The sequence below is a fragment of the Sphingobium sp. KKT206 genome (assembly GCF_055640555.1).
Window position 1 is genome coordinate 1,134,324 of record NZ_CM145764.1, and the last position, 57,671, is coordinate 1,191,994.

The 57,671-nt window shown below is 63.0% G+C and carries 46 protein-coding genes and 2 tRNA genes (2 of these 48 cut by a window edge); 22 read left to right on the forward strand and 26 right to left on the reverse strand.

Annotation, left to right across the window (positions count from 1 at the left end):
• A protein-coding gene (gene dnaE, locus ACZ2HM_RS05290; RefSeq protein ID WP_037474602.1) for a DNA polymerase III subunit alpha crosses the window boundary here: on the reverse strand, window positions 1–1,405 show its 5' end (the start). 2,141 nt of this gene lie to the left of the window's left edge; only the first 1,405 of its 3,546 coding nucleotides appear in the window; it begins with the start codon at window positions 1,403–1,405; the stop codon falls past the left edge of the window.
• A 128-nt stretch (window positions 1,406–1,533) separates the two neighbouring features.
• On the opposite strand from dnaE, the gene ACZ2HM_RS05295 reads away from it, so the two are divergent.
• Entirely contained in the window at window positions 1,534–2,706 is a 1,173-nt protein-coding gene (locus ACZ2HM_RS05295) for a Yip1 family protein (protein ID WP_470426422.1), read from the forward strand.
• Between the two features lie 40 nt (window positions 2,707–2,746).
• Here the strand turns inward: ACZ2HM_RS05295 and ACZ2HM_RS05300 are convergent, their stop codons facing one another.
• Complete coding sequence (locus ACZ2HM_RS05300) at window positions 2,747–3,424, reverse strand: ABC transporter ATP-binding protein (protein WP_037474606.1); 678 nt, start codon at window positions 3,422–3,424, stop codon at window positions 2,747–2,749.
• Complete coding sequence (locus ACZ2HM_RS05305) at window positions 3,417–4,667, reverse strand: lipoprotein-releasing ABC transporter permease subunit (protein WP_037474611.1); 1,251 nt, start codon at window positions 4,665–4,667, stop codon at window positions 3,417–3,419. The genes ACZ2HM_RS05300 and ACZ2HM_RS05305 overlap by 8 nt, the downstream gene beginning before the upstream one ends.
• 519 nt (window positions 4,668–5,186) lie before the next feature.
• Here ACZ2HM_RS05305 and ACZ2HM_RS05310 point away from each other — a divergent pair.
• A complete protein-coding gene (locus tag ACZ2HM_RS05310) occupies window positions 5,187–5,660 on the forward strand; it encodes an Hsp20 family protein (protein ID WP_171899275.1) in 474 nt (157 codons plus the stop codon).
• A 262-nt stretch (window positions 5,661–5,922) separates the two neighbouring features.
• Here ACZ2HM_RS05310 and ACZ2HM_RS05315 read toward each other — a convergent pair whose 3' ends face one another.
• From ACZ2HM_RS05315 to ccmC, 8 genes are all read right to left on the reverse strand, one after another.
• The gene (locus ACZ2HM_RS05315) at window positions 5,923–7,848 is read right to left on the reverse strand and encodes a potassium transporter Kup (protein ID WP_470426423.1); all 1,926 of its coding nucleotides are present in this window, start codon (window positions 7,846–7,848) and stop codon (window positions 5,923–5,925) included.
• A gap of 127 nt (window positions 7,849–7,975) precedes the next feature.
• A complete protein-coding gene (locus ACZ2HM_RS05320; protein WP_470426424.1) occupies window positions 7,976–8,617 on the reverse strand; it encodes a tetratricopeptide repeat protein in 642 nt (213 codons plus the stop codon).
• Window positions 8,614–9,024 carry a cytochrome c-type biogenesis protein gene (locus tag ACZ2HM_RS05325; protein ID WP_470426425.1) on the reverse strand — a complete coding sequence of 137 codons (411 nt, stop codon included), beginning with the start codon at window positions 9,022–9,024 and terminating at the stop codon, window positions 8,614–8,616. The genes ACZ2HM_RS05320 and ACZ2HM_RS05325 overlap by 4 nt, the downstream gene beginning before the upstream one ends.
• Window positions 9,021–9,548, reverse strand: coding sequence for a redoxin family protein (locus tag ACZ2HM_RS05330; protein WP_470426426.1), 528 nt, complete (start codon window positions 9,546–9,548; stop codon window positions 9,021–9,023). Before ACZ2HM_RS05330 ends, ACZ2HM_RS05325 begins: the two co-directional genes overlap by 4 nt.
• On the reverse strand, window positions 9,545–11,473 hold the full coding sequence (locus ACZ2HM_RS05335; protein ID WP_470426427.1) for a heme lyase CcmF/NrfE family subunit: 1,929 nt from the start codon (window positions 11,471–11,473) through the stop codon (window positions 9,545–9,547). Before ACZ2HM_RS05335 ends, ACZ2HM_RS05330 begins: the two co-directional genes overlap by 4 nt.
• Before the next feature lie 160 nt (window positions 11,474–11,633).
• On the reverse strand, window positions 11,634–12,080 hold the full coding sequence (gene ccmE / locus ACZ2HM_RS05340; RefSeq protein ID WP_037474631.1) for a cytochrome c maturation protein CcmE: 447 nt from the start codon (window positions 12,078–12,080) through the stop codon (window positions 11,634–11,636).
• Entirely contained in the window at window positions 12,077–12,208 is a 132-nt protein-coding gene (locus tag ACZ2HM_RS05345; protein ID WP_272945507.1) for a hypothetical protein, read from the reverse strand. Before ACZ2HM_RS05345 ends, ccmE begins: the two co-directional genes overlap by 4 nt.
• A 5-nt stretch (window positions 12,209–12,213) precedes the next feature.
• Window positions 12,214–12,942, reverse strand: coding sequence for a heme ABC transporter permease CcmC (ccmC, locus tag ACZ2HM_RS05350; RefSeq protein ID WP_037474633.1), 729 nt, complete (start codon window positions 12,940–12,942; stop codon window positions 12,214–12,216).
• Between the two features lie 208 nt (window positions 12,943–13,150).
• Between ccmC and chrA the strand changes: the two genes are divergently transcribed.
• The 3 genes from chrA to ACZ2HM_RS05365 all read left to right on the forward strand — a co-directional run bounded on the left by chrA (window position 13,151) and on the right by ACZ2HM_RS05365 (window position 16,844).
• Window positions 13,151–14,347, forward strand: a complete 1,197-nt coding sequence (chrA, locus tag ACZ2HM_RS05355) for a chromate efflux transporter (protein WP_470426428.1) — start codon at window positions 13,151–13,153, stop codon at window positions 14,345–14,347.
• 166 nt (window positions 14,348–14,513) lie between these two features.
• On the forward strand, window positions 14,514–15,974 hold the full coding sequence (purF, locus tag ACZ2HM_RS05360; RefSeq protein ID WP_333972528.1) for an amidophosphoribosyltransferase: 1,461 nt from the start codon (window positions 14,514–14,516) through the stop codon (window positions 15,972–15,974).
• Window positions 15,975–16,118: 144 nt separating this feature from the next.
• Window positions 16,119–16,844 carry an SDR family NAD(P)-dependent oxidoreductase gene (locus tag ACZ2HM_RS05365; RefSeq protein WP_037474636.1) on the forward strand — a complete coding sequence of 242 codons (726 nt, stop codon included), beginning with the start codon at window positions 16,119–16,121 and terminating at the stop codon, window positions 16,842–16,844.
• A 46-nt stretch (window positions 16,845–16,890) separates the two neighbouring features.
• Here the strand turns inward: ACZ2HM_RS05365 and ACZ2HM_RS05370 are convergent, their stop codons facing one another.
• Window positions 16,891–18,156, reverse strand: coding sequence for a class I SAM-dependent methyltransferase (locus tag ACZ2HM_RS05370; protein ID WP_470426429.1), 1,266 nt, complete (start codon window positions 18,154–18,156; stop codon window positions 16,891–16,893).
• A gap of 36 nt (window positions 18,157–18,192) precedes the next feature.
• Window positions 18,193–19,575: a cryptochrome/photolyase family protein gene (locus tag ACZ2HM_RS05375; RefSeq protein WP_470426430.1), complete on the reverse strand. Its 1,383-nt coding sequence runs from the start codon at window positions 19,573–19,575 to the stop codon at window positions 18,193–18,195.
• A gap of 187 nt (window positions 19,576–19,762) precedes the next feature.
• Between ACZ2HM_RS05375 and ACZ2HM_RS05380 the strand changes: the two genes are divergently transcribed.
• The 7 genes from ACZ2HM_RS05380 (at window position 19,763) to ACZ2HM_RS05410 (ending at window position 26,530) form a co-directional block, all read left to right on the forward strand.
• Complete coding sequence (locus ACZ2HM_RS05380; RefSeq protein WP_037474644.1) at window positions 19,763–20,248, forward strand: RNA pyrophosphohydrolase; 486 nt, start codon at window positions 19,763–19,765, stop codon at window positions 20,246–20,248.
• A gap of 88 nt (window positions 20,249–20,336) precedes the next feature.
• Entirely contained in the window at window positions 20,337–21,236 is a 900-nt protein-coding gene (locus ACZ2HM_RS05385; RefSeq protein ID WP_037474646.1) for a DUF481 domain-containing protein, read from the forward strand.
• A 46-nt stretch (window positions 21,237–21,282) separates the two neighbouring features.
• Window positions 21,283–22,494 (forward strand): hydrolase, encoded by a 1,212-nt coding sequence (locus ACZ2HM_RS05390; protein ID WP_470426431.1) that lies wholly within the window; start codon window positions 21,283–21,285, stop codon window positions 22,492–22,494.
• 18 nt (window positions 22,495–22,512) lie between these two features.
• Entirely contained in the window at window positions 22,513–23,529 is a 1,017-nt protein-coding gene (locus ACZ2HM_RS05395; RefSeq protein WP_037474651.1) for an arginine N-succinyltransferase, read from the forward strand.
• A complete protein-coding gene (locus ACZ2HM_RS05400) occupies window positions 23,526–24,785 on the forward strand; it encodes an N-succinylarginine dihydrolase (RefSeq protein WP_470426432.1) in 1,260 nt (419 codons plus the stop codon). Before ACZ2HM_RS05395 ends, ACZ2HM_RS05400 begins: the two co-directional genes overlap by 4 nt.
• Before the next feature lie 31 nt (window positions 24,786–24,816).
• The gene (locus tag ACZ2HM_RS05405; protein ID WP_043151364.1) at window positions 24,817–25,035 is read left to right on the forward strand and encodes a hypothetical protein; all 219 of its coding nucleotides are present in this window, start codon (window positions 24,817–24,819) and stop codon (window positions 25,033–25,035) included.
• A 46-nt stretch (window positions 25,036–25,081) separates the two neighbouring features.
• A complete protein-coding gene (locus ACZ2HM_RS05410) occupies window positions 25,082–26,530 on the forward strand; it encodes a cobyric acid synthase (protein ID WP_470426433.1) in 1,449 nt (482 codons plus the stop codon).
• Between the two features lie 15 nt (window positions 26,531–26,545).
• Here the strand turns inward: ACZ2HM_RS05410 and ACZ2HM_RS05415 are convergent.
• Together ACZ2HM_RS05415 and ACZ2HM_RS05420 are read right to left on the reverse strand one after the other, a co-directional pair.
• Window positions 26,546–26,622: transfer RNA gene (locus ACZ2HM_RS05415), tRNA-Arg, on the reverse strand.
• Between the two features lie 56 nt (window positions 26,623–26,678).
• Window positions 26,679–26,755: transfer RNA gene (locus ACZ2HM_RS05420), tRNA-Arg, on the reverse strand.
• Window positions 26,756–26,895: 140 nt separating this feature from the next.
• On the opposite strand from ACZ2HM_RS05420, the gene ACZ2HM_RS05425 reads away from it, so the two are divergent.
• Window positions 26,896–27,375: a hypothetical protein gene (locus tag ACZ2HM_RS05425; RefSeq protein WP_069066631.1), complete on the forward strand. Its 480-nt coding sequence runs from the start codon at window positions 26,896–26,898 to the stop codon at window positions 27,373–27,375.
• Between the two features lie 54 nt (window positions 27,376–27,429).
• Here ACZ2HM_RS05425 and ppdK read toward each other — a convergent pair whose 3' ends face one another.
• The 3 genes from ppdK to ACZ2HM_RS05440 form a co-directional block, all read right to left on the reverse strand.
• On the reverse strand, window positions 27,430–30,132 hold the full coding sequence (gene ppdK, locus ACZ2HM_RS05430; protein ID WP_470426434.1) for a pyruvate, phosphate dikinase: 2,703 nt from the start codon (window positions 30,130–30,132) through the stop codon (window positions 27,430–27,432).
• A 138-nt stretch (window positions 30,133–30,270) separates the two neighbouring features.
• Window positions 30,271–32,724: a glycine--tRNA ligase subunit beta gene (gene glyS, locus ACZ2HM_RS05435; RefSeq protein WP_470426435.1), complete on the reverse strand. Its 2,454-nt coding sequence runs from the start codon at window positions 32,722–32,724 to the stop codon at window positions 30,271–30,273.
• A 112-nt stretch (window positions 32,725–32,836) separates the two neighbouring features.
• A complete protein-coding gene (locus tag ACZ2HM_RS05440; RefSeq protein ID WP_096060751.1) occupies window positions 32,837–33,736 on the reverse strand; it encodes a glycine--tRNA ligase subunit alpha in 900 nt (299 codons plus the stop codon).
• Window positions 33,737–33,872: 136 nt separating this feature from the next.
• Between ACZ2HM_RS05440 and ACZ2HM_RS05445 the strand changes: the two genes are divergently transcribed.
• From ACZ2HM_RS05445 to pth, 4 genes are all read left to right on the forward strand, one after another.
• Entirely contained in the window at window positions 33,873–34,778 is a 906-nt protein-coding gene (locus ACZ2HM_RS05445) for a TraB/GumN family protein (RefSeq protein ID WP_470426436.1), read from the forward strand.
• A 6-nt stretch (window positions 34,779–34,784) separates the two neighbouring features.
• A complete protein-coding gene (locus ACZ2HM_RS05450) occupies window positions 34,785–35,672 on the forward strand; it encodes a TraB/GumN family protein (RefSeq protein WP_470426437.1) in 888 nt (295 codons plus the stop codon).
• Window positions 35,673–35,802: 130 nt separating this feature from the next.
• Complete coding sequence (locus tag ACZ2HM_RS05455; protein WP_470426438.1) at window positions 35,803–36,423, forward strand: 50S ribosomal protein L25/general stress protein Ctc; 621 nt, start codon at window positions 35,803–35,805, stop codon at window positions 36,421–36,423.
• Window positions 36,424–36,561: 138 nt separating this feature from the next.
• Entirely contained in the window at window positions 36,562–37,131 is a 570-nt protein-coding gene (gene pth, locus ACZ2HM_RS05460; RefSeq protein WP_470426439.1) for an aminoacyl-tRNA hydrolase, read from the forward strand.
• Between the two features lie 83 nt (window positions 37,132–37,214).
• Here pth and ACZ2HM_RS05465 read toward each other — a convergent pair whose 3' ends face one another.
• The 6 genes from ACZ2HM_RS05465 to alaS all read right to left on the reverse strand — a co-directional run bounded on the left by ACZ2HM_RS05465 (window position 37,215) and on the right by alaS (window position 48,435).
• A complete protein-coding gene (locus ACZ2HM_RS05465) occupies window positions 37,215–40,445 on the reverse strand; it encodes a M10 family metallopeptidase (protein WP_272945492.1) in 3,231 nt (1,076 codons plus the stop codon).
• A 331-nt stretch (window positions 40,446–40,776) separates the two neighbouring features.
• Window positions 40,777–41,073 (reverse strand): hypothetical protein, encoded by a 297-nt coding sequence (locus ACZ2HM_RS05470; protein WP_156106021.1) that lies wholly within the window; start codon window positions 41,071–41,073, stop codon window positions 40,777–40,779.
• A gap of 65 nt (window positions 41,074–41,138) precedes the next feature.
• Complete coding sequence (locus ACZ2HM_RS05475) at window positions 41,139–42,443, reverse strand: HlyD family type I secretion periplasmic adaptor subunit (RefSeq protein WP_037472227.1); 1,305 nt, start codon at window positions 42,441–42,443, stop codon at window positions 41,139–41,141.
• Window positions 42,440–44,167 (reverse strand): ATP-binding cassette domain-containing protein, encoded by a 1,728-nt coding sequence (locus ACZ2HM_RS05480; protein ID WP_470426440.1) that lies wholly within the window; start codon window positions 44,165–44,167, stop codon window positions 42,440–42,442. Before ACZ2HM_RS05480 ends, ACZ2HM_RS05475 begins: the two co-directional genes overlap by 4 nt.
• Window positions 44,164–45,561, reverse strand: coding sequence for a TolC family protein (locus tag ACZ2HM_RS05485; RefSeq protein WP_081912713.1), 1,398 nt, complete (start codon window positions 45,559–45,561; stop codon window positions 44,164–44,166). The genes ACZ2HM_RS05480 and ACZ2HM_RS05485 overlap by 4 nt, the downstream gene beginning before the upstream one ends.
• Window positions 45,562–45,780: 219 nt before the next feature.
• On the reverse strand, window positions 45,781–48,435 hold the full coding sequence (gene alaS / locus ACZ2HM_RS05490) for an alanine--tRNA ligase (protein ID WP_037472223.1): 2,655 nt from the start codon (window positions 48,433–48,435) through the stop codon (window positions 45,781–45,783).
• Window positions 48,436–48,761: 326 nt separating this feature from the next.
• Here alaS and leuA point away from each other — a divergent pair, with 326 nt between their 5' ends.
• Window positions 48,762–50,435, forward strand: coding sequence for a 2-isopropylmalate synthase (gene leuA / locus ACZ2HM_RS05495; protein WP_470426441.1), 1,674 nt, complete (start codon window positions 48,762–48,764; stop codon window positions 50,433–50,435).
• A gap of 116 nt (window positions 50,436–50,551) precedes the next feature.
• On the opposite strand, the gene ACZ2HM_RS05500 is transcribed toward leuA, so the two are convergent.
• On the reverse strand, window positions 50,552–51,919 hold the full coding sequence (locus ACZ2HM_RS05500) for a M20/M25/M40 family metallo-hydrolase (protein WP_470426442.1): 1,368 nt from the start codon (window positions 51,917–51,919) through the stop codon (window positions 50,552–50,554).
• Between the two features lie 299 nt (window positions 51,920–52,218).
• On the opposite strand from ACZ2HM_RS05500, the gene ACZ2HM_RS05505 reads away from it, so the two are divergent.
• From ACZ2HM_RS05505 to ACZ2HM_RS05515, 3 genes are all read left to right on the forward strand, one after another.
• Complete coding sequence (locus ACZ2HM_RS05505; protein ID WP_470426443.1) at window positions 52,219–53,523, forward strand: dicarboxylate/amino acid:cation symporter; 1,305 nt, start codon at window positions 52,219–52,221, stop codon at window positions 53,521–53,523.
• A gap of 166 nt (window positions 53,524–53,689) precedes the next feature.
• A complete protein-coding gene (locus ACZ2HM_RS05510) occupies window positions 53,690–53,959 on the forward strand; it encodes a helix-turn-helix domain-containing protein (RefSeq protein ID WP_076605561.1) in 270 nt (89 codons plus the stop codon).
• Window positions 53,943–54,674 carry a hypothetical protein gene (locus ACZ2HM_RS05515; RefSeq protein ID WP_470426444.1) on the forward strand — a complete coding sequence of 244 codons (732 nt, stop codon included), beginning with the start codon at window positions 53,943–53,945 and terminating at the stop codon, window positions 54,672–54,674. Before ACZ2HM_RS05510 ends, ACZ2HM_RS05515 begins: the two co-directional genes overlap by 17 nt.
• A 107-nt stretch (window positions 54,675–54,781) precedes the next feature.
• On the opposite strand, the gene ACZ2HM_RS05520 is transcribed toward ACZ2HM_RS05515, so the two are convergent.
• A complete protein-coding gene (locus tag ACZ2HM_RS05520; protein ID WP_470426445.1) occupies window positions 54,782–56,275 on the reverse strand; it encodes an Eco57I restriction-modification methylase domain-containing protein in 1,494 nt (497 codons plus the stop codon).
• A 505-nt stretch (window positions 56,276–56,780) separates the two neighbouring features.
• On the opposite strand from ACZ2HM_RS05520, the gene trmFO reads away from it, so the two are divergent.
• Window positions 56,781–57,671, forward strand: partial view of a methylenetetrahydrofolate--tRNA-(uracil(54)-C(5))-methyltransferase (FADH(2)-oxidizing) TrmFO gene (trmFO, locus tag ACZ2HM_RS05525; RefSeq protein ID WP_470426446.1) — the 5' portion only. The gene runs 453 nt beyond the window's last position; 891 of the gene's 1,344 nt are visible here — the first part of the coding sequence; its start codon is at window positions 56,781–56,783; its stop codon lies off the right edge, out of view.

Below are 57,671 nucleotides of genomic sequence, written 5' to 3' on the forward strand. Positions count from 1 at the left end.
CGGTCGGGTGGTTGGGCACCAGCTTGGCTAGACGGTCGACCTGGCCGTAGCTCATCTGGAGCACGCGGCCGGTATCCTTCAGAACGGCGCGCGCCTTCAGCTTTCCGAAGGTGATGATCTGCGCGACATGATCGACGCCATATTTCTGCTGGACGTAGCGGATGACTTCGCCGCGCCGGGTTTCGCAAAAATCGATGTCGAAGTCGGGCATCGACACACGTTCCGGGTTCAGGAAGCGTTCGAACAGCAGCCCCAGTTGCAGCGGATCGAGATCCGTGATCAGCAGCGCCCAGGCCACGACCGACCCGGCACCCGAACCACGGCCCGGACCCACCGGAATATCATGATCCTTGGCCCATTTGATGAAGTCGGCAACGATCAGGAAATAGCCGGGAAAGCCCATCTGAATGATGATGTCCGTCTCGAACTGGAGCCGGTCGAGATAAGGCTGACGGGCGGCGCTATCGATGATCCCCAGCTTGGCGAGCCGGGCGTCAAGGCCCGCACTCGCTAAGTCGCGCAGCATCCGCGCCTCGCCCTCGATATCGCCAGCGAGGCTCGGAAGGATCGGCTTGCGCTTGGGCGCGGCGACGGCGCAGCGTTGCGCCACGACCAGCGTATTGGCGAGCGCTTCGGGCAGATCCTCGAACAGCCGCTTCATTTCGCCGGTCGGCTTCATCCAGGCGTCGGGCGAACTGGTCCGCCGGTCGGGCATATCGACATAGGCGCTGTCCGCGATGCACAGCATCACATCATGCGCAGCGTGGAAATGCGGCTCGGTAAAACAGGTCGGGTTGGTGGCGACCAGCGGCAAATCGCGCGCATAGGCGAGATCAAGAAGATGGGGCTCGGCCTTGCCTTCGACGGGATCGAGACGGCGGGAGAGTTCGACATAGAGCCGGTCGGGAAATAGCGCCTGCAGCCGGTCGGCATAGGCGAAAGCCGCGTCGGGCTGATCCTCGGCAAAGAGGCGTGCCAACGCCCCCTCCCCGCCTGCGGTCAGCGCGATCAAGCCTTCGGTCCGTCCTTCCAGCACGTCGAGGCCGACATGAGGCACTTCTTCCAGGGGACGGTCGAGATGCGCCATCGAAACGAGCGCGCAGAGATTGTCATAGCCCGTCGCGTCCTGCGCATAGAGGGCGAGCCAGTCATGGACCGCCGACGCATTGGCCGGACGGCCGGGCCGCAAGATGCCGAGCATGGCGCCGATGATCGGCTGCACCCCGTCGCTCTTGCACGCATCGGAAAAGGCCATCGAGCCATAAAGGCCGTTGCGGTCGGTGATGGCGGCGGCGGGAAAACCCAGCGCCTTGGCCTGTTTCGCGATGACCTTGGGATCGATCGCGCCTTCCAGCATGGTGTAGGAGGAGAATATGCGGAGGGGAACGAAAGCGGCATGAGGCATGGCCCCAATATGCACCTGCCGCGATTCGACGCCAGCCCCCTGCGCATCATTCTTCCAAATCGCACAATGATCTTGCCTTCGGGGCGTCCTGCTGGTCAAATTCCGCCACAAACAGGGAGAAGGCCATCATGACGGACATGAACCCGGTTTCCACGCCCCCCGGACTGATCGACAGGGCGAAATCCATATTGCTCAAACCCAAAAGCGAATGGGAGGTCATCGACGCTGAACCTGCCAGCGTCGGTAGCATCTTCATCGGCTATGCGATGATCCTGGCCGCGATACCGCCGCTGGCCGGGCTGATTGGTGGCCAGATGTTCGGCTATGGCGCGCTTGGCATAAGCTTTCGGCCATCGCTGGTCGGCGCCGTTGGCAGCGCCATTGCCCAATATGTCTTTTCACTGATCGGCCTGTTCGTGCTGGCCTGGCTGATTAACTTGCTGGCACCCCGGTTCGGCGGCCAGAAGGATATGATCAAGGCGGTCAAGGTGGCGGCCTATTCGGCGACGGCAAGTTGGCTGGCCGGAATATTCCTGCTGCTACCGATGCTCGGCATATTGAGTATATTGGGGCTCTACAGCCTCTATCTCCTGTATCTCGGCTTGCCACGATTGATGCGGGCACCAGCCGACAAAGCCATGCCTTATACGATCGTGACGATCGTCGCCGCCATATTGCTGTCCCTCCTTGCCGGTGCCGTCGCCGCGCCCTTTTCGCGATTTGCAGCGCCATCAGTGGGGGACTCCGCAGTCGATGGGCAAATGACCATTCCGGGTGTCGGCACGGTCGATCTCGGCAAACTCGACGCCGCCGGCAAAAAGAGGGAGGAAGCCGCGCGCAAGATGGAGGACGCGGCCAAGACCGGCGCGCCCGCCGTCGCCCTGTCCCCGTCCGCGCTGCAGGCGTTGTTGCCTGAACGAATCGGTCGGTTCGAGCGGACCGAAATCGAAAGCGCGGGAATGGCTGGCGGCGCGCAAGCGAGCGCCCGCTATCAGGCAGGCGACGACGATATGAAGGTGGAAATCATCGACATGGCGGCGATGGGCGCGATGACCGGGATCGGCGCAGCGTTCAATGTCCAGTCCAACCGAGAAACATCGACCGGCTATGAGCGTACCCAGACGGTCGATGGACAGTTGGTCAACGAAAGCTGGGATAAGGAAAGCCGCAATGGCAAATATGCGACGAGCATTGCCAATCGCTTCATGCTGTCAGCCAGTGGCACCATGGCCAATATCGACGAACTCAAGTTTGCGGTCCAGACGATCGGCCCGGAGAAGCTGGCCGCGATGGCGCAGTGACAGACAAGGCGCGACATCCCTGTTGGTGTCGCGCCTTGCCTTAATGTTGTTCCAGCCGTCCTTCGTGCAGGCGAACCACCCGGTCCATCTTTTGCGCCAACCGCTCATTGTGCGTGGCGACCAGCGCGGCGGAGCCTTCGCCACGGACTAGTCCTAAAAATTCCGCAAGCACGATGTCGGCGGTGCGCTCGTCCAGATTGCCGGTCGGTTCGTCGGCCAGCACCAGCGCGGGGCGGTTGGCCAGCGCGCGGGCGACGGCGACGCGCTGCTGCTCGCCGCCTGACAATTGGCTGGGGCGATGGTCGAGCCGGTGGCCGAGACCAAGCGCGGTCAGCAGCGATTCGGCACGCGTCTTGGCTGCACCTATGTCCACGTCGCGGATCACCTGCGGCAGGATCACATTTTCAGTTGCGTTGAAATCGGGCAGCAGATGGTGGAACTGATAAACGAATCCCAATGCGTCGCGACGCAGGCGGGTGCGGCCGTCATTGTCGAGCTTGGCCGCTTCCTCGCCGCCGATGCGGATCGAACCATCGAAGCCACCCTCCAGCAGGCCGACGGCCTGGAGCAGGGTCGATTTGCCCGACCCCGATGGCCCAAGCAAAGCCACGATCTCGCCCGGCCCCACATTGAGGTCGACGCCGCGCAGCACGTCGATGGTGACGCCGCCCTGGGTGAAGCTGCGGGTGAGGCCCGTGACCTTCAATATGTCATTCATAGCGCAGCACCTGGACCGGATCGGTATTGGCGGCCTTGAAGGCCGGATAAAGGGTAGCAAGGAAGCTGAACACCAGCGCCATGATGCAGATCGTGGCAATCTCCACCGGATCGGGCTGCGATGGTAATTCGGTCAGGAAGCGGATCGAGGGATCCCAGAGATTCTGACCCGTCACGAACTGGATCGCATTGACGATCCCCTGGCGGAAGAAGAGGAAGGTGAAGCCCAGTATCATGCCAGCCACCATGCCCAGCGTGCCGATCGTCACACCCACGGTCATGAAGATCTTGACCAGACCGATCCGGCTGGCCCCCATCGTCCGCAGGATGGCGATGTCGCGCGTCTTGGCGCGGACCAGCATGATGAGCGAGGAAAGGATATTGAACACGGCGACCAACACGATGATCGATAGGACGACGAACATCGCAATCCGCTCGACAGCCAGCGCCTCGAACAGCGAAGCGTTCATCTGTCGCCAGTCGGTGACGACGGCGCGCCCTGCGACTTTGCCGGCGAGTGGCTCCAATATCTGGCCGACCCGATCGGCATCGACGGTTTCGACTTCGATCATGCCAACCACGTCGCCGAGCAGGAGCAGCGTCTGCGCATCCTCCATCGGCATGACGACGAACGCCTTGTCATAATCATAGACGCCGACTTCGAAGATGGCGGCGACCTGATAGGCGACCTGGCGCGGCACCGTGCCGAAGGGGGTCGAGCGACCGGCCGGATTGATGATGGTCAGGCTGTCGCCCAACTGGATGCCTAGATTTTCCGCCAGCCGCGAGCCGATGCCGATCCGGCTGCTATTGGCAGTCAGATTGTTGAGCGTCCCGGCCAGCACTTTGCCCTTGAGCGTCTTGTTGGTACGGATGTCGGGCACCGTCATGCCGCGCACCAGCACGGCCTCCACCCGGCCGTTGAAGGTCGCGAGCAGGGGCTGTTCGATCATCGGCGTGGCATTGGTGACGCCGGGCGTCGCCCTCGCCTGCGCCAACACCGACTGCCAGTCAGGCAGGCGGCCGCCATAGCCCTGCACCACCGCATGGCCGTTCAGGCCCACGATCTTGTCGAACAGTTCGGCGCGAAAGCCGTTCATGACGCTCATCACGATGATGAGCGCGGCGACGCCGAGCATCACCGCGGCCAGGCTGATGCCGGCGACGAGGAAGATGAACCCTTCCCCCTTGCCGGGCAAAAGGTAGCGCTTGGCGATCATGCGTTCGTAGCGGGAAAGAATCATGTGGCGCGGACGGCCTCTGTGGAAGGATAGGCTGATCGTCTAGGCATGGCGGGACCGAACGGCAAGCATTGCCAGATTGTTGCATCACGGCCACAGGGCGCACCGCAAAATCACAGACGCCCGATTTTGCCCGTGACTCCGGCCCGCCGCAGTCATAGCAAGACCCTAGAAGCACAGGTAAAAGGCCGTGGTTCAGGGATACTGCATCCCGCTTCGAGCTTAGGGGGCTGAGAAGCGGTTGAGGCAGACCAAGGGGGAGACGAGCAATCGTCTATGAAGCGCCCGGATCGTGAAAACACGATCCGGGCGCTTTTTATTTGTCCTTCGCGCCCAACGATCGCCATTGGACAAAAGGTCCAAGATCGGCATTTTTCCGCGCGCGCCATGCCCGTTTCGCCCTCTTGAAACCGTCGGGGTCAAAACCATATCCACGCTGTCCAGCCGCCTTATGGGGTTGGGCGCATTATCGCCGGACGCCTGTTTCGGGTCCGGCCCGTTCATTTTGCTCTTTGGGAGATTATGACAATGCGTGCATTTGACCTTACCCCCTATCGTCGTTCCACCGTCGGTTTCGATCGTCTGTTCGACCTGATCGAAAACAACGCCCGGTTGAGCCAGGGTGACAATTATCCCCCGTTCAACATCGAGCGCCTGTCGGAGGATCGCTATCGCGTGACGCTGGCCGTGGCCGGTTTTCGTCCCGACGAGATCGACATCACCGCGCAGCAGAACCTGCTCCAGGTGATCGGTCGCAAGGATGAAGGGTCGGCATCGGATCGGTCCAAATATCTGCATGTCGGCATCGCCAACCGCAGCTTCGAGCGGCGGTTCGAACTCGCCGATTTCGTGCGGGTGGAAAAGGCCGACTTAGCCGACGGCCTGCTGGTGATCGACCTGCTGCGCGAAGTGCCCGAAGCGATGAAGCCCAAGAAGATTGCCATCAATGGCGGTCAGCTCGTGGAGATCACCGCCAAGGACCGCGACGCCGCCTGAACGGCGGAATGACGTAAACCTGTGGTGCGCGGTCTTTGCGAAGGCCGCGCCCTTTCACCACATGGCAATCGCAGCGACTGCGGACATGAAAGTGAAGCAAGCCAACCCAAATGCATGAAGCCAGAATTGGCCCGGCGTCTTCAACCGATTTGCAGACAATCCATAAAGCGGCATTTGGCCAATCACTAATCCTCGAACCATAATCGCAAAGAATATGATCGAGAAGATTAGTGAAAATATTCCAACACTCATTGGCTGGTATCTATATTTCGACCTGGCTGCCCAGTTCGACCACGCGGTTGGTGGGCAGGCGGAAGAATTCCATCGCGCTTTCCGCGTTGCGCAGCATCCAGGCGAAGATTTTTTCGCGCCACAGCGGCATGCCGGGCTTGGAGGACGGCAGCAGGGTCTGGCGCGCCAAGAAGAAGCTGGTGTCCATCATCTTGAATGCCTGACCGCAGCCCGACACATTCTTGAGCGCGGCGGGAACGTCGGGTTCCTGCATGAAGCCATATTGCAGCACCATGCGGAAGAAGCCGCGGCCTAGATCCTCCAGCTTGCAGCGGCCGTCATCTTCGACCACCGGTACGTCCTTGATCTTGACGGTCAGCAGGATGACTCGCTCGTGCAGCACCTTGTTATGCTTGAGATTGTGGAGCAGCGCATGGGGCACGCCATCGGGCGTCGAGGTCATGAAGACCGCCGTGCCCGGCACGCGCACCGCGCTGTTGGCGGCGGACGCCACGAACACCGGGATCGGCATGGCGGCCTCGCGCAGGCGATCCTGCACCAGGCGGCGACCGCGCGACCAGGTGGTCAGCAGGGTAAAGATGATGAAGCCGATCAGCAGCGGGAACCAGCCGCCATCGGGCACCTTGGTCAGGTTGGCCGCGAGATAGGCGCCATCGACGATGTAGAAGACGGCCAGCACCGGCGCGGCATAATACCATTTCCAGTTCCACAGCCGGTACAGCACGACGGTCAGCAGGACGTTGTCGATGAACATCGCGCCGGTGACCGCGATGCCATAGGCGGCGGTCAGGTTGGACGAGGTCTTGAAGGTCAGCACCAGCAGGATGACCATCACCATCAGACCCCAGTTGATGAGGGGAATGTAGATCTGGCCCGCGGTCGCGGCGCTGGTGTGGGCAATGCGCAGGCGCGGCATGAAGCCGAGCTGGATCGCCTGCTGCGTGACCGAGAAGGCACCGGAGATCACCGCCTGCGACGCGATGATCGCGGCCATGGTGGCGAGTGCGATGAGGGGCAACTGCGCCCATTGCGGGGCGAGATTGTAGAAGGGACTGTCGAGCGCTGCGGCCCCCTCTCGGAACAGTAACGCGCCCTGCCCCATATAGTTGAGCATCAACGCGGGCAGCACGAAGGCGAGCCAGGACACGCGGATCGGATTGCGGCCGAAATGGCCCATATCGGCATAGAGCGCTTCGGCCCCCGTCACCGCCAGCACGACCGACCCAAGCGCCAGGAAGGCCGGCAGGGGATCGGTGACGAAGAACATCACGGCCCAATAGGGGTTGAAGGCGTAGAGGATGCCCGGCGTCTGGATGATCGAGAGGATACCGAGCGTCGAGATCGTCACGAAATAGAGCAGCATGATCGGACCGAACAAGGTCGCGACCTTGTTGGTGCCCAGCCCCTGTATCCAGAACAGTCCGACGAGGATTAGGATCACCACCGGCAGGATCGCGGGCGCGAGCACCGGATTATAGACGGCAAGCCCCTCCACCGCCGACAGAACCGAGACGGCCGGTGTGATCATCGAATCGCCGTAGAAGAGCGCCGTCGCGAATACGCCGAGCAGCACGATGCCGCGCGACCAGCGCTGCGTCTTCGTCTGCCCGTTGATCAGCGCCAGCAACGCCAGGCTGCCGCCCTCGCCCTTATTGTCGGCGCGCATGATGATGCTGACATATTTCAGCGTCACCACCAGCATCATCGACCAGAACATCAGGCTGATTACGCCCAATATATGGTCGGGATCGAGGGTCAGTTGATGATGCCCGGCGAACGTCTCGCGGAAGGCGTAGAGCGGGCTGGTGCCGATGTCGCCAAAGACAATGCCGATCGCGCCGACCACCAGCTTGATGGTGGCCTTCTGCCGGGCATGGCCGTGGCCTGTTTCTTCCTCGCCGGACGTCGGCGCGGTGTTGGGAAGCAGGTCAGCCATGCAGGAAAAACGCAATGGTCATACTGTGTCGACATCCCAAGAGAAGCGATGACGGACGATGCTGTCACCCCACAAACCGCCGCGCCCTACCATGCCCTCCAGGGGCGTGCAATGCGACGCTGCGTGCCTAAGGTGCGGCCGTTCCATCCTGAGCCAGAAGGGCGTCGATACGCGCGATATTGGCTTGAAGTTCCGCCTTGATCCGGCTGTCCGCCGGCGCGCTCTCCGCCAGCGGTGCCCACATGGCGCGGGCAGCCTGCAGTTGGTTATTACGTGCCAGTGCCAGGCCGTAGAAATAGCGCGGCGCGAGCCCTTCGGGATCAAGCGCCATGGCCCGCCGGAAGGCGAAATCCGCGCCGGGCGACAGAATGTCGTCCGCATGGGCGACGAGCGCATTGCCAAGGCCGAGCCACAGCGTGGCGTCGTCGGGCCTGGCGCGCAGGCCCGACAGCAGGATGTTCGCGGCATCCTTTGTCTTGCCCTGACGGCCCAGGCCATCGGACAGAATCAGCCATTGCCCGGTCGGGCCGAAGCGTTCGCCGAGGCTGCGCCGTTCTTCGGCCAGCTTCTCGTCGAACTGGCCCTCGACCGGTTTGGTCGACCGCGGCGCACCGGCCAGGCCTGGATTGCCCTGCCAGGCATAGCCCGCCAGTCCCAACAGCAGCGCGGCCGCGCTGATCTCTCGCGCGGAACGGGGGATGCGGCCAAGCAGCAGCATGGCGAGGAAGGCCAGCGCCGCGAGGCCGAAGGCGAGGAACCAGCCGGTCATAACCGCGCCTTTCGCTTGATCCGGCCACGCAGCAGCAGCAGGCCAAGGCCAAGCAGCAGCAGGGGCGCGCCCCAGAGCGGCCAGAGGATGGGGGCGGCGGTGGGTTCGTAGCTGACCCAGTCGCCATAGCGAGCAATCAACCAGGTGCGGATCGCTTCGGGTTGTTCGCCCGCCATGATCCGTTCACGGATTTGCGAGCGCATATCGCCCGCCATGCTGGCATTGCTATCGGCGATCGACTGGCTCTGGCAGGTGAGGCAGCGGATGGTTTCCATCAGCGCCTTGGCCTTGCGCTCCTGCGCCGGGTCGGGAATCTGGCGATCGGCCCAGGGCGCGGGCGGCAGCGCGGTCTGGGCGGCGAGCGGCGTCGCGATCAGCACGAGGAGGAACGCGAGGATCAGTCTCATTGCGCGGCCCTCAGCTTTTCGAGGATCATCGGCACATCATCGGCGCGGATGTCGCCGATATGCTGGTAGGCAATGCGCCCCCTGCCATCGATGACGAACGTTTCTGGCACCCCGGACGATCCGAGCGCGATCTGGACGGCGCTGCGGGCGTCGAGGCCGATACGGGCGTAGGGATTGCCGTAGCGGGCGAGGAAGGCATCGACATCGGGCCGGGCGTCGCGGATGGCAATGGCGTCGATCTGCACGCCTGCCGCCTTGAGCATTTCGAGTTGCGGCGCTTCGGCCGCGCAGGGGACGCACCAGCTGGCAAAGATGTTGAGCAGGCGCGGCTGGCCGGTCGCCATCTGCGTGCTGGCGAGCGGCGGACGGTCGCCGGCGGCGGCAGGCAGCGTGAAGGCCGGGAGCGGCTGGCCGATCAGGCGGGAGTGGATGACGCGGTCATCGGGCTGGAACAGGCCGCTCGCGAACAGGGCGATGAAGCCGAGGAACAGCCCAAGCGGCAGCCAGATCAAAAGCTTCCTCATGCGGTTGCTGCCCTGGCACGCCACTTCATCAGCCAGCCGCGCCGTTCGCGACCGAGCAGCGCGAGGAAGCCGCCCAACGCGATCAGGATGCCGCCGAACCAGATGAGGGTGACGAAGGGCTTCCACCAGATACGCAATTGCCAGCGACCGCCCTCAACCTCTTCGCCCAGCACGACGTAGAGTTGGCCGTCCCAGCGGGTGAGCAAGGCCGCTTCGCTGGTGGTGGTCGGGGGCGAGGCGAAGAAGCGGGACTGGGGGTGGATCATCACCGGCGCGCCGCCGCGGCGGACCTCCATGTCGGCCTGAAGCGCGGTCCAGTTATCGCCCGCTATGGGTTGGATCTGTACGAATCGCAGTTGCCAGCCTGCGGTCTGGATCATGTCGCCGGGGCGGGCGGCGACCAGTTTCTCGACCGTGAAGGCGGAGTCGCTGGCCATGCCGCCTAAGCTGACGGCACAGCCCAGATGCGCGATGACCATGCCATAGGTGAAGAGCGGGGTGCGGCGCAGATTGCGTTTCCACAGGGGCGCGAGGCTGGCGACGCCGACAGCACCGGCAATGACGAGGCCAAGGAAGGGCAAGATGCCGATGCGGCCCCACGCCAAAACGGACAGCGAAGCGGACAAGGATAGCGCTATGAGAAAGGGGATTAACAAACGTTTGGTCACTACGCGCGCATCGTCCCTGCGCCAGCGCACCAGTGGCCCGACAGCCATGGCGATCATCAGCGCGAGCGCGATCGGCCCGGCGATCCGGTCGAAATAGGGCGCGCCGACCGAGACTTTGTGGCCAAAGGCTTCGGTCATCAGCGGATAGAGGGTACCGACCAGGACCAGTCCCAATATGACCGTCAGCAGCAAGTTATTGATAACCAACATGGTTTCACGGCTAACCAACTCGAATGGCGCGCCTTCGCGTACGGCACCGATGCGCCAACCGAAAAGGGCGAGCGCGCCGCCGATATAGAGGGCGAGCAGGCCGAGGATGAAACTGCCGCGTTCCGGGTCCACCGCGAAGGCATGGACGCTGGTAAGAATGCCCGAACGGACGAGGAAGGTGCCTACCATCGACATGGAGAAAGCAACGACCGCCAGCATCACCGTCCAGGCGCGCAGGGCGTCGCGGGTCGCCAGCACCGTGACGCTGTGGAGCAAAGCGGTCGCGGCGAGCCAGGGCATGAGCGAGGCATTTTCGACCGGATCCCAGAACCACCAGCCGCCCCAACCCAATTCATAATAGGCCCAATAGCTGCCCGCGGTGATGCCCAGCGTCAGCATCACCCAGGCGGCCAGCACCCAGGGGCGCATCGCGCGGGCGAAGGCGGCATCGACCTGCCGCGTCAGCAGCGCGCCGATGGCGAAGGAGAAGGCGACCGAGAGGCCGACATAGCCGATATAGAGCGTGGGCGGATGGAAGGCGAGGCCGGGGTCTTGCAGCAGCGGGTTCAGCCCCTGCCCGTCCGCTGGGGCGGGGGCGATGCGGGCAAAGGGGTTGGAGGAGAAGAGCAGGAAGGCGTAGAATCCGAGGCTGATTGCCGCCTGTCCGCCCAGCGTCGCCATATGAGTGTCGCGGCGCAGCGCACGTTCGAACAGGGCGACGGCCGCTCCGGCGACGCCCATGACCGTGACCCAGAGCAGCATCGAGCCTTCATGATTGCCCCAGGTGCCGGCGAACTTATACAGCCAGGGCTTCGCCGAATGGCTGTTGGTCGCGACCAGCAGCACCGACATGTCCGAGCGCAGGAACAGCGTGACGAGTGCGATGAAGGCGATGGCAGTCAACACGCCCTGCGCCACGGCGGCGGGGCGCACGGCGGCGAGCAGGTCGGGCTTGTTGCCCTTAAGGCCCGTGAAGGCGAGGACAAGCTGGAGCAGCGCCAGCGCAGCGGCGAGCCAGAGCGCGGCGAGGCCGATTTCGGCGATCATAGGGCCTTATCCACGCAAAAATGATCCTCCCCCTGTGGGGGAGGTGGCTGGCCGCAGGCCAGACGGAGGGGTGTCCTGCTATCGAGAGGGTGACACCCCTCCGTCAACGCTTCGCGTTGCCACCTCCCCTGCCAGGGGAGGATGAGAATATCGTACAGCCTCACTGGTCCACCTCGATTTCACGGGTGGTTTCGTTGTAGCTCATGCCTTCCAACTCGCGGGGCATATAGCGTTCGTCATGTTTGGCGAGCAGGTTGGTGGCGACGAAGGTGCCTTTGGTATCGAACGATCCTTCGGCGACGACGCCGCTGCCTTCCTTGAACAGGTCGGGCGCGATGCCGCTGAAGGTGGCGGGCACGGTGGCCTTGCCGTCGGTAACGTCGAAAGTGATGGTGACGCCATCGGGCGCGCGCTTGAGGCTGTCCTTGACCACCATGCCGCCAAGGCGGATCGGCTTGCCGGGTTCGACACCCTTGGTCTTCACATCGCCCGGCGCATAGAAATAGGCGGCTTCATCCTTGAGCGCGGAAGCCGCCAGCAGGCCCGCACCGATGAGCGCCACCAATGCAGCGAGCGCGAGGATCAGCCGTTGATGCTTGGCCTTCATGCGCGGTCCGCCAGTTGCTCGGCCTGGGCCTCGGCACGGCGCATCGCGCGCCAGCTAAGCCAGCTGACCGCCGCCGTGCCCAGCAGGGTGACCGCATAAGCGGCGATGACGAAGGTCCATTGCTGCATCGGGGTCACCCTCTCGCGAGACGCTGCATTCGCGCCTCGACCTTGTTCTGCGCCAATATCGCGCGCATCCGCATCAGGACGATCGCGCCGAACCAGAGTGTGAAGCCGAGCAGCGTCAGGCCCAGCGGCCACAGGATCGCCATGTCGATGCTTGACCCGCGCATGGTGATGGATGGCCCCTGATGCAGGCTGTTCCACCACACGACCGAGCGATTGATGATGGGAATATTGACCGCACCGACAAGGCCGAAGATGGCAGTGACGTTGCTGACGCCGCCCTGCCCGGCCCCTTGGCGGGCGCTGGCATTGGCGAGCGCGATATAGCCAAGATAGAGGAAAAGCAGGACCAGCATGGAGGTCATCCGCCCGTCCCATTCCCACCAGGTGCCCCAGGTCGGGCGACCCCAGATCGATCCCGTGGCCAGGCATATGGCAGTGAACAGCGCGCCGGGCGCGGCGATCGCGCGGCCTGCCACGGCGGCAAGCGGATGCCGCCACACCAGTTGCATCAGCGCGGCGATGGCGATGCCGGTCCAGCCGCCCATACCGAGCCAGGCGGCAGGCACATGGATATAAAGGATGCGCACCGTCTGCCCCTGCAAATAGTCGGCGGGCGTCAGCCACAGGCCGCACGCGCAGCCCGCCAGCAATAGGGCAAGCCCCGGCCAGAACAGCCAGCCCGTCAACGGGCGCGCGATCTTGAGGAAGCGGGCGGGATTGGCGAAACGATGCATCAGGGCTGCGTCTGTAGCGGGGCATGCAGGGCAATGCCAGTGGGGCGTTTTGCGGATGGACGGGGATTTACGCAGCGCAACGACGAGATTGACAGTCCGCGCCTACTTCGCCGATAGCCGATGCCATCGGGCCAACACGGACGCCCGGTCAGACGGGGTCCGTCCAAGTCCGTTCCATTCGTCGTGACTGCGGCGTGAGGAGCGTTAGATGACCGACCCGATTACCGACATACAGCCGCCGCGCATCAGCCTGATCGCGCTGTTCCTCAAATTCCTGCGTTTCGGCGCGCTCGCCTTTGGCGGGCCGGTGGCGCAGATCGCGATGGTGCGCCATGCGTTGGTCGAGGAGGAGCGCTGGATCACGCCTGGGCGCTTCAACCGATTGCTCGCGGTGTTGCAGATATTGCCCGGACCCGAAGCCCATGAACTGTGCGTCCATCTGGGGATGATGGCGCGCGGGCGGCTGGGCGGACTGCTCGCCGGGCTGGGCTTCATGCTGCCGGGACTAGCGCTGATGATGGTCGCGGGCTGGCTTTATGTCGGCTGGATCGCCGGCAATGCGGGACTTGCGGGCGTTTTGCTCGGCGTGCAGATCGTGGTGCTGGCGATCATCTTGCGGGCCGTCGTGCGGATTGGTCAGCATATCATCGAGGATCGGACGCTGGCGGTGATCGCCGTGGTGGCGCTGGTCGCGACGCTGGCGAATGTGCCATTCTGGGTCATATTGATCGCGGGCGGGGCCGCCTATGCGCTGGCCAACAGGCCGGTGATCGCCGCGCTGCTGCTGATCGTGCCGGTCATCGGCGCGGGGATGATCGGCCATGTTGCGGGCGAAGCGGAAACGGCAGCGCAGATGGTAGCCGCTGCCCCAGCCACCGTGGCGATGCTGTTCATCGCCGGATTGAAGGGTGGTCTGCTGACCTTTGGCGGAGCCTATACCGCCATTCCCTATGTCCGTGCCGATACGGTCGGGCGCGGGTGGATCAGCGATTCAGCTTTCCTCGACGGGATCGCCCTCGCAGGGATATTGCCTGCGCCGCTGGTGATCTTCGCGACCTTCGTCGGCTATGTCGCGGGCGGGCCGATCGGCGCGCTGGCAGTGACGGCGGGGATGTTCCTGCCTGCCTTCGCCTTTTCGATGATCTTTTTCGAACGGCTGGAAGCGGTTGTCGAAAATCCGGCGCTGCACCGGATGCTGACCGGCGTGGCGGCCGCCGTCGTGGGCATCATCGCCGCGACATTCGTGCAATTGGCCCAGGCGACGGGCGCGCGCGTGGACAGGCCGGTCTTCGCGATGCTGCTGTTCCTGGTTGCTTTGGTCGTGGCCTGGCGGGTCAAGGGCGCGTGGGTGACGCCCGCGATCGTGGCGGGCGGGGCGCTGGCGGGATGGGTCATCGCGCCCTGATGACGGGGTCCGGCGGCGCAGTCCCGACCAGTCGAAATCGCCGCTCGACGCTTTTTTGTGACAGGAGGGCGACAAAGCGGCTTCGAGTGACTATATGCGCGCTCAACGACGACCCCTGGATATTCCTTATGGGTTGTCAGGAACGGCTATGGAACCGCTCGCACCCATGATGACTACGAACCCCTTCGACGACGACAAGTTGCGCGAGGAATGCGGCATTTTCGGCGTTTCGGGCGCTGATACGGCGTCCGCTATCGTCGCGCTTGGCCTCCACGCGCTCCAGCATCGGGGGCAGGAAGCCGCCGGTATCACCAGTTGGGACGGGCATGATTTCCATACCCACCGGGCCATGGGCCATGTGGCGGGGAATTTCGACCGGGACGAGGTGATTCGCGGATTGCCGGGCGACGCGGCCTGCGGCCATGTGCGCTATTCGACCACCGGCGAGACATCGCTGCGCAATGTGCAGCCGCTCTATGCCGAGTTGAATTCGGGCGGATTCGCGATCGCTCATAATGGCAATATCTCCAACGCGATGAAGGTGCGGCGCGAGCTGATTCGGCGCGGGTCGATCTTTCAGTCGACGTCGGATACCGAGGTCATCATCCATCTGGTGGCGACGTCCAGCTATCGCACGCTGCTCGACAAGTTCATCGATGCGTTGAAGCAGGTCGAGGGTGCCTATTCACTGATCGTCATGACGCCCGAAGGGATGATCGCCTGTCGCGACCCGCTGGGCATCCGGCCATTGGTGATGGGGAAGCTTGGCGATACGACGATCTTCGCGTCCGAGACGGTGGCGCTGGACGTGGTGGGTGCGGAATATCTGCGCACGATTGAGCCGGGTGAACTGGTGATCGTCACCAATGAAGGCGAGATTCGGTCGCATCGGCCGTTCGGCCCGGTGCATCCGCGTCCCTGTATCTTCGAGCATGTCTATTTCAGCCGTCCCGACTCGATCGTTGATGGGTCGAGCGTCTATTCGGTCCGCAAGGCGATCGGCGCGCAACTGGCGATCGAAAATCCGGTCGAGGCCGATTATGTGATCCCCGTGCCCGACAGCGGCGTACCCGCGGCGATCGGCTATGCCCAGCAATCGGGCATTCCGTTTGAACTGGGCATCATCCGTTCGCACTATATCGGGCGGACCTTCATCCAGCCGGGCGACAAGGTGCGCCATCTCGGCGTGAAATTGAAGCATAATGCCAACCGCGCGCTGATCAAAGGCAAGCGGATCGTGCTGATCGACGATTCGATCGTGCGCGGGACGACCAGCTTGAAGATCGTGCAGATGATGCGCGAGGCAGGCGCGGCAGAGGTGCATATGCGGATCGCATCGCCGCCGACCAAGCATAGCTGCTTCTATGGCGTCGATACGCCCGAACGCACCAAGTTGCTCGCGCATAAGCTGGACGTGGGTGGCATGCAGGATTTCATCCATGCCGACAGCCTGTCCTTCATCTCGATCGACGGCCTGTACAAGGCACTGGGCGAGGCGAAGCGAGCCGACACGCGGCCGCAATATTGCGACGCCTGTTTCACCGGGGATTATCCCACCGCGCTGACCGATCAGGATGATGTGGTGGTGACCAATCAGCTGGAATTGCTGGCCGAGCGGGTGGCCTGACGGGCTTTCCTTGCACTTTTCTCCGAACCTAAAAGATCCGTTCGGGCTGAGCCTGTCGAAGCCCCTTCCTTGTGCAGGAAGTGAGGCCCTTCGACAGGCTCAGGGCGAACGGAACATAAATCAGTTTGAAAATGACGAGATGCTATGACTGACACTTCCTCTCGCTCCGGCCCCCTCTCCGGCAAATTGGCGCTCGTTACCGGGGCAAGCCGGGGCATTGGCGCGGCCACGGCCGAGGCTTTGGGCCGGGCGGGCGCGCATGTCGTGCTGACCGCGCGGACGACCGGCGGGCTGGAAGAGGTAGAGGAACGCATCCATGCCGCGGGCGGCAGCGCGACGATCGCGCCGCTCGACCTGATCGATGGCGAGAGCATCGGGCGGTTGGCGCAGGCGATCGGCGGGCGCTGGGATGCGCTCGATATATTGGTGCTAAATGCCGCGACGCTGGGCGCGCTGGCAGCGGTACCGGCGATCGACGCCAAGGAATTTGCGCGACTGTTGACGCTCAATATCGCTGCCCCCCAGGCGCTGATCGCGGCGTTCGACGGGATGCTGCGGGCAAGCAAGGATGCGCGGGTGGTGGCGGTGACGTCGTCGGTCGTCAGCCCGCGCGCTTATTGGGGTGCCTATGGCGCGTCAAAGGCGGCGCTGGAAACGCTGGTGGGCGCCTATGGTGAGGAGATGAAGAATATCTCGGCCATCCGCACCCATATCGTCGATCCCGGCGCGACGCGCACGGCGATGCGCGCGCGGGCCTTTCCGGGCGAAGACCCTGCGACGCTCAAGGGGCCGGAAGTCGTGGCCGATGCGATTGTCGGACTGGTCGCGGCGGATACGCCGACCGGGCACCGGATGCGGGTCGAAGGCTGAGACCTGCGCGGGCGTTTCTCGACTGCGCTCGAAACGAACGGCAGTTTTAGGCGGGCTTCACAAGAGTAACCTGCGCCACGTCGATGCCGCCGCCGCGGAACCCGCCTTCGCAATACATGAGATAATAGCGCCATAAGGCCACGAAATGTTGGTCGAAACTGGCGGGCAGCAGGCCTTGCTCGATCGCCTGGTCGAAGCGTAGGCGCCAGCGGCGGAGCGTCTGCGCATAATGCTGGCCGAAGCGATGGACATTGCGCCACTCCAGCCCCTGTTTCTCGGCCAACGCGCGGAAGCGGCTTTCCGACATCAGCATCCCGCCGGGGAAAATATAGGTCTGGATGAAATCCGCGCCGCGCGCATAGCGATCGAAAATGGCGTCATCGATCAGGATATATTGGATCGCCGCGCGGCCGCCGGGCTTGAGCAGGCGGTGGATGGTAGCGAGATAGGCGGGCCAGTAGCGCTGGCCAACGGCCTCGACCATTTCGACGCTGGCGATGGCGTCATATTGGCCCTGTGCATCGCGATAGTCGGTGAGGCAGATTTGCGCGCCGGAGCCGATGCGGTCGCGGGCATAGTCGGCCTGTTCGGTCGAGAGGGTGAGGCCGGTATAGGCGACCGAATGCCGCTCCATCGCCTGTTCGGCAAGACCACCCCAACCGCAGCCGATTTCGAGCAGGCTATCGCCATTCTTGAGCGCCAGCCGGTCGAGAATCGCATCGACCTTGCGCCGCTGGGCCTGTTCCAGGTCTTCCGACCCGCTGTCAGGGTCTACGAACAAGGCACTGGAATAATGCATGAGATCGTCCAGCCAGAGCTGGTAGAAATCATTGCCCAGATCATAATGATAGGCGATATTGTGGCGCGACCCGGTGCGGCTATTGCGCCGTGCCCAGTGGATGGCGCAGCCGATCCAGCGGGTCGGGCCATTGGGGCGCGCGACGCGGCCGAGCGCGACGGCATTGGTCATGAACAGGGCAAAGAGCGGCACCGGGTCTGGGCTGGTCCATTCGCCCGCCGCCCAGGCGCGATACCAGCCCGCCGACCCGCCGGTCGCCAGCCGCACCAGTGCGCGCCAGTGGACGAGATGGACTTCGCAATGCGGCCCCGGCGTCCGACCGCCCAGCATCCGGCGCGCGCCGTCGGGCAGGGTGGCGTCGAGCGACCCTTGATCCAGCCCCCGGTCGATCCGGTCGAGCAGGCGATGGAAGAGCGGTCCCAACGCGCGGCCCATCCGGCTGGGCTTGCCGGAACGGGGCGGCTGGCGCACGGAAAGCGCGCGGCGGCCGCGGCGTGGATCGACTGCATTCATGGCGTCATTCCTGCCCGAAGCAGGCGGGCGCTGCAATCACCCCTTTGCGTGGCAATAGGCCGCTAAGGCGCGCTCGCGGCCTTCACGATGCTCGATGATCTTGGGTGGATAAGCGGCGGGGCGCGCGCCATGGGCGTCAGGGTCGTGGATAACGCTGTCGTTGAGATCGGCCAGTTCGGGCACCCAACGGCGGATATAGGCGGCGGCGTCGAATTTTTCCGACTGGCTGAGCGGGGCCATGATGCGGGTGAACAGATTGGCGTCAACGCCGCTGCCCGCGACCCATTGCCAATTGACGCTATTATTGGCGTAGCTGGCATCAACGAGCGTGTCCCAGAACCAGCGTGCGCCGTGGCGCCAGTCGATCAACAGATGTTTGATGAGGAAGCTAGCGGCGATCATGCGGATGCGGTTATGCATCCAGCCGGTCGCCCAAAGCTGGCGCATGCCCGCATCCACGATCGGATAGCCGGTGCGCCCGGTCTTCCAGGCGGTAAAGTCCGACCCGGCGCTGCGCAGGTCGCGCCATTGCAGCGCATCGAAATCCGACCGGGCATTTTCCGAGCCATAGGTCGGCATCTGGCAAATCTGCACATGAGCATAATCGCGCCAGATCAGCTCCTTGAGATAGACTGTTGCATCCTGTCCTGAAGCGGCAACGCGGTGCCAGACGGTAGCGGGCGAGATTTCGCCGAAGTGGAGATGGGGCGACAAGCGCGAGGAGCCTTCGACCGAGGGCAGGTTGCGCGCGACCGGATAGTCGCCGACTGCATCGAGAAAGCTGTTGAGGTGCGCACGCGCGCCTGCTTCGCCGGGCGTCCAGTCTTCGGTGAAGCCGGTCGCCCAATCGGGCTTGGTGGGGAGCAAGGCCCAGTCCTCCAGCGCGTCGCTGGCTGGCCATTGATCCGGGGACGGAATGGCCGCAGGCGCGCGGGTCGGCGTGGGCGGTGGCATATGCTCCATCACCGCGCGGGAAAAGGGCGTGTAGATGCGATAGATGCCCCCTGCCCCGGTCCGCACGGCACCGGGCGGCAGCAGCAGACCGCCATCGTGGAGGCAAAGGTCAAGCGCCTTGGCCACCGCCTTTTCGGCGTTACGCCACCAGGGTTCATAATGGTGCAGGGCATGGACGCGGCACGCGCCGGTTTCTTCGGCCAGTTGCGCCAGTATCTCGGCCGACGCCCCGCGCCGCAGGATGAGACGCGACCCCTTTTCGCGCAGCCGCTCGTCCAGGCTGGTCAGGCTGTGGTGCAGCCACCAACGCGACGCGCCACCCATCGCCCAACTGCGCGGCATGTCATCGTCCAATATATAGACCGGGATGACCGGCCCCTCCTCCACCGCAGCGGCGAGCGCGGCCTGATCGGACAGGCGCAGATCCTGGCGGAGCCAGAGGAGGACGGGGGCGTTGCTGGACATGATGGGGCAATGCGCGGCACCGGGCCGGGTTCCAACCACCCTATCGGGCATATTGTGGACCAACGGCCCGTCGCAAATCAGGCCATGCGCGATTCGATCCATGGACGCGCACGGCAGCCGCGCTTATCCTTAGGTTCGGTGCCCTGCTGGGGTCTGTGGCACCATATGAGAAAGATTCAGGGGATTTATGGCTTCCACGCCCAATGAACGGGAAATGGCATATCGGCCGTGCGTCGGCATCATGCTGGTCAACAGGGATGGTAAGGTTTTCGTCGGCCAACGGCTCGATAATGTCGTGGAAGCCTGGCAAATGCCGCAGGGCGGGATCGACGAGGGCGAGGACGCCAAGGCCGCGGCGCTGCGCGAACTGGGCGAGGAAACCGGCATCGGGCCGGAGCATGTCGAGATCATCGCCAAGGCCAGGGATGAGCATTTCTACGATCTGCCGCCTGAATTGCTGGGCAAATTATGGGGCGGCAAATATCGCGGCCAGCGCCAATATTGGTATCTCGCTCGTTTCCTGGGGCAGGATAGCGACGTCAATATTCAGACCAAGCATCCCGAATTTCGCAGCTGGAAATGGGCCGAGCCTGAAACGTTGCCGGAACTGATCGTACCGTTCAAGCGCAAGCTGTATCGCGATATCCTGCAGGAATTCAAATCGTTGATCTGACCGTTGCGATACCGTTCCTGCGGCAGGCCGTGCGCAAAACAGGCACTTAGGGGCTTAAGTTTTGCCGTCGAGCGGGTATGACGGAGCCATGCGTGCCTGTTTGATCCTGATATCGTTCCTGTTTGCCGCCCCTGCTTTGGCCGCCGACCCCGTTTTGCTGCCGTCATCGGTACGCGAAATGCTGGAGGCGGCGATCGCCAATGGCAGCGAAACGGAAATCGCCACCGTCGCCAAGATCGCGCGGCAGACCAATCCCGCGTCGGGTGACGAAATCCAGCGGATGGTCAATAGCTGGAAGGAACGCACCAAGGCGACTCACGACACCGTGATTCGCGAGGCGCGCTTCACCGAATTATGGACCGGGCGGGTCGAGGCGGGCGGGTTTCGCTCGACCGGCTCGACCAGCGAACTGGGCCTGAGCGGCACGGCCACGGCGACTCGCGCAGGCCTTCAATGGACGCACAAGCTGAGCGCGACGGCGGATTATCGCCGCGCCAATGGCGTGACCTCGCGCGAACGCTATCTCGCCAGCTACGAGCCACGCTATCAGTTCGATCCGCGCGGTTTCGCCTATGGGCTGACCCAGTTCGAGCGGGATACGTCGATCGGCTATGACGAACGCTATACCGGGTCGGTCGGTATCGGTTACAAGCTGATCGTCAGCCAGCCGCTGGATTTGCAGGTCGATATCGGTCCGTCGGTGCGACACGCCAAATATCTGACCGGCGAGCGCGAAACCAAGCTCGGCGCGCGTGGATCGATGGCGGCGGTGTGGCGCTTGTCGCCGACGCTGACGCTCAAGCAGACGGCGGCGGGCTATGCCGAGAGCGAGGTTTATTCGCTCAACTCGCTGACCGCGATCGAGACGAAGGTGGCGGCACGGCTGTCGGCCGCCCTGTCCTACAACGTCCAATATGAGTCGGAAACGCTGCTGAGCGCGCGCGATCTGGACACGCTGAGCCGGTTGACGCTGACCTACGACTTCTGACGCGGTGGGGGTGGAGGCGCGCGACGCGCTCTGATAGACCCTTGCCATGAACTCCTTATCAACGATCGAAGCCGCCCTGCTGGAGCGGGCCGCCGCTGCGCCTATGCTGTCGCAGGTGCAGGATTGGGCGGCGATCAACAGCGGATCGCGGCATTTGGACGGGCTGGCGCGGATGGCGGCGGCACTGGCGGATAGCTTTGCCGTTCTGCCGGGCTACCTGACGCTGATCGACGCTGTGCCGGTCGAGACGATGCGCGCCGATGGGCGGGTCGAGACGATCATGCATGGGCAGCATCTGCATCTGTCGGTGCGGCCGCAAGCGCCGGTGCAGATATTGCTTACCGGGCATATGGATACGGTCTTTGCCGCCGATCATCCGTTCCAGGCGCAGCGCTGGATCGAACCGGGCGTGCTGAACGGGCCGGGAGTCGCTGACATGAAGGGCGGCATTGCGGTGATGCTCTCGGCGCTGCGGGCGATCGAGGGGACGGAGACGGCCCAGACGCTTGGCTATGACGTCATCATCAACAGTGACGAGGAAGTGGGCAGCCCCTCCTCCGCTGGCCTTTTGCGGTCGGTGGCAGCGGGCAAGATCGCGGCCTTCACTTATGAACCGGCCCTGCCCGATGGCACGCTGGCGGGCGCGCGGGCGGGGAGCGGCAATTTCTCGATCGTGGTGAGCGGGCGCAGCGCCCATGCCGGGCGCAATCCCGATGAGGGGCGCAACGCGCTGCTGGCGGCGGCGGACCTCGCGCTGCGGCTCAAGGCCGGGAGCGGCCCCGGCTGTTCGTGCAATCCGGCGAAGATCGAAGGCGGCGGGCCAAATAATGTCGTGCCTGACCATGCGGTGCTGCGAGTCAATTTCCGGCCCCGGACGCCGCAGGATGAGGCGGCGGCGCGGGCGTTGATCGAACGAGCGATGGCCGATGTGGCGCGCGACCATGACGTCAGCCTGCATCTGCATGGCGGTTTCGGACGGCCGCCAAAGCCGATGGATGACAAGGCCGAGCGCCTGTTCGGACTGGTCAAGCAATGCGGCGCTGACATGGGGCTGGAGATTGGCTGGCGCGATACGGGCGGGGTGTGCGACGGCAATAATATCGCAGCCTGCGGTGTGCCGGTGGTCGATACGATGGGGGTGCGCGGCGGAAGCATCCATAGCGATGCCGAATTTCTGATCGCCGACAGCCTGCCCGAACGGGCGCGATTGTCGGCGCTGGCGCTGCTGCGGATCGCGCACGGACGATATAAGATATGAAGAAGAGAGGGTAAGCGCTTGAGTTTCATCATGCGAACCGCGCGCGCGGAGGATTTGCAGACGCTCTATGAAATGGCGAAGCTGACCGGGGGTGGCTTCACCAACCTGCCGCCTGACCGAAAGTCTTTGGCGGCCAAGCTGGAGCGGACCGAGGCGGCGCTGGCGCGGGCGGAGGATGGCATTGCCGACGAGCTGATCGTCATGGTGCTGGAAAATGTCGAGACGGGACAAGTGCGCGGCACATGCCAGATTTTCTCGACTGTGGGGCAAAGCTGGCCTTTCTATTCCTATCGGTTGGGGATGCTGACCCAGCATAGTCGTGAATTGGGCCGGACATTCCGGGCGCAGATGTTGTCGCTCACGACCGATCTGGAGGGATCGGTCGAGGTCGGCGGGCTGTTCCTGCACCCGCGCGAACGGGCCGAGGGGCTGGGCCTGCTGCTGTCGCGTAGCCGCTATCTCTATATTCGCGGGCATCGGCAGCGCTTTGGCGACAAGGTGATTGCCGAATTGCGCGGCGTGATCGACGAGGCGGGCGGGTCGCCCTTTTGGGACGGTTTGGCCGGGCGCTTCTTTGGCATGAGCTTTCAGGAGGCTGATGAATTCAACGCCGTCAACGGCAACCAGTTCATCGCCGACCTGATGCCCAAGACGCCCATCTATACCGCGATGCTGACCGACAGCGCGCGCGCGGTCATCGGCCTGCCCCACCCCAATGGCCGGGCGGCGATGCGGATGCTGGAGACCGAAGGGTTCGACAATGCGGGCTATGTCGATATTTTCGACGGTGGCCCGACGATGGTCGGGCAGATCGACCAGTTGAAGACGATTGCGGGCGCGCGCGACGTGACACTGGGCGCGACGCATGAGAAGGGCGGCGACAAGATGCTGATCGCGACCGGGCGCCTCGCGGACTATCGCTGCACCTGGGGTTTCGTGCAGGAAGCGGATGGCGTCGTGTCGCTCGATGCGGCGAGCGCGGCGCGGATCGGGCTGGAACCGGGGGTCGAATTCACCATGGCGGGGCGGGCATGAGCGTTACCGAGATTAATTTCGACGGGCTGATCGGGCCGAGCCACAATTATGCGGGCTTGAGCGTCGGCAATCTGGCCTCGGCGCGCAATGCAGGCGCGGTGTCGCATCCGCGCGCGGCGGCGTTGCAGGGTATCGAGAAGATGCGCGGCAATATCCGGCTGGGGCTGACGCAGGGCATCTTCCTGCCGCAATGGCGACCCGACGGGGCATGGCTGGCGCAGCTTGGAACCGATGTCGGGGCGGCCGAGCCGCATATTCGTGCGGCGGCGATGTCGGCCTCGTCCATGTGGGCGGCCAATGCGGCGACAGTGTCGCCCGCCAGTGACACAGGCGACCGGCGCACCCATTTGACCGTCGCGAATCTGGTGACGATGGCGCACCGCAGCCATGAATGGCCGCAGACGCTGGCGCAATTGCGGGTCGCCTTTTCCGACCAGAGCGTCTTTGCCGTCCATGGCCCGGTGCCGCCGCCCTTTGGCGACGAGGGCGCGGCCAATCATATGCGATTGGCCGAACGGCATGACCAACCGGGGGTCGAGATCTTCGTCTATGGCCAGTCCGGTGGCCCCTTCCCCGCGCGCCAGCATGTCGAGGCGAGCAAGGCGGTGGCGCGACGGCATGGGCTGGACCCGGCGCGGACGCTGTTCGTGCAGCAGTCCGAGGAAGCGATTGCGGCGGGCGCTTTCCACAATGATGTCGTGGCGGTGGCCAATGAGCGGGTGTTGTTCACCCATGAACTGGCCTTTGCGGACAAGGAAGGCTTCTATGCCGATCTGCGTGCCGCCCTGCCCTGCGTCGAGATCGTCGAGGTGCCTGCCAGCGCGGTGAGCCTGGCCGATGCGATCAAAAGCTATCTCTTCAACGCTCAACTTGTGACGCTGCCGACGGGCGAGATGGCGCTGGTGCTGCCGACCGAGGCGCGGGAGACACCCGCCGTATGGCAATGGCTGGAGCAGATGATCGCCGGCAATGGGCCGATCCGCCGACTCGTGCCGGTCGATGTGCGCCAGTCCATGGCCAATGGCGGTGGTCCGGCCTGTCTGCGGCTGCGCGTCGTGGCCGATCCGGCGACGATCGATCCGCGCTTCCTGGTGGATGAGGCGAAGCTGGATGCCATCGCGGCCATCGTCGCGGCCTATTGGCCCGAAGATATTGCGCCCGACGGGCTGGGCGACACGACGTTGATCGCGCGCATCGAACAATCATGGTTAACGCTTGTTGACCATTTGCAGCTTTCGGGCGATCTGATGCCGTAATGGCGGGGGCCAAACGCCGGATGGAATCGGAATGGAACGGATCAAGCGTCTTTTCATCGTCAAGACCAAGTTCGAGGCGTTTCTGATCATCTACGCGCTCGCGCTGGGCGCCACGGAGCGCGGCGTCGCCTATATGCAGCAATATCCCGGCACCGGCGGGCAGCTATTGGCGCTGGCCTGTACCGGCGCCGTGTTCATGGGCGGCGGCATGATATTGGACACGCTCGAATATCGGCGCACCTACGGATAGCTCAAGGGCTTGCGCTGACGGCACCCGCCGGTCAGGGAGGATGGCCATGGGTGCCATCATGTTGCAGGGAACCGGATCGGACGTGGGCAAGTCGGTGCTGGTCGCCGGGCTGTGCCGGGCGCTGGTGCGGCGCGGCTATCGAGTCCGGCCGTTCAAGCCGCAAAATATGTCCAACAATGCGGCGGTGACGGCCGATGGCGGCGAGATCGGCCGGGCGCAGGCGTTGCAGGCGATCGCCTGCGGCGTACCGCTGCATACGGATATGAACCCGGTGCTGTTGAAGCCACAGGCCGACCGGACATCGCAACTGATCGTTCATGGCCAGGTGCGCGGCACGCTGGGATCGGGCAATTTCCGCGCCGCGCGGGGCGAATTGCTCGGCGCAGTGCTGGAAAGCTATGCGCGGTTGCAGGCGCAATGCGACATCGTCGTGGTCGAGGGCGCGGGGTCGCCCGCCGAGATCAACCTGCGCGCGGGCGACATCGCCAATATGGGCTTTGCTCGTGCCGCCAATGTGCCGGTCATACTGGTCGGCGACATCGACCGGGGTGGCGTGATCGCGGCGGTGGTGGGCACGCGCACGGTGATCGACCCGGAGGATGCGGCGATGATCCGGGGTTTCCTGATCAACAAATTTCGCGGCGATCCGGCTTTGTTCATCGATGGCTATGCGCAGATCGAGGCGCTGTCGGGCTGGCGCGGGCTGGGGGTCGTGCCCTGGCTGGATGCCGTGGCGCGCCTGCCGAGCGAGGATGCGGTCGTGCTGGAGCGGCGGCATTTTTCGGTCGACGCGCCGCTGGTGGTCGCCTGCCCGGTGCTGCCGCGCATTTCCAATTTCGATGATGTCGATCCGCTGAAGCTGGAGCCGGGCGTGGACCTGCGCATGATCGGGCCGGGACAGGTCATTCCGGCCGAGGCGGCGCTGGTGATCCTGCCCGGCTCCAAGGCCAGTGTGGCGGATATGCGGGCGATGGTCGCGCAGGGGTGGGACATCGACATACGCGCGCATCACCGGCGCGGCGGGGCGGTGCTGGGGATATGCGGCGGATACCAGATGCTGGGGCGGACGATCGCCGACCCGGACGGGCTGGAGGGACGGGCGGGCTCAGGCGCCGGGCTGGGGCTGCTGGATGTCAATACGGTGCTCAGCGGCACCAAGACGCTGGAAGCGGTGCGTGGCCGGGCGCTGGGGGCGGAATTTGGCGGCTATGAGATGCATATGGGGCAAACCGACGGGCCGGATTGCGCGCGGCCCTTTGCCATGCTGGGCGATCGGGCGGATGGGGCGACCAGTCGCGATGGTCGGGTGATGGGCAGCTATGTCCATGGGCTGCTCGCCAGCACGGAGCTGCGCGACGCCCTACTGAAGCGGTTGGGCAGCGCGTCGGCGGGGCAGGATTATGACCAGTCGGTCGAGGATGCGCTGAACGAGGTTGCCGCGCTGCTCGAAACCCATACCGATGTCGACGCGATGGTCGCGCTGGCAATGGGCTGACGCTGATGGGAAAAATGGTGCACCCAGAGCGATTCGAACGCCCGACCCTCAGATTCGTAGTCTGATGCTCTATCCAGCTGAGCTATGGGTGCAGAGGAAAGACCGGCGGAGAGGCTGGAAGCCCGACCGATAAAGCCCTTCGGAAAAATGGTGCACCCAGAGCGATTCGAACGCCCGACCCTCAGATTCGTAGTCTGATGCTCTATCCAGCTGAGCTATGGGTGCATTTGGAGAGGCGCAGATAGAAGCGCCCGGCCATTTGGGCAAGCCCCTTTTTTGCACTTTTATGGCCCGTTTCCGAAGCGGAACGAGGAAAGGGCAACTTTTGCCGCGCTGCACCGTTCGGATGGGCAGGAGGACCCGCCATGAGCTTTACCCTGAATGACATTGCCCTGCTGTTGATCGCTTTGGTCATCGGCCTGATATTCGGCCTGATGATGAGTGGGCGCGGCAAATATCGCCGGGCCTGGCGCGACGAACAATTGCTGCACCGGCAATCGGTGAAGGAACGCGATGCGCGGATCGAGGCGGCCGAGACGCGCGTGCGCGACCTGGAACGGCAGGCGGTGCCCGTGGGTGCCGGTTCGGCGGGCGTGGCTGCGGCCAGTGCCACGCATGACCGCGATGATCTGAGCCGCATCAACGGGATCAGCCAGGCGCAGGAAGTGTCGCTCAACGAAGCGGGCTATCAGCGCTTCGAGCAGATTGCGGCCTTGGGTGCCGAGCAGGAAGCGGCGCTGGAAGCGCGACTGGGGTTGAGGCCCGGTACGATCGTTCAGGAGGACTGGCGCGGTCAGGCGCGGACGCTGGAAACCAAGCCTGCCAAGCGTGGCCTGTTCGGCTAAGCGAACACCGCCGTTTACAAAGAGAAAGGGCGGGGATCACTCCCCGCCCTTTTCTTATGCCTTCTTTGCCAGCGCAGCCTGCGCCGCCGCCAGCCGGGCGATCGGCACGCGATAGGGCGAGGCGGAGACATAATCGAGGCCTGTCGCCTCGCAGAAGGCGATCGAGGCCGGGTCGCCGCCATGTTCGCCGCAAATGCCAAGCTTGATGCCAGGGCGGGTCTTGCGACCGCGTTCGGCGGCCAGCTGGATCAGTTCGCCCACACCCTCGACATCGATGCTGACGAAGGGATCGCGGGCGAAGATGCCCTTGTCGACATAGGTGCCGAGGAACCGGCCCGCATCGTCGCGGCTGATGCCGATCGTGGTCTGGGTCAGATCGTTGGTGCCGAAGGAGAAAAATTCGCCGACTTCCGCGATCTCGCCTGCCTTAAGCGCGGCGCGGGGCAGTTCGATCATCGTGCCGACAAGATATTCGACGCTGTCGCCCTGTTCAGCGAAGACTTCGGCGGCGACGCGATCGACGATCGCCTTCATTAGTTCCAGTTCCTTGCGGGTCGCAACGAGTGGGATCATGACTTCGGGGATCGGCGCTTCGCCGCCGCGCTGCTTGACGATCAAGGCCGCTTCGAAGATCGCACGCGCCTGCATCTCGTAGATTTCGGGATAGGTGACGCCCAGGCGGCAACCGCGATGGCCGAGCATCGGGTTGAATTCATGCAGTTCGTTGGCGCGGCGCTTGAGCACGTCCACAGACACGCCTGCCGCCTTGGCCACTTCCTCGAACTCCGCTTCGGCATGGGGCAGGAATTCGTGCAGCGGCGGGTCGAGCAGGCGGATGGTGACGGGCAGGCCCGCCATGACCATGAAGATCTGTGCGAAATCGTCACGCTGTTCGGGCAGCAGTCGTTCCAATGCGACGCGGCGGCCCTTCTCGCTGTCGGCCAGGATCATTTCGCGGACGGCGGTGATGCGGGCCGCGTCGAAGAACATATGTTCGGTGCGGCAGAGGCCCACGCCTTCCGCGCCGAATTCGCGCGCGACCTTGCAGTCCTGCGGCGTTTCCGCGTTGGCGCGGACCTTGAGGCGGCGCACCTTGTCGGCCCAGACCATCAACGTGCCGAAGTCGCCCGCCAGTTCGGGCTGCACGGTGGGCACTTCGCCCGCCATGACTTCGCCGGTCGATCCGTCGAGGGTGAGGATATCGCCCTCCTTCAATTCCCGACCGCCGATGCGCAAGATTTTCGCCCTGCTGTCGATCGAAATGCCGCCGGCGCCGGAGACGCAGGGACGGCCCATGCCGCGCGCCACGACGGCGGCGTGACTGGTCATGCCGCCGCGCGCAGTCAGGATGCCCTTGGCCGCGTGCATGCCGTGAATATCTTCCGGCGATGTTTCGACACGGACCAAGATCACGGCGTCGCCCATTTCATTGCGGCGCTCGGCGGTGTCGGCGTCGAACACGATCAAGCCCGATGCGGCACCGGGGCTGGCGGGCAGCCCCTTGGTCAGCACGTCGCGCGGTGCCTTGGGATCGAGCGTGGGGTGGAGCAATTGGTCGAGCGCGGCGGGATCGACGCGGGCGACGGCTTCTTCCTCGGTGATCAGGCCTTCATGCGCCATGTCCACGGCCATTTTGAGCGCGGCCTTCGCCGTGCGCTTGCCCGACCGTGTCTGGAGCATCCACAGCTTGCCCTGCTGGACGGTGAATTCAATGTCCTGCATGTCGCGATAATGGGTTTCGAGGATCTGGAACACCTTGGCCAGTTCGGCATAGGTTTCCGGCATCGCCTCTTCCATCGACAGCGGCTTCGCCCCTGCCCGCTCCCGTGCGGCGAGCGTCAGATATTGCGGGGTGCGGATGCCGGCGACGACATCCTCGCCCTGCGCATTGATCAGAAATTCGCCATAATAGACATTCTCGCCGGTCGACGGGTCGCGGGTGAAGGCGACGCCGGTGGCTGAGGTTTCGCCCATATTGCCGAACACCATCGCCTGCACATTGACGGCGGTGCCCCATTCGCCGGGGATGTTGTTGAGGCGGCGATAGACTTTAGCGCGCTCCGACTGCCACGAGCCGAAAACGGCGCTGATCGCGCCCCACAGCTGGTCGTGCACATCCTGCGGGAAGGGCTTGTCCCACAGCTTCTTCACGAGCGCCTTATATTCGGCGACCAGGGCTTTCCAGTCATCGGCGGTCATTTCGGTGTCGAGGCTGTAGCCTTGATCTTCCTTCGCGACTTCGAGCGCTTCCTCGAACGCGCCATGGTCCAGTTCCAGCACGACGTCCGAATACATCTGGATGAAGCGGCGATAGCTATCCCAGGCGAAGCGTTCGTCGCCCGATGTGTTGGCGAGGCCGATGACGGTTTCGTCGTTGAGGCCGAGGTTGAGGACGGTATCCATCATGCCGGGCATCGAGGCGCGCGCGCCGGAACGGACCGAAACGAGCAGCGGGTCGGCGGCGTCGCCGAATTTCTTGCCGGTGATCCCTTCGATATGGGCGAGGCCGGTGGCGACTTCCGCCTTCACGCTGTCGGGATAGACGCCGCCATCTTCATAATAGCGGGTGCACATTTCCGTGGTGATGGTGAAGCCCGGCGGCACCGGCAGGCCGATCGCGGCCATGCCGTCGAGGTTCGCGCCCTTGCCGCCCAGAAGGTTGCGATCGCCCTGCCCACCATCATCCACGCCGCCGCCAAAACGATAGACATAACGGGTCGCGGTGGTGGTCATGATGGCCTCTTGTGTCTCGGTCATTCCCGGCTCTCCCTGCACTGATTGCCGATTATATTGCGTTGCAACAATCCAGCAGCAATAGCGGGATGATGCGCGATCGAATAGGATTATTACGCTTTAACTTCGCACTTTTCCCGCTGATTTTGTCATTTCGTTGCGTCAGCCCGCAATCTTTGAAAAGTCGGCGACGCTATGGACGGCGTCACGCACCCGCGCCAGCAGCGCAAGGCGGGCCGAGCGCTTGGTGGGATCAGCGTCGTTGACCGTCACGCTTTCAAAGAAGGCGTCGATGGGCGCGCGGAGGGTGGCGAGCGCCGCCATAGCGCCCTCGAAATCCTCCGCCGCCACCGCCTGCGCCGTGCGCGGTTCCGCCACGTCGAGCGCGGCGATGAGCGCAGCTTCGGCTATTTCGGGCGTGTAGGACAGCGGGAATTTGCTGCTCTCCTGCGCTTCGTCACCCCGGACTTGATCCAGGGTCCCGCTGCCTTCGGGCGCGGCGGAAGAAGAAAGCGGGACCCCGGCTTTCGCCGGGGTGACGGTGGTGGGTTGGGCGGGCGCTTCCTTCTTGAGGATGTTCGCGGCGCGCTTGTAACCCGCGAGCAGGTTCGCGCCGTCGTCGGTCGCGACGAAGGATTGCAGCGCATGGACGCGGGCGAGCAGGCGGACGAGATCATCCTCGCCACCGAGTGCAAACACGGCGTCGATCAGGTCGTGACGAACCCCGGCTTCGCGTTGCTGGACTTTGAGGCGGTCGGCGAAGAAGTCCGAAACAGCACGGTCAAAATCGGCATAAACGGACAAGTTATCTTCAAATTCTTTGGCGGCGATAGCTTCCATTTCTTGCGCATTATTAGCAGGCAATTGCCTCGCCATATTAAGCTTTGCTCGTCGAATTTGACGGAAGTATTCGAATGGGGCACCAACATAGGTCAGTTCCAGTGCCTGGTCTACAAAAGGCACTTGAAACTCATCAACATATAAATGTTTTCTAGCTTGCAACCAAATTGCCGAAACTGGATTGCGTAAACCGAGCCGCAATTCGTTCCGACTAATCAACTCAATAACTGCTAGCGCTGCACGCCTAATTGCAAACGGATCTTTTGACCCGGTCGGCTTTTCATCAATTGCAAAGAAAGAAGCCAAAGTATCCAGCTTATCCGCCAAACTCACCGCCACCGTGACCGGCGCAATCGGCACGTCGTCGCCTTGGCCGACCGGCTTGTAATGGTCGCGGATGGCGTCGGCTACGGCGTCGGGCAGGCCTTCGGCGCGGGCGTAGTAGCCGCCCATGATGCCTTGCAATTCGGGGAACTCGCCGACCATTTCGGTGACGAGGTCGGCCTTGCAGAGCTTAGCGGCGTCATACGCAAGCTGCGCCAATTCACTCCCCTCCCCTTCAGGGGAGGGGCTGGGGGTGGGGGCTATCATCTTGGCGTCGCGTGTGGGGATGGCCCCCACCCCAACCCCTCCCCTGAAGGGGAGGGGCTTTTCCGTAACGATCCCCTCTTCCACCAACCACCGCGCCAGCTTCGCCACCCGCTCGACCTTGTCGGCCACCGTCCCCAGTTTCTCGTGGAAGGTGATGCGTTCGAGTTTCTTGGCGTGGTCGTCCAGCCGGGTCTTGCGGTCCTGCTCCCAGAAGAAGCGTGCGTCGCTCAAGCGCGCGGCCAGCACTTTGCGGTTGCCCGCGATGATAGCGGCGCCGCCATCCTTGGCGTCGATATTGGCGGTGCAGATGAAGGCGGGGGCGAGTTTGCCCGCGCCGTCGCGCAGCACGAAATATTTCTGGTTGATGCGCAGGGTTAGCTGGATGACTTCAGGCGGCACCTCAAGAAAAACGGGGTCGAAATCGCCAAGCAGCGGCACCGGCCATTCGGTCAGGCCCGCATTTTCCGCGACGAGGCCCTTGTCCTCAATGACGGTGTAGCCATGGGCGGCGGCGGCCTGCGCGGCCTTGCCCGCGATGATCGCCTGGCGTTCCTGATGACTGACAATGACATGGCAGGCGCGCAGCTTTTGCGCATAGTCGCCCGCCCCGCCGATGGTGATTTCGGCCGGGTGGTGGAAGCGATGGCCGAGCGTCGCATAGCCGCTGCGGATGCCATCGATCTCGCAGTCGATCAGTTGCTCGCCCAGGATCGCGACGATGCCCTGCAACGGGCGGACCCAGCGCAGGCTTTCGGTCGTCTGCGACGCTGTGCCCCAGCGCATGGATTTGGGCCAGGGGAAGGCGCGGATGATGGCGGGGATGGCTTGCGCCAATACCTCTGCGGTAGCGCGGCCCGGCTTGCTGACGACGGCAAACCAGATGCCGCCTCGGTCTTCGAGCTGATCCTGGGTCAGGCCGGTCTTGCGCAGGAAGCCTTCTAGCGCCTGGGGCGGTGCGCTGGTGCGCGGGCCTTTATGCTCTTCGCTGACGGCGGCGGTTTCGAGCGGCAGATCGCGGGCGATGAGCGCCAGGCGGCGGGGCGTGACGAAGCTGTCGATGCGGCCCGGCGTCAGGCCGGATTTCGCCAGTTCCTCGGTAAAGAGGCGCGCGAGATCGTCGCTGGCCTTGAGCTGCATGCGCGCGGGAATTTCTTCGCAGCGCAGTTCGAGGAGGAAGTCGGTCATATTTCATTCTTCCGTTCGTCTCGAACGAAGTCGAGAGACGTGGAGGACAGGTCGCGCGAGCGTGTCTCGACTTCGCTCGACACGAACGGATGTAGGGTGCAACTCACAAGGCTCACACCACCCACCCCGGAAATTTCGCGCTCCAAGCATCGCTATTGCTGGCGATCCATGCTTCGCAGCTGCCCTTCGCCATGTCGCGGACCTGGCCCATATAGCTGGCGCGTTCCTGTACGGAGATGACGCCGCGCGCCTGGAGCAGGTTGAAGACGTGGCTGGCCTTGATGGCTTGGTCATAGGCGGCGAGTGGCACGCCATTGTCGATGCAACTGCGCCATTCGGACTGGCAATCCTTGAACCAGCGGAACAGTTTTTCGGTGTCGGCGACCTCGAAATTCCATTTCGACATCTGTTGTTCGTTCGCCAGGAACACGTCGCCGTACGTCACCCCGGCATCGTTGAATTTCAGGTCATAGACGCTGTCGACGCCCTGAATATACATGGCGAGCCGTTCGAGGCCGTAGGTGAGTTCGCCCGCGACCGGCTTGCAGTCATAGCCGCCCATCTGCTGGAAATAGGTGAATTGCGTGACTTCCATGCCGTCGCACCACACTTCCCAGCCCAAGCCCCAGGCGCCGAGCGTCGGGCTTTCCCAGTCATCCTCGACAAAGCGGATGTCGTGGACCAGCGGGTCGATGCCGATTTCCACCAGGCTGCCGAGATACAGCTCCTGCAGATTGGCGGGGCTGGGCTTCATGATCACCTGATATTGGTAATAATGCTGGAGCCGGTTGGGGTTTTCGCCATAGCGGCCGTCAGTCGGGCGGCGGCTGGGCTGGACATAGGCGGCGTTCCAAGGCTGCGGGCCGAGTGCGCGCAGGGTGGTGGCGGGGTGGAAGGTGCCCGCGCCGACTTCCATGTCATAGGGCTGGAGGATGACGCAGCCCTGTTTCCCCCAATAGGCATGGAGGGTCAGGATGAGGTCCTGGAAGGAAAGCGCTTTGCCTTCGGCCACGAATAGTCCTTCGCGAAATGGTCGGTTTTGCTGGCTCGCGCCTTGGCGCATGGGGCCGATAGGGTCAAGGGCGGGACGCAGCGAAACAGGGTTAAGCGGCTTGCCCTTGCGCCATCCACCCCGCATGGTCGGGGCTATGAAGATGCTTGCTTATCTGGCCCATGGCCTTGCCGCCGCGCTGTTGCTGACCAGCGGCCCCGTGGCCGCCCGCCCTGCCCCGCCCGCGACCCATGTTGCGACGCCCGCCCTGTGGCGGGTGCAGGATGCGGACACGACGCTGTATCTGTTCGGCACCGTGCATGTGATGAAGCCGGGCGTGGACTGGTTTCGCGGCGGGGTGAAGGCCGCGTTCGAGGGATCGGACGAGTTGGTGCTGGAGATTATCGAGCCGGACGATCCCAATGCGATGGGCGCGATCATGATGCCTAAGGCGCTGGCGCAGGATGGCGTGGCGCTGTCCGACCGGCTGACGCCGGAGGCACGGGAGAAATATCGCGCGGCGATGGCGGCGAATGGCCTGCCCGCTCCGGCGTTCGACCGGATGAACCCGTGGATGGCGGGCATGGCGCTGGCCGTCGCGCCGCTGGCGAAGATGGGCTATCAGGCGGATCTGGGCGCGGAGAAGATTTTGCGCTCGGCGGCGTTGAAGGCAGGCAAGCGGGTCGAGGCGCTGGAAACGGTCGAGCAGCAAATTGATTTCTTTGCGACGTTGCCGATGGAACAGCAGCTCGCCTTCCTGAACGCGACTGTCGATGGCTTGCCGGAGATGGAGACGGAGTTTGCCGCCTTGTTGCGCCACTGGCAGGCGGGCGACCCGGAGAAGCTAGGCACATCGATGCACGAGTCGCTGGAGGCGACGCCGGAACTCGCGCAAATATTGCTGATCGGGCGCAATGCGAACTGGGCGCAATGGATAAAGGCGCGGATGTCGACGCCGGGGACGATATTCGTCGCGGTCGGCGCGGGGCATCTGGCGGGCAAGGGCAGCGTGCAGGATCAGTTGAAGACGCTGGGCATCACCGCCCGGCGGATCAAGGAGTAAGCGACGATGCGGCGGTTCACCCATTTCCTGGCGCTGTGCGCGCTGACGCTGGTTGCGGCCTGTGGGCAGGAGGGCAGTCCCAAACCGGAGGCCGCGCAAGCTGGCCCGGCGCTGTGGCAGGTGTCGCGCGGCTCCATGAAGGGCTGGCTGTTCGGCACCATCCATGTGCTGCCCAAGGGGGTGGCGTGGGAGACGCCGACGATCAGCGAAGCGATGGCGCAGGCGGATCGGCTGGTGCTGGAAGCGGCGGATTTGCAGGACGAGCAAAAGACGCTGGCATTGTTCGAATCTATGGGGCGCAGTCCCGGCCTGCCGCCGCTCGACCAGCGCGTGCCGGAGGAAGACCAAGCCGCGCTCGTCAGGGCGGTGGCGGATGGCGGCACCAGCACGCAGATGCTGTCGGGCTATGAAAGCTGGGCAGCCGCGATGCTGTTGTCGGCGGCGAGCCAGCAGGCGCTCAAGGTGAGCCAGGATGATGGCGTGGAGCCGGTGTTGATCGCGGCGTTCAAGAAGGCTGGCAAGCCGATTGGCGGGCTGGAAACGGTGGAGCGGCAGTTCGCTGCCTTCGACACATTGCCCGATGCGGCGCAGGCGAAGCTGCTGGTGCAGACGGTGCATGAGACCAAGGATATGAAGGCCCTGTTCGACCGCATCCTGACCGCCTGGCGCAAGGGCGACATGGAGGCGATCGCCAAGGAGGACCAGAATGGCGAACAGCCCGATCCGGTAGTCGAGGAAGCCGTGCTGGTTGCGCGCAACCGTGACTGGGTGAAGGCGATCGCGCCGATGACGGGGCGGCCCTTCATCGCGGTGGGCGCCGGGCATCTGACGGGGCCGGAAAATCTGATCGAGTTGCTCAAGGCTAGGGGCTTTGCGGTGACGCGGGTGCAGTAAAGCATAGGCGCGGCATGATGTCCGCCCTTGCCTTTTGCCCAATTTCTGTTAATGGCGCGCCTTCCCGCCATGGTCATCCCTGGAGGCGTGGCGGGACAATGTAACTCAAACCAGCTTTTGGAGACACGCAATGAGCGAGCAGCTTACGCTGTCGGCCGAGGCACGCGATCGGGCAGGCAAGGGAGCCTCCCGCGCCCTCCGCCGTGAGGGCCGCGTACCCGCCGTCATCTATGGAATGAACGAAGAACCCCAGTCGATCCACGTCGAGGAAAAACTCCTCAACAAGCTGCTGGGCACCGGTCATTTCTTCAATTCGGTCATCATGGTTGACGTCGGTGGCAAATCCATCCGCACGCTCGCCAAGGACGTGGCCTTCCACCCCGTGTCTGACCGTCCGCTGCACGCCGATTTCCTGCGCGTTTCGGAACATGCCAGTGTCACCGTCGCAGTGCCGGTGCGCTTCGAAAATGAAGACGCATCGCCCGGCCTCAAGAAGGGTGGCGTGCTGAACGTCGTTCGTCATGATGTCGAACTGATCGTCGATGCCGCCGAAATCCCCGAAGATGTCGTGGTCGACCTGACCGGCTTCGAAGTCGGCGATTCGATCCACATCAGCGCGGTCAAGCTGCCCAAGGGCGCCAAGGCAGCGATCGACGATCGCGACTTCACCATCGCGACGATCGTGGCCCCGTCCGCGCTCAAGAGCGCCGAGGGTGAAGGTGAAGCCGAGGCGGAAGCCACGGCCGAATAAGCCGGACGCCGTCAGTCAGACGGTTTTGCTCAACCCCGTTCGGGCTGAGCTTGTCGAAGCCCTTTCCTGGTCGAACAGGAAAATCGGCCGATCGACAGGCTCAGGGCGAACGGGGTTTTGCTTTTCTGGAGAGTGAAGATGCAAATCTGGGTGGGCCTGGGCAATCCAGGCACGCAATATGCGATGCACCGACATAATGTCGGCTTCATGGTCGCGGACCTGATCGCCGACCTGCATCGCTTTTCGCCGCCCAGGAAGCAGTTTCAGGGCTGGGTGCAGGAAGGACGGATCGGCACGGAGAAAATCCTGCTGCTGAAACCCGCGACCTTCATGAACGAAAGCGGCCGATCGGTGGGCGAGGCGATGCGCTTCTACAAGCTGACGCCGCAGGACGTGACGGTCTTTCACGACGAACTCGACCTGGTGCCGATGAAGGTGAAGGTCAAGCGCGGCGGCGGCAATGCCGGGCATAATGGCCTGCGATCGACCGACGCGCATATCGGCGCGGACTTTCGCCGGGTGCGGATCGGCATCGGCCATCCCGGCCATAAGGACAAGGTCCATGGCTATGTGCTGGGCAATTACGCCAAGAGCGAGATGGACGCGCTCGCCGCGATGCTGGGCGCGATCGGGGCCGAGGCGGAGTGGCTGGCCAAGGGCGATGATGCGCGCTTCATGAACGAAGTCGCGTTGCGGCTGGCGGACTGAGCGCCAAAGGGAAACGGCGTCCGACAGGGTGCCGGACGCCGCTTCCTATGGGCAGGAGGGGTTGGCCCCCTGCCCTTGCTACATCAGACGATCACGAACTCGGCGTTGGTCATCGCCAGGCCGGTGGAGATGGAGGCGAACTGCACCGCAGCCCCCGCCCCATTGCCATCCGCATCGAACAGCAGCGCGCCGGTGGCGCTGTTGTAGATGATCCGGTCACTGGCATCGGCGGCGCCTGCCCCGATGCGGAACGCCGCAGCGGTCAGTACCCCGACCGGCAAGCCACCAAAGGCCGCCGAATTCAGCCTGAACTGGTCGTTCGCCACCGAATAATCAGTGATGGTGTCGAGATTGGCAGTCAGACCATTCATGAAGGCGAAGATGTCGTTGCCGGCACCACCGGCCATCGTGTCGTTCCCCGAACCGCCGCTCAGCACATCATTGCCGCCGCCGCCTTCCAGCGTATCATTGCCGCCACCGCCGATCAGTTCGTCGTTGCCAGCACCGCCCTTGATGACGTTATTGGCGGAGCTGCCGGTCAGCACATCGTTGAAGGCCGAACCGTTGATATTCTCCATCAACGCGACGGTGTCCGTACCGGCACCGCCGGTCACCTGCGCGGCCGCGACCGACAGGCTGACCGTGACGGCCGAGGTTGCATTGACATAGCTGAGCGTGTCGATGCCGTTGCCGCCGTTGATGATATCATCGCCAGCGCCCCCTTCGAGCAAGTCATCCCCATCGAAGCCGAACAGGATGTCGTTGCCATTTTCGCCGGTCAGCTTGTTGTTGCCACTGTTCCCGTTGAGCGCATTGTCGAGGGCGTTCCCCGTGAGGCTGGAACCCGACGTCCCCGTCAGGGTCGCATTTTCGACGGCGCGACCAACCAGCGTGTAGGTCACGGACGAATAGATCAGGTCCGTACCGGCACCCGACGATTCGATGACATTGTCGCTCGCCGTATCGACATAATAAATGTCGTTGCCAGCGCCGCCATTCATGATGTCGACGCCCGTGCCGCCATCCAGAATGTCATCGCCATCGCCACCGATCAGCGTGTCTGCGTCTCCCAGGCCATAGAGCGCGTCATTGCCTGCATTACCAACCAGTCTATTGGCTTCACCCGACCCAACCAACGTATCATTGGCCGCGTTACCGATGACGTTTTCAATACTGGACAGGCTGATAGGCCCCGACCCGCCCGGTGTGTATGTGAACGTGCCGTCAGTGAGATTGACAGTGGCCGTCGAACTGATGCCGGTGATGTCGAACGTATCGGAGCCTGCGCCGCCGACATAGATTTCGCCATAACCACCATTCCAGCCGCTCACGAGCCGGAACGTATCGTCACCTGCCTCACCATAGATGATATCGATGCCACTGCCGCCGTCAAAGACATCATTACCGTCGCCACCTATCAACAGGTCGTTGCCGTCGCCGCCATTGATGATGTCATTGCCGGTGCCGCCGTAAATCATGTCGGTGCCGCTGCCGCCGTTCAGCGTATCATCCCCCGCCTCGCCATAGAGCGTATCATCTCCAGCATTGCCGTTGATGACGTTGGCGGACGCATTGCCGGTGATGGTGTCTGCCAATTGCGTGCCATCGACATTTTCGACAGCCGTAATCGTCCAGGGACCGCCATAAAGCGGATTATACTGCCAGCTACCCGACGTTAGATTGACGGTCGAGCCATAGATCGTCGTAATCTGGCTGAGGTCCAGCCGATCGACGCCGGAGCCGCCATCGATATTGTCGCCGAACTCCGTCGCCGACCCCGTTTGGCGAACTATGAAGACATCGTTCCCTGCCTCACCATAAATCGAATCGCCGAAGTAGCCGCCGTAGATGGTGTCATTGCCATTGCCGCCATAGACAACGTCCGTGCCGTCGCCAGCATCGAGTATGTCGTTCCCGTCGCCGCCATAGAGGGTATCGTCGCCCTGGCTGCCATCCAGCACGTCATCGCCCGACCCGCCATATAGCGTATCATTGCCCAATCCGCCGTTGAGCACATCGCTGCCGCCATTGCCGTTCAGCACGTTATCGGCCTGGTTACCGGTGATCGTGTCGTTGCCCGACCCGCCATTGGCGTTTTCGATCAAGGATGCGGTGTTGCCGCCGAACAGCAGCGCATTGAAGATGTTGCCGCGGGCATAATTGCCATCGCCCAGATAAGCGATCTGCGCGCTGCTGAACGTCGAATGGCCGCCGGGATTGAGATCCAGCGTCAGATTGCTGGTATAGTTGGACAGATTATAGGTATCGATGCCGCCACCGTCCCAGATGGTCGCGAAGATGCGGTTGCCGCCTGGATCGATCGCGACAGACCCGTTGATCAGGGTTTCGCCGCCGGTCTGGCTCCAGGTATAGACGGTGTTGCCCGAATTGACCGAATAGTCGGCCCCGTACATCGTCTGCAAAGCCAGGATGTCGAGCATCATATAGCTTTGCGGCGCACCCCATTGTTCATAGGAATAGCCGCCGGTCAGCGGATCGCCGATATAGCTGCGATAGGTCATGACCGTGAACTCGATCGAGTCCCAAGCCGTTGGCAGTGCGCCATAGGCTCCGCCGGTCTGGCCATGCGCCAGACCCAGCGAATGGCCGAGTTCATGGAACATGGTGTGCCAGGCATAGTTGCCCGCCGTCGGCGTCTTCAGCGAATTGACGGTGCCGTCATAGCCGTTGCCGAAGAAGGTGTCCCCGCCATAGATGCTGTTGCTGGGATAATAAGCATAAGCCGTGCCAGGGTCGCTGGAGTTGGCACCGCGGATCGTCGCAATCGCCGAGCCTGCGCCATCATAGGAGAGGCCCAAATTCGTAAAGGATTCGACGCCAAAAGCGGTCGCCGCGTTGGACTGCGTGATAGCCGTCGAATTTAGCGCAGTATGAAAGGCGAGCGTCTGTTGCGCGGTGAACTGTGAAAAGCCTTCATTCTGGGCGCTGATGCCATCAACGTCAGCGTCAGAATTATAGCCAGCCTGATAATCAGCGGCAGAATCCGTGTCGCTATAATAGACCGTCTGGCTCGGATCCCATTTGATGCCGCTGAACAACCCGTCGATGATCTGGTTGCCCGTAGCCGCCTGCGTCAGCGTCGTGTTGCCATTACCATTTTCCTGCGGCGCGTCGAGATTGCCTGGCGCGCCGGTGCTGACCGGTTCGGGCATGACGTCCTGGGGATAAAGCAGCCTGATTTCGCTGCGCACTTGTTCGTTGTTCGAAAGAGACCAGATGTCCGATACATCCGTGAAAGAGGACGGCGTGTCGAATGGCGACACCGTGTCATCTTCGTCTCTCAACTTGGCCATAAGGGGGCCGCCCTCGGTGATCCTAAGCATACATCCTCCTGCAAAATTGCGTTGGATGACACGTTAACTGTGCCTTTTTAGGCGACCACTATGGAGCGACGTAATGGCACCATTATAGGTAACTTCCAAGCGATAGATTTCTCAATCATTACAAGATGATGCTAAGTCAATATTTCTATGCTATTGAAATTAAAACCATTATTTCAACAGCTCCACCCGCCGGAAATAGAATTTATTTCAAAGATGTTGGGCGCGACTGGACCATGATGGGTCACTTCCGAAAAGGGACCATAAGCAGGATCGAAAAGCGCGGGCGATGCGGTGGCGAGACCTAACGCGGCCCGTCCTGACGGAGACGCTCTGCCCGCCGTTCAGCTTCGCGCGCCAAGGCATGGCCGGGGTGCCGTTCGGCAAAGAGGCGATAGGCTGCCTCGCTATTGCGCCGTTGTGCGTCCTCAAACTGTTCGCGAACGGCGACTTCCGGGTCGCCGGGTGGTCGCATGATACCGCCGGTGCCAGGCGGCGCTTCATAAGATTGCTGGCGTGGGGCAGCCGGTCGCGCTGCGGCGCAAGCGGACAGGCTCAGGCACCCCGCTATCAAAACGACACGAGCAATAGGATGACGCATAGGAAAATCCCTCGACAAGCGAGTGCAGCTTTACCAGATTTCCACGTCGCGCTCAATGAACGCCCCTATTCGCGAAACGCCGTCTCGCTCAGGCGGGTGATGGGGGTGAAGATGTAAGCAAGGATCGAACGCTTGTCGCCCAGCAGATTGACTTCGGCCCCCATGCCGGGACCGATGGGCAGGTCGCGCCCGGCCGAGTCCTTCATCCCCGTGGCGGTGGTGCGAACGCGCACGACATAATGACTTTCGCCCGTGCGTTCGTTCACCACCGCGTCGGGCGACACGGCAATGACGGCACCGGGCATCGATCCATAGACCGCGCTATCATAGGCGGAGATATGGACCTTCGCCCGCTGGCCGAGCTTGACCGACGCGATGTCCTTGGCCGCGACCATCGCCTCGACAATCAACGTATCGCGCGCGGGCACCATTTCGAGCAGCGGGTCGCCGGGGCGCACGCTGCCGCCGACGGTCGTCACGAAGACGCGGTTGATGCGTCCGTCCATCGGCGCCTTGAGCGTCGTGCGTTCGAGCCTGTATTTATAGGCCGGCATCGTCGCCTGCCGCACCGACATTTCCGCGCGCGCGGCGGTCAGTTCCCCGGCGGCGCGCGCCAGCCAGTCTCGCTTTTGCTGGAGCGCGCTGGCCTGCGCCTCGGCCAGCAGCGAATGGGCGCGGCTGAGTGCGGCGGCGGCCCCCTGCGCGTCGCTGGTCGACATGCTGAAGGCATTTTGCGCCTGCAGCAAGGTGCGGCGCGGCTCGATCCCCTCCTGCACCAGTGGCCGCACCAGGTCGAGATCGGCACGCGCTGTTTCGCGGGCGGAGATGCGCGCGTCCTGCGCCGCGCTGGCTTCGGCGATGGTGCGCGACGCCTGCGCGATGCGGGCGGTGCCGACGCTGGACAAGGCGGCGAGTTCGGCCATGCGCGATCGGTAAAGGCTTTGCTCGACCTCGATCTGGCTCGCCATCTGGGCGTTGCGCGGCTGCGGGAAGCGCGGCGAGCGGCCCGCAATCTCGGCTTCCAGGCGGATGATCTTGAACTGCAGCGAGTCGCTGCTGGATCGATTGCTCTCCAGCTCCGCGCCCGGCTGGATCGGGCTGAGCCGGACCAGCGCCGTGCCCTGCTTCACATCCTGGCCCGTGCGCACCATGATCGATTCGACCACGCCGCCTTCCAGATTGGAGATGATCTGCAATTGCGAGCTGGGGATGACCCGGCCATTGGCGCGGACGGTCCGGTCGATTTCCGTGAGCCAGGCCCAGAGCAGAAATATCAGCACGAACGCGGCGATGGTCCATAGGATGATGTTCGCCGGCACGCGGGGCTTGATATAGGTCGCAGGCTCCTGCGTCAGCGCCCGGCCGGTCATGCCGCTTTTCCTCTGGTCAGTTTTTGCAGCACGGCATCGCGCGGACCATCCGCCACGATCCGGCCTTTGTCGAGCACGACGATCCGATCGACCAGCGCCAGCAGGGAGGTGCGATGGGTGATCAACATCAGCGTGCGCCCCTGCACTTCGGGGTGCAAGCGGGTGATGAGTTCCGCTTCGGTCTGTGCGTCCATCGAACTGCTGGGTTCATCGAAGATGAGGATTTGCGGGCGCCCCGCCAGCGCGCGGGCGATCGCGATCGACTGGCGCTGGCCACCCGACAGGCCATCGCCGCGATCGGTCAGGCGCAGGTCATAGCCGTTGGTGATCGGCCCCATGAAGCGATGCGTGCCGCTGATCTCCGTCGCGCGGATCATCTCCTCCTGATCCACGACGGCGCGGTCCAGGCAGATATTCTGGCGCACCGTTCCGGCGATCAGCACATTATCCTGCATCCCCGCGCCGATCAGGCGGCGCAATTCGATGGGGTCATATTGGCGCACGTCGATACCATCGATCATGATGACGCCATCTTCGGGTTCGTAGAGGCCGAGGACCAGTCGGGCGAGCGTGGACTTGCCGGACCCGACACGCCCCAAAAATCCGACCCGTTCGCCCGGCGCGATCGTCAGATTGACCTGCTCCAACGCCTTTTCGGGCGAACCGGGATAGCGGAATCCGACATTGCGCAATTCTATCTGCCCGCGCAGCACGCCGGGGTGGAGCGCATCGCCCTGCGGCCCTTCGGTGGGCGCGTCCATCAGCGCGTTGATCTGCCGATAGGCGACGCGCGTGGCGGACAGGCGCGACAGGAGCGTCGCGATCTGCGCCAGCGGCGCAAGCGCACGGCCACACAGGATGGAGCAGGCGAGCAGCGCCCCGGTCGTAATCTCGTTGCTGCGCAGAAGGCCGACGCCCACAATGATGATACCGCAATAGGCGATGGTGGATGCGCTATTGGCGACCGTCATCGGGACGGAGGAGATCAGTCGCTGGCCAAGCGAGCTTTCCGAATGGCTGATCAGTGCCTTGCGCCAGCGCCCGCTCAGCATCGGTCCGGCCCCGATCGCCTTGACCGTTTCCAGGCTGCCGATGGTTTCGACCAGCACCGATTGCTTGAGCAGGCCATCGCCCAGGCTGCGCGACGACATGCGGTCGAGCGCAGGCGTGGTGACGATGCCCGACAGGATGACGAGGGGGATCATCGCCAGCGGCAGGACCACCAGCACGCCGCCCAGCATGGCGATCACCGCCAAGGTGACGAAGATGAAGGGGACGTCGATCAGCGCAGTCAGCGTGACTGAGGCGAAGAAGTCGCGCAACGTCTCCAGTTCGCGCATCAGCCCGGTGAGCGCGCCGGTCGATCCCCGCCGATGATCGAGCCGTAGCGCGAGCAGCTTGGCGAACAGCGTTTCGCCGACATCATGGTCGATATTGGCGCCGGCGACATCGACGAAATAGACGCGCAGCAACCGCAGCACGAAATCGAAGATGATCACGAAGACCAGGCCGATGCTCAGCCCCACAAGCGAGGCGGCACCATCATTCGGGACGATCCGGTCATAGACGGTCATGGTAAAGAGCGCCGACACGAGTGCGAAGATGTTGATCAGCGCGGCAGCGACCGCGACCTTCATATAGATGCCGCGATTGCGCATCATCGGTGCAATCAGCCAGGGGGCGAAGCGGCGCTTGCCGGTGGCGAGCAGAGGCTCTTCATTCATGGTCTGGCGGCCCCGTCGGAGGAATCGACCGCGATCGACAGTTCGTCCAGCAACTGGCCCGCTCTGGCCAGCAGGACGAAGCGCGACAGGTCGCGCTCCGCCAATGTCTGCACATAGGTCGCGATGGATGCGAAATAATTGTCTTCGGACGTGATGACATCGAACAAGGTGCCGCCCGACGATGCGAAGCGTGCGGCATAGACGTCGCGGCTATCGCGGCTAGCAAGATAGGTCGCCTGCGCTGCCTTCAACTGCGCGTCGAGCCCGCGCATGTCGCTCCAGGCCATCTCCGCGTCGCGCAGCGCCTCGCGCCGGACCCGCGCGGCATAGGCGTCGGCGGCATCGGCGCGCGCGGTCGCCTGATCCGCCTTCGCATTGATCCCCGCACCAAGCTGGGCACGGATGATCAGGCGGCCGCGAATGTCATAGTCGCCCGGATTTTCGAACACGCCATAGCGGCCCGCATCCACCCCGGCGGCAATCGTCGGCAGTCGGTCGGACCGCACGGCCCGCGCATCCTGCCGCGCGGCGCGCGCTTCGGCCTCGGCCTTCAGCACGGTCGGCGAGCGCAGGATCAGCGTTTCCAGCGATTCGCGGCTGCTGGCATCCATTGGCGGCACGGGCGCGCGCATCAGGTCGACGGGCGCGTCATGCCCGGCCAGCGCGCGATATTGCGCTTCGGCACTGGCCCGATCACGCTGATACATGGCGAGCCGGGTCTGGACCGAGGCGATCGAACTGTCGATGCGGGGCAGGTCGCCCCGCGCGGAAAAGCCCTGCTCGATGCGGCGCTCGACCGCGGCCCGCAGGCGCATTTGCCGCACGCCATAATCGATCGCGGCCCGCTCCATCAGCCGCTGCGCCAGGATGGAATACCAGGCGGTGACGGTGCGCAACGCGACATCGGTGCCATAGCCCATGATGCCGGACCGCGCCGCTTCGACCCGCGCATTGCCCGCATTGATGCGGCTCGACGCCGCGCCGAAATCGAGGAGCCGCTGCCGTAGCGAAGCCGTGGCGTCGGTACGCCCTTCAGGGCGGGATCGTTCGACGATATTGCCGGGATCGTTGGAGAAATTGCGCGCGAACGAGCGATGCGCGTCCACGCTCAGGTCGAGTGTCGGGAAGATCGCCGAACGCGCCTGCACCCGCGCCGCCTGCGCCTCGCGCTCGCCCGCGCGGGCCTCGTCCATCAGCGCATTGGTCTGAACCGCCGATTCGATCTCCGCGCGAAACTGGTCCGGCGGTCCGACACGGTCGACCAGATCGATCAACGGATCGGCCTGCACCGGATGGCTGAAAGGTGTCGGATTGGGCGGGAGGATGAGACTGCCCTGCGCCCATGCGGCGGACGAACAACTGCAGCAGGCCAACAACGCCATGCGCGTCATCATGCCCCTATGCCACCGGCCAAACAGGTTGGACCGCCCCCCAGGCAGCCTATCGATCAACAAAAAACCCCACCCCAAAATCACATAATGGTTATCCCAACATGAGCTTTGCGACCCCAGTTAAGACCATGTTCGGGTGTAATGCGACGCTATATGCCCGATGTGACGATTCCGCGCAACTTGGATCGCCAGCGAGAATAGCCGGTAATTATGGGCTTTTCGTCAGGCTGCGACCTTCTCCAGCGCTGCCTTCACCGCCTCCAGTGCCGCCTGCGCCTTGTCACCATCGGGACCGCCGCCCTGCGCCATGTCGGGACGCCCGCCGCCGCCCTTGCCGCCCAGCGCTTCGACGCCGATGCGGACGAGATCGACGGCGCTCAGCGTGCCGGTCAGGTCGTCGGTGACGCCCACGGCGATGGTCGCGCGACCATCGACCACGGCGAGGATGGCGGACACGCCGCTACCCAGGGTCTTCTTGTTGCCATCAACGATGCCGCGCAATTCCTTGGGATCAAGGCCGTCGATAACTTGGCCAAGGAAGCTGACAGCGCCCACCTTTTCGGGACCGGCGGCCTGCGCAGCCCCGCCGCCGCCCAGCGCCAGTGCCTTCTTGGCTTCGGCGAGTTCGCGTTCCAGACGGCGGCTTTGTTCGACCAGCGCGGCGATGCGCGTCGGCACATCTTCGGGCGTGGTCTTGAGCGCGGCAGCGGACTGGCGCAACTTGTCGTCGCGGTCGGCCAGCCACAGGCGCGCGGCCTCACCGGTCAGCGCTTCAATCCGGCGCACGCCGCTCGACACGGCGCTTTCCGACACGATCTTGAACAAGGCGATGTCGCCCGTCGCGCGGACATGGGTGCCGCCGCACAGTTCGACCGAATATTGGGCGTCATCGCCGCGCCCCATGGACAGCACGCGAACCTCGTCGCCATATTTCTCGCCGAACAGCGCCATCGCGCCCGCGCCGATCGCATCGTCGGGGGTCATCAACCGGGTGGTGACTTCCTCATTATGGCGGATCTGCGCGTTCACGTCCGCCTCGACCTGCGCGATCTGCGCATGGGTCAGCGATTCGGGGTGCGAGAAGTCGAAGCGCAGCCGGTCGGGCGCGACCAGGCTGCCCTTTTGCGTGACATGGCCGCCCAAGCGATGACGCAGCGCCGCGTGGAGCAGGTGGGTCGCGCTATGGTTGGCGCGCACGCGGTCGCGATGATCGACATCCACCGTCAGTTGCACCGTGTCGCCGACCTTGACGCTACCCGCCTCGATCGTCGCACGGTGCGCGTGGAGGCGGCCGAGCGGCTTGGCGGTATCGTCGACATGGGCGATCAGGCCGCCCTGCGTGCTGATGCGCCCGGTATCGCCCATCTGCCCGCCGCTTTCGCCGTAGAAGGGCGTCTGGTTGGTGAGGATGATGACGCTGTCGCCAACGGTCGCGGAATCGACATTCGCACCGTCCTTGACGATGGCCTGCACTTCGCCCTCGCCCACGGTCGAGCTGTAGCCGATAAACTCGGTATTGCCCGCCTTCTCCGCGATATCGAACCAGATTTCGTCCGATGCCTTGTCGCCCGACCCCTTCCAGGCGGCGCGCGCAGCGGCCTTCTGCTCCGCCATCGCGCTGTCGAAACCGGCGCGATCGACGCCCAGCCCGCGCGAACGCAGCGCGTCTTCGGTCAGGTCATAGGGGAAGCCGAACGTGTCGTAGAGCTTGAACGCGGTTTCGCCGGGCAGCGTGCCGCCTTCAGCCAGATCGACCGTCGCTTCATCGAGCAAGCGTAGGCCGTTTTCCAGCGTCTTGCGGAACCGGGTTTCCTCGCGCAGCAAGGTTTCCTCGATCAGCGGCTGGGCGCGCACCAGTTCGGGATAGGCCGCGCCCATTTCGGACACGAGGCTGCCGACCAGGCGATACATTAACGGGTCTTTCGCACCGATGATATGCGCGTGGCGCATCGCGCGGCGCATGATCCGGCGCAGCACATAGCCACGCCCTTCATTGGCGGGCAGCACGCCATCGGCGATCAGGAAGCTGGTCGAACGCAGATGATCGGCGATGACGCGGTGGCTGGCCTGATGATCGCCGTCGGTCGCGGTGCGGGTGATCGCGCCGGAGGCTTCGATCAGCGCCTTGAACGTGTCGATGTCGTAATTATTATGCACGCCCTGCATGACGGCGGCGATGCGTTCCAGGCCCATGCCGGTGTCGATCGAGGGCTTCGGCAGTTCGCTGACGATCTCATTGGCTTCCTGCTCATATTGCATGAAAACCAGGTTCCAGATCTCGACGAAACGATCGCCATCCTCCTCCGGGCTACCGGGAGGGCCACCCCAGATATGGTCGCCATGGTCGTAGAAGATTTCCGAACAGGGACCGCACGGGCCGCTATCACCCATCGCCCAGAAATTATCCTTGGTCGGAATGCGGATGATGCGGTGGTCTGGCAGGCCCGCAATCTTCTTCCACAGCGCAAACGCCTCGTCATCAGTATGATAGACGGTGACGGTCAGCTTGTCGGCCGGAAGCCCCCATTCCTTGGTCAGCAAAGTCCAGGCATGGGTGATCGCCTGTTCCTTAAAATAATCGCCGAAGCTGAAATTGCCCAGCATTTCAAAGAAGGTGTGATGGCGCGCGGTATAGCCGACATTGTCGAGGTCGTTATGCTTGCCGCCCGCGCGCACCGACTTCTGGCTCGACGTGGCCGTCTTGTAGGGGCGCGTCTCAAGCCCGGTGAAGACATTCTTGAACGGCACCATGCCCGCATTGACGAACATGAGCGTCGGGTCGTTGTGCGGCACCAGCGGCGCGGACGGGACGATGGTGTGGCCGTTGGCCCCGAAATAGTCGAGGAAAGAGCGGCGAATGTCGTTGGTCGAGGTCATGGTAGGCGATTTAGGGGGAAGCGGCCCGTCGCACAAGCGGGGCTTTTCGGCGTTTACCTTTCACGCCGTCCCGGTCTCCCTTCTGCCCCCACCCAGGCAAAGGCTCAAAAACGACTGGACGCCCTGCCCCCAAAGCCGCTACACCCTGCCCTTCATGCAGAGCGCGACGTTTCTTCCCCTGCTACGACTTACACGCCCTTAGGCGTGGTTTTTGTGCTGCCTTTCGATTATGGGCAGCGACGATACGCCTAAGGGCTTCCTTTTCGCTGATAGTCGTTAACCGGGCCGTTCCTGCGCGCCCGTTCGCATAAAGAAGTAGCTGTCCCATGATGCTGACCGATCCCGCCCAGAAATATCGCGCCTTCCCGCAAGTCGACCTGCCCAATCGCCAATGGCCCTCGCAAGTCATCACCGCGCCCCCGCGCTGGCTCTCCACCGACTTGCGTGACGGCAATCAGGCGCTGATCGACCCGATGAACGCGGAAAAGAAGAGCCGTTTCTTCGACCTGCTGGTCCAGGTCGGCGTCAAGGAGATCGAGGTCGGCTTCCCATCGGCCGGCGCAACCGAGTTCGACTTCATCTCCAGCCTAGTGAAGGACGGCCGCATCCCAGACGATGTGATGGTCCAGGTGCTGACCCAAGCCCGCGAAGACCTGATCGCCACCACCTTCGAATCGCTGCGCGGCGCGGAGCGGGCGATCGTCCATGTCTATAACGCCGTCTCGCCTGCCTGGCGTCGCATCGTGTTCGGCATGGACCGGGCGCAAGTCAAGGACATCGCCGTCCACGCCGCCAAGCTGCTGCGCGACAATGCCGCCAAGCAGCCCGATACCGACTGGCATTTCGAATATAGCCCGGAAACCTTCTCCACCGCCGAGCTGGATTTCAGCCTGGAATGTTGCGAAGCGGTGATGGACATCCTCCAGCCCACGCCGGAGCGGCCGCTGATCCTGAACCTGCCAGCGACGGTCGAATGCGCCACACCCAACATCTATGCCGACCAGATCGAATGGATGTGCCGCCATATCAGCAAGCGCGACAGCGTCGTCATCTCGCTGCATCCGCATAATGATCGCGGCACCGGCGTCGCCGCGGCGGAACTCGGCCTCATGGCGGGTGCCGACCGGGTCGAAGGCTGCCTGTTCGGCAATGGCGAGCGCACCGGCAATTGCGACATCGTGACCGTCGCGCTGAATATGTACACGCAGGGCATCAACCCCGGCCTCGATTTCAGCGACATCGACAACGTCATCCAGACGGTCGAATATTGCAACCAGCTGCCCGTCCACCCGCGCCATCCCTATGCCGGCGAGCTGGTGTTCACCGCCTTTTCCGGCAGCCATCAGGACGCGATCAAGAAGGGCTTTGCCGCGCAGGAAGCGCGCAACGACCTCATCTGGGACGTGCCCTATCTGCCGATCGACCCCAAGGATCTGGGCCGCGACTATGAAGCGGTGATCCGCGTCAATTCGCAATCGGGCAAGGGCGGCGTCGCCTGGGTGTTGCAACAGGATAAGGGCTTCAAACTGCCCAAGCGGATGCAGGCCGACTTCTCCCGCGTGGTGCAGGGGCTGGCCGACCAGTCGAGCCGCGAACTCAACGCCGCCGACATCTGGGCCGCCTTCCAGGACCATTATCGCCTGACCGGCGATCAAGCCTATGCGCTGATCGACTATCATGAAAGCGGCGCAGCGGGCGACCGCATCTTCACCGGCAAGATCGCCTATAAGGGCGGCGAACGCAGCATCTCCGGGCGCGGAAACGGCCTGCTTTCGTCAGTGTTGGCTGCGCTGCGCGACGAACTGGGCGTCGAGCTGGAAATCGCCGACTATAGCGAACATGCCATCGGCGCAGGCAGCAACGTCAACGCCGCCGCCTATGTCGAATGCCGCACGCCGGACGGGCGGACCGTGTTCGGCGTGGGGACGGACGCAGACGTCGCGACGGCTTCGGTGCAGGCGGTGTTGTCGGCGGCGAATGCTGTGGCGGTGCGGGGGTAACCTTTTCATTCACCCCTCCCCTTTAGGGGAGGGGCCGGGGGTGGGGGCGTGCCGCAGGCGCTGAACCAGGAGGATGTCCCCCACCCCAACCCCTCCCCTAAAGGGGAGGGGCTTAATTACTTCGCCAACGCCCGCAACACCGCCTCCCACTGCACCAGCGCCGCGCCGATCCCCGCGACCGGCACCCGCTCGTTCAGCCCATGGGCAAAGCCATCCTCGGCTTTCATGAACAGGCTCGACACGCCATAGCTCGGCACGCCAAGCGCGCGGAAATGCACGCTGTCAGTCGCGCCGCCGGACATGCTCGGCATGATCGGGATGCCCGGTGCCCGTGCGGAAACCGCCGCGACCACCGCCTGCATCACATCAGCGCGCAGCGGCGAGGCATCGCTTGCCAACGGATCGCCCAGCGTCGTGACGGTCGCGCTCTCATCCGCCACCACCCGCACCAGTTCCGCCTTCACCGCGTCGATCGCCACGCCCGGAAAGATCCGGCAATTGACCTGCACCTTGGCGCTCTGCGGCAGGGCGTTCAGCGCATGCCCCGCCTGCGCCATGGTCGCGACACAGGTCGTGCGCACCTGGCCGACAAATTCCGGGCGACCCGACAGCAATTCCGCCGCCGCCGCATCGCCCGTCTCCGCATAACGCTTCATCGCCGCGCCGACCTCGCCGCCAATCCGGTCGGCCGACAGCGCCAGCGACGCCTTGGTCAATTCGTTGCGCATCGGCGGAAACTGATAGGCCGCAATCCTGTCGATCGCCCGCGCCAGTCGATAGAGCGGATTGCCCGCCGTCGGCGCACTCGAATGGCCGCCCGGATCGGTGAAACCAATCTCGAAATCGGCATAGGTCTTCTCGCCCGCCTGCAACTGGTATAGCACCGGCTCGCCCGCCTCGTTGAGCAGCCCGCCGCCGCCATCGCCGTTCAGCAGCAATTCGGCGTCCTTATATTGCGCCGCCAGCGCCCGCGTCGTCACCATCGCGGTCTCTTCGTCCCCCGACAACAATAGCGTTACGGTGCGGCGCGGCGTCCAGCCGTCCTTTTTCAACTGCGCCAGCGTCGCGACCATCATCGCGACGTCATATTTATTATCCTCCGCGCCCCGCCCGAAAATATAGCCCTTCTCCTCCACCGGCACGAACGGATCGCGAGTCCAATCCTTCGGGTCGGCCGCCACCACGTCCATATGGCCGATCATCAGCAACGGTTTGAGCGTCGCATCCCGCCCCCGGATCGTCGTGGCAAAGGTCGCCGTCTCGCCCATCGGCGTGATGACGACATCCGCATCGGCAAAGCCCGCGCCTTTCAGCACCGACGCATAATAGGCCGCGAGCTTCGGCACCTCGCCCGCCCCCTCGACCGTACGAAAGGCAACAGAGCGCATCAAGATATCCTTCGCCACCACCGGGTCCGCCGCCGCCATCGCGCCGCTCGGCAGCATCGCGGCCACGCCCGCCAGAAACCCACACCGCCACCCCATAAACCTGCCCCTCGATTTCGTCAGACCGCCAATGTGGCACAGCGACAGGCAACCGCCAATCCTCCGCACCCATCCTCCCCTTGCAGGGGAGGTGGCTGGCCGCAGGCCAGACGGAGGGGTGTCACCCTCTCGATAGCGCAACACCCCTCCGTCAGCACTACGTGCTGCCACCTCCCCCACCGGGGGAGGATGTAAAGACACCCCCCCGCCAAAAACTAAACCCCGCCCAACTATTGCTTGCGCGCAATCCTACGCCACTCCCCCATATGCTACGCCGTTCGCCCAAAGGATTTGCGCCCATGACCCTCCCCTATCGCAGCTTCGGATTTCAGGTGCTGGTCGGCATGGTCGCAGGGCTGGCGCTCGGCCTCCTCGCCCGGACCATGGGCACAGGGCCGGATGGCGACCTCAACTGGCTCGCAACCGCGCTCCAGACGGTCGGCACCATCTTCGTCGCGCTATTGAAAGCCATCGTCCCGCCGCTCGTCTTCGCCGCCATCGTCGCGTCGATCGCCAATCTGCGCGCGCTCGACAATGCGGCGCGGCTGGCGGGGCAGACGCTGCTCTGGTTCGCCATCACCGCGCTGATCGCGGTCAGCATCGGCCTTGCCATCGGCATCATCGTCCAGCCGGGCATGGGCCTTGGCACCGCCGCGCTCGCCGCCAAACAGCCCGACGCGGTCGGCGGCTGGCTCGATTTTCTCAAAGGCCTCGTCCCCGGCAACAGCCTGGCGCTGAGCGGCAGCACCAAGATCGCGCCCGACGGCACCGCCAGCACCAGCCTCTCCTTCAACATCCTGCAATTACTGGTCATCGCCATCGCGGTCGGCCTCGCCACGCTCAAAGTCGGGGAGAAGGCCGAACCCTTCCTCGCCTTCGTCCGCTCGCTGCTCGCGGTCGTGCGCGCGCTACTCGGCTGGGTCATCCGCCTGACGCCGATCGGTTCGGCAGGCCTGATCGGCGCGGCGGTCGCCACCTATGGCTGGGACGCGCTCGCAAGGCTGAGCGTCTTTACCGGCGCCATCTATCTCGGCCTCGGCATCGTGCTGCTGATCGTCTATCCGACGCTGCTGCTCGCCCATGGCCTCAAGCCCCTGCCCTTCTTCGCCAAGGCCTGGCCCGCCATCCAGTTGGGCTTCGTCTCCCGCTCCTCGGTCGGCACCCTGCCCGTCACCGAAGCCGTCACCGCGCGGCTCGGCGTCGACAAAGCCTATGCCGCCTTCGCCATCCCGCTTGCGTCCACCACCAAGATGGACGGCTGCGCGTCGATCTACCCCGCGCTCGCCGCCATCTTCGTCGCAGGCTTCTATGGCATTCCCCTTGGCCCGCTCGACTATGCCCTGATCGCCCTCGTCTCCGTCATCGGCTCCGCCGCAACCGCAGGCCTGACCGGCGCCGTCGTGATGCTCACCCTTACCCTCTCGACGCTTGGCCTCCCGCTCGAAGGCGCAGGCCTGTTGCTCGCCATCGACCCCATCCTCGACATGGGCCGCACGGCGGTGAACGTCGCGGGCCAAGTGCTGGTCGGCGTGGTCGTCGCGAAACGCGAGGGGATATTGGACGAGGCCGCTTATTATGGCGAGGGGGCGTTGGTGGGGGGATAGCGCCAATTGTGGTCATTCGCTGGTGCCCATATCCGTCCCAAAAGTTGCCGTTCGTTCATCATCCTGCACTTGGAAAGCAGAACGGCTGCAAAACCGCCGCGGTGCGCTGAGAGTTGATACTTATAGTCCGTGTACTTAGAATCATCTGTCCCGCTTGCAGGACAGGATGAAAAGAGCGAACGCCTCTTTCGAGAACGAGAGAACCCGGCTGGGCCGGTGCGTCCGTTTTCTTCGGCTGAGGGCTGGACTGTCTCAAGAGGATCTTGCCGACGCATGTGGTCTTGACCGCACCTATGTAGGCGGAATTGAACGAGGCGAGAGGAACCCAAGCCTGAAGAACATTCTGAAGCTCGCCAGCGCTCTCGATGTCGCCCTGCATGAGCTTTTCAACGATGCTCTAAATGCAGGTGATTCCGCTAATGCTCGACAAGAATGAAATCCTGTTGCGGCTTCACTCTCGCCTCGCTCCATCAGTGGAGCGAATTTCTAAGCTTGCGCTGACCCATCAGCAAAAAGCTCAGCAAGTAAACGCGCTGGTCGCTAAAGAACGTGATAATCTGTCTGCATCTATTTTACAGATGTGGGAGGTAGATCGTGGGACCGCAGCTTTAGTCATCCAATATTGCTGTACCGTCGCTGGGTTGGAATATCGCCATCAAGTCTGGCCATATGAATATATGGCATTTTCAAGACGCATCGGTGAACTCTGGGAGGCATTTTGTCGAACAGCCTGGACGTACCCGGCGGACACGACCGTCGTACGAATGGACGCTCCTAATTTTGCCGAGGTGCGTAAAGCGCTACTTCAGCGGATAACTGCCAATCTTGGAACACATGATAAGGCTAAGGAGGTGATGACGGACGTCTCGACGCTGTTCGAGATCGTTGGCGAAATCAATATGAAGGAGGACGAAGTTTTCCGGAAAGCGGACATACCATATGTCATTGATTTTAAGAGCGGCTTTGGATCCAATGAAAAAGGCAACATGTTACGATTGCTTACTGTTGGTCGAGCATATCACATATGGGACCATAGAACCAAGCTAATGCTCTTGGTCCGCCAGGATGAAAAACGACAATTATTTGAAGGTTCTACGTCGGTCAAATTTATGGGAAGTTTATACCGGAGCCGATACCTACAAAAAAATTGAGGAAATAACTGGCGCTGACATCCAATTGGTGCGGGACGAAGTTATAGACTGGCGGGACGATCTAAGCGACGGTTTTTATCGATATTTAAAGAACCAACCCACCGACCTTACATCCTATCTTGTTTGGTAAAAAAGGGCTGCATGAAACTATCGCATGTATCAACTTGCAAGAAATTTTCAGCAACGGCCACCGATACGATCCGCTTTGCCTCCGAATAATCCTTTGGCCCGAAGCGTGGGACGGGGAGTCGCTTGAGGTAGTTTGCTGAGTTGTTGGCGCTGCCGTTCACAATTTCGTTACGCAGTTCGGTCGCCTTCGAGGAGTTGAGATAAAGCAGGATTGCCTCACGCGCCTCTTGATCATGTGGGAAGACTCCAACAACCCCTTGGTCAAAAACAGCACTATCCATCAGCGAAGCCGAAAGTCGGCGAGATGTCACCATTGGTACAGCAATTCCCGGTCTAAAATAATAGCTGGAATTTTGCAGTCTCGCCTTCTTGTTTGTTTTGTAGAAGACGACTGCCTCGCGGTCCCAGCGGAGCGCCCATGCAGTGCTATCGACAAAGGCACGATGGCCACCTCTGATAAGGGGCACATAAGCGACGACAGTATCTAGGCCGTGCTGACGCTGGTCCGAAGATAGATCTCCCTCATAGACACTTTCCCAATGGATCGAGTGACCATTGAGGCGCTTTGTGACCCGAGCAGGGTCGTAGCCAATGAAGCGACAGTTATCGCCTGTATATATTCCCGTTTTGCACTCTGCCACTTGACCCAACGTGGTCCAACTTTCCGTTTCAGATCGCACTTGGCCCATGCTGGATCGCCAACCGCTATCAAGGGATTTTTCTAGACAAGATCCGGTGATCGAGAACACGGCGTTTTCGGGCTGATCCAAGAGCGGGCACTTTCCGTCAAACGCTTCGATCCATGTCAACATTGTATTTTCGGTAGCGCAGCGTTTGGACCCAGCGATAATGCAGAGGTTGCCATAGCCGAAGTTCACTGTCTCGAAGCGCTTTGATGGAAAGCGGATCACATGCGTCGGCTCGCCATGCTTATATATATACTGACGCAAGGGTGAGTGGTTGGTACTTGTAAGAAAGGTGTCGGGAAGGAGGAATACATATCTTCCACCTTTACGGAGCATCATGAGCGAGAAAGCCAAGAACAAGCCATACGAATCGCGCACGTACAGATAGGGAAAAGATGCTTTCAGGCGCTTCCGATACTCTGGACTAAAAAAAAGACCAAAAGGCGGATTTGAAATTACAGCATCATAGTCGCGGCGGAAAGGGGATAAGCCAGCCAGCATAAGACCATTCGCAAACATGTCGATGAAGTCTGCCCTGTGAGTGTTTAGGGGCAGACTTGAAACTCGCTGCTTAGTTAGGGCTAAGACAGACGCATCTACATCTACGGCGTCTATATGTGCAGGTGATCCTTGTAGACCGCTCAGGAGAGCTCCATTTCCAACACTCGGCTCAAGGATTCTAAGTCCATTCACGTCGCCCAAGAGCTTCGCCATAGCCGAGTTTACCTCATAAGCTTCGGTGAAATACTGCTTCAGGGTTGACTGCTGGGTCGGTGAGCTTGCCATATCCTGCCTTGACTGTGATACTTATAATCATCTATAGACTCGGATGGCTTGAGATGCAAACCCTTTGCTGCTCTCGCGCATGAGTGAGACTTCAGGCTGTCCTGCGTCATATGTTAGGACATCATCATCGTCCTTCCTCAAGGGCGGGGCCTGATCATGCTCGGAGGAAAATCAGGCGGGAACGTAACGGGCGGTGTCATGCGAAGGGCAGCTTTCTGAACATAGAAGGTCAGGACCGGCTATTTCGCCGCCGTTCCTCCCGCTGCACATACTCACCACGCGAACAAAAACTTCGCAAAAACCTTCCTATTGCGAAGTCCGCCCTGCAAACCCCAATCCCAGCAAAATCGAACCCTGCAACAGTGTGAACTTCACAAGCTTCGCACAGCACCACCCCCCCACCATCCCAACCCAAAAGCCACCCACGCCGCCCTGTCCTACTGCGCCCCCATCGGCTATAGGCCTTGGCCCGAACGGCAGAATTGCGACATCAAGGCGAATATCAGTGGCAGACTATCAGGTGCATATCATCGGCGGCGGGCTCGCCGGGTCCGAAGCGGCGTGGCAGTTGGCGCAGGCGGGGATCAAAGTGCGCCTGTCGGAAATGCGCGGAAGCGGCGACATGTCGCCCGCGCACCAGACCGAAGGCCTCGCTGAACTGGTCTGCTCCAACAGTTTCCGTTCCGACGATGCCGACAAAAATGCCGTGGGCCTGCTGCATCAGGAGATGCGGCGGCTGGATTCGCTTATCATGGCGAGCGCCGAGCCCGCCAAAGTGCCGGCCGGCTCCGCGCTGGCGGTGGATCGCCATGTTTTTTCCGGCGCCGTCACCCGCGCGCTGGCCGATCATCCCCATGTCGAGATCATCCGCGAGCGGATCGACACGCTGCCCACGTCCGGCATGACCATCATCGCCACCGGCCCACTCACCGCGCCCGCGCTCGCAACCAGCATCGGCCAGGCGGCGGGGATCGAGCATCTCGCTTTCTTCGACGCGATCGCGCCGGTCATCCACCATGACAGTATCGACATGGACCAGTGCTGGATGGCCAATCGCTGGGACAAGATCGGCCCCGGCGGCGGCGAGGGGAAGGATTATATCAACTGCCCGATGGACAAGGACCAATATCAGGCCTTCGTCCAGGGGCTGCTCGATGGCGAAAAGACCGAGTTCAAGGAGTGGGAGGCCAGCACCCCCTATTTCGAAGGCTGCATGCCGATCGAGGTGATGGCCTCGCGCGGGCCGGAAACGCTGCGCCATGGGCCGATGAAGCCGATGGGGCTGGACAATCCGCGCACCGGCCGCTGGCCCTATGCCGTGGTGCAGTTGCGGCAGGATAATGCGTCCGGCACGCTATGGAACATGGTCGGTTTCCAGACCAAGCTGAAACATGGC

Excerpts from the sequence above, each read along its gene's own strand:
- ACZ2HM_RS05295 (WP_470426422.1), top strand. The coding sequence starts at position 1,534 with ATGACGGACATGAACCCGGTTTCCACGCCCCCCGGACTGATCGACAGG.
- ACZ2HM_RS05300 (WP_037474606.1), bottom strand. The coding sequence starts at position 3,424 with ATGAATGACATATTGAAGGTCACGGGCCTCACCCGCAGCTTCACCCAG.
- ACZ2HM_RS05305 (WP_037474611.1), bottom strand. The coding sequence starts at position 4,667 with ATGATTCTTTCCCGCTACGAACGCATGATCGCCAAGCGCTACCTTTTG.
- ACZ2HM_RS05310 (WP_171899275.1), top strand. The coding sequence starts at position 5,187 with ATGACAATGCGTGCATTTGACCTTACCCCCTATCGTCGTTCCACCGTC.
- ACZ2HM_RS05315 (WP_470426423.1), bottom strand. The coding sequence starts at position 7,848 with ATGGCTGACCTGCTTCCCAACACCGCGCCGACGTCCGGCGAGGAAGAA.
- ACZ2HM_RS05320 (WP_470426424.1), bottom strand. The coding sequence starts at position 8,617 with ATGACCGGCTGGTTCCTCGCCTTCGGCCTCGCGGCGCTGGCCTTCCTC.
- ACZ2HM_RS05325 (WP_470426425.1), bottom strand. The coding sequence starts at position 9,024 with ATGAGACTGATCCTCGCGTTCCTCCTCGTGCTGATCGCGACGCCGCTC.
- ACZ2HM_RS05330 (WP_470426426.1), bottom strand. The coding sequence starts at position 9,548 with ATGAGGAAGCTTTTGATCTGGCTGCCGCTTGGGCTGTTCCTCGGCTTC.
- ACZ2HM_RS05335 (WP_470426427.1), bottom strand. The coding sequence starts at position 11,473 with ATGATCGCCGAAATCGGCCTCGCCGCGCTCTGGCTCGCCGCTGCGCTG.
- ccmE (WP_037474631.1), bottom strand. The coding sequence starts at position 12,080 with ATGAAGGCCAAGCATCAACGGCTGATCCTCGCGCTCGCTGCATTGGTG.
- ACZ2HM_RS05345 (WP_272945507.1), bottom strand. The coding sequence starts at position 12,208 with ATGCAGCAATGGACCTTCGTCATCGCCGCTTATGCGGTCACCCTGCTG.
- ccmC (WP_037474633.1), bottom strand. The coding sequence starts at position 12,942 with ATGCATCGTTTCGCCAATCCCGCCCGCTTCCTCAAGATCGCGCGCCCG.
- chrA (WP_470426428.1), top strand. The coding sequence starts at position 13,151 with ATGACCGACCCGATTACCGACATACAGCCGCCGCGCATCAGCCTGATC.
- purF (WP_333972528.1), top strand. The coding sequence starts at position 14,514 with ATGATGACTACGAACCCCTTCGACGACGACAAGTTGCGCGAGGAATGC.
- ACZ2HM_RS05365 (WP_037474636.1), top strand. The coding sequence starts at position 16,119 with ATGACTGACACTTCCTCTCGCTCCGGCCCCCTCTCCGGCAAATTGGCG.
- ACZ2HM_RS05370 (WP_470426429.1), bottom strand. The coding sequence starts at position 18,156 with ATGAATGCAGTCGATCCACGCCGCGGCCGCCGCGCGCTTTCCGTGCGC.
- ACZ2HM_RS05375 (WP_470426430.1), bottom strand. The coding sequence starts at position 19,575 with ATGTCCAGCAACGCCCCCGTCCTCCTCTGGCTCCGCCAGGATCTGCGC.
- ACZ2HM_RS05380 (WP_037474644.1), top strand. The coding sequence starts at position 19,763 with ATGGCTTCCACGCCCAATGAACGGGAAATGGCATATCGGCCGTGCGTC.
- ACZ2HM_RS05385 (WP_037474646.1), top strand. The coding sequence starts at position 20,337 with ATGCGTGCCTGTTTGATCCTGATATCGTTCCTGTTTGCCGCCCCTGCT.
- ACZ2HM_RS05390 (WP_470426431.1), top strand. The coding sequence starts at position 21,283 with ATGAACTCCTTATCAACGATCGAAGCCGCCCTGCTGGAGCGGGCCGCC.
- ACZ2HM_RS05400 (WP_470426432.1), top strand. The coding sequence starts at position 23,526 with ATGAGCGTTACCGAGATTAATTTCGACGGGCTGATCGGGCCGAGCCAC.
- ACZ2HM_RS05405 (WP_043151364.1), top strand. The coding sequence starts at position 24,817 with ATGGAACGGATCAAGCGTCTTTTCATCGTCAAGACCAAGTTCGAGGCG.
- ACZ2HM_RS05410 (WP_470426433.1), top strand. The coding sequence starts at position 25,082 with ATGGGTGCCATCATGTTGCAGGGAACCGGATCGGACGTGGGCAAGTCG.
- ACZ2HM_RS05425 (WP_069066631.1), top strand. The coding sequence starts at position 26,896 with ATGAGCTTTACCCTGAATGACATTGCCCTGCTGTTGATCGCTTTGGTC.
- ppdK (WP_470426434.1), bottom strand. The coding sequence starts at position 30,132 with ATGACCGAGACACAAGAGGCCATCATGACCACCACCGCGACCCGTTAT.
- glyS (WP_470426435.1), bottom strand. The coding sequence starts at position 32,724 with ATGACCGACTTCCTCCTCGAACTGCGCTGCGAAGAAATTCCCGCGCGC.
- ACZ2HM_RS05445 (WP_470426436.1), top strand. The coding sequence starts at position 33,873 with ATGAAGATGCTTGCTTATCTGGCCCATGGCCTTGCCGCCGCGCTGTTG.
- ACZ2HM_RS05450 (WP_470426437.1), top strand. The coding sequence starts at position 34,785 with ATGCGGCGGTTCACCCATTTCCTGGCGCTGTGCGCGCTGACGCTGGTT.
- ACZ2HM_RS05455 (WP_470426438.1), top strand. The coding sequence starts at position 35,803 with ATGAGCGAGCAGCTTACGCTGTCGGCCGAGGCACGCGATCGGGCAGGC.
- pth (WP_470426439.1), top strand. The coding sequence starts at position 36,562 with ATGCAAATCTGGGTGGGCCTGGGCAATCCAGGCACGCAATATGCGATG.
- ACZ2HM_RS05465 (WP_272945492.1), bottom strand. The coding sequence starts at position 40,445 with ATGGCCAAGTTGAGAGACGAAGATGACACGGTGTCGCCATTCGACACG.
- ACZ2HM_RS05470 (WP_156106021.1), bottom strand. The coding sequence starts at position 41,073 with ATGCGTCATCCTATTGCTCGTGTCGTTTTGATAGCGGGGTGCCTGAGC.
- ACZ2HM_RS05475 (WP_037472227.1), bottom strand. The coding sequence starts at position 42,443 with ATGACCGGCCGGGCGCTGACGCAGGAGCCTGCGACCTATATCAAGCCC.
- ACZ2HM_RS05480 (WP_470426440.1), bottom strand. The coding sequence starts at position 44,167 with ATGAATGAAGAGCCTCTGCTCGCCACCGGCAAGCGCCGCTTCGCCCCC.
- ACZ2HM_RS05485 (WP_081912713.1), bottom strand. The coding sequence starts at position 45,561 with ATGATGACGCGCATGGCGTTGTTGGCCTGCTGCAGTTGTTCGTCCGCC.
- alaS (WP_037472223.1), bottom strand. The coding sequence starts at position 48,435 with ATGACCTCGACCAACGACATTCGCCGCTCTTTCCTCGACTATTTCGGG.
- leuA (WP_470426441.1), top strand. The coding sequence starts at position 48,762 with ATGATGCTGACCGATCCCGCCCAGAAATATCGCGCCTTCCCGCAAGTC.
- ACZ2HM_RS05500 (WP_470426442.1), bottom strand. The coding sequence starts at position 51,919 with ATGGGGTGGCGGTGTGGGTTTCTGGCGGGCGTGGCCGCGATGCTGCCG.
- ACZ2HM_RS05505 (WP_470426443.1), top strand. The coding sequence starts at position 52,219 with ATGACCCTCCCCTATCGCAGCTTCGGATTTCAGGTGCTGGTCGGCATG.
- ACZ2HM_RS05510 (WP_076605561.1), top strand. The coding sequence starts at position 53,690 with ATGAAAAGAGCGAACGCCTCTTTCGAGAACGAGAGAACCCGGCTGGGC.
- ACZ2HM_RS05515 (WP_470426444.1), top strand. The coding sequence starts at position 53,943 with ATGCTCGACAAGAATGAAATCCTGTTGCGGCTTCACTCTCGCCTCGCT.
- ACZ2HM_RS05520 (WP_470426445.1), bottom strand. The coding sequence starts at position 56,275 with ATGGCAAGCTCACCGACCCAGCAGTCAACCCTGAAGCAGTATTTCACC.